This is a genomic window from Alteripontixanthobacter muriae (assembly GCF_013336795.1).
Taxonomy (GTDB): domain Bacteria; phylum Pseudomonadota; class Alphaproteobacteria; order Sphingomonadales; family Sphingomonadaceae; genus Pseudopontixanthobacter; species Pseudopontixanthobacter muriae.
The window spans coordinates 84,465-140,492 of sequence record NZ_JAAFZT010000020.1; the positions used below are offsets into that span (position 1 = coordinate 84,465).

The 56,028-nt window shown below is 64.1% G+C and carries 57 protein-coding genes and 1 other RNA gene; 32 read left to right on the forward strand and 26 right to left on the reverse strand.

Annotated elements, in window-relative coordinates; translation table 11 throughout:
• The 4 genes from G7A66_RS14170 to G7A66_RS06695 all read right to left on the reverse strand — a co-directional run.
• Positions 1–289 (reverse strand): nitroreductase family protein (locus G7A66_RS14170; RefSeq protein WP_232366697.1); only part of this gene is annotated, 289 nt, incomplete at its 3' end.
• A 1-nt stretch (position 290) separates the two neighbouring features.
• On the reverse strand, positions 291–2,114 hold the full coding sequence (cobT, locus tag G7A66_RS06685) for a cobaltochelatase subunit CobT (RefSeq protein WP_174294912.1): 1,824 nt from the start codon (positions 2,112–2,114) through the stop codon (positions 291–293).
• A 6-nt stretch (positions 2,115–2,120) separates the two neighbouring features.
• Entirely contained in the window at positions 2,121–2,774 is a 654-nt protein-coding gene (fsa, locus tag G7A66_RS06690) for a fructose-6-phosphate aldolase (RefSeq protein WP_174294913.1), read from the reverse strand.
• Positions 2,775–2,866: 92 nt separating this feature from the next.
• A complete protein-coding gene (locus G7A66_RS06695; protein WP_232366698.1) occupies positions 2,867–3,613 on the reverse strand; it encodes a DUF4197 domain-containing protein in 747 nt (248 codons plus the stop codon).
• Positions 3,614–3,683: 70 nt separating this feature from the next.
• On the opposite strand from G7A66_RS06695, the gene G7A66_RS06700 reads away from it, so the two are divergent.
• Genes G7A66_RS06700 through G7A66_RS06710 form a run of 3 tightly spaced genes read left to right on the forward strand, consistent with a single transcriptional unit; the run spans position 3,684 to position 8,126 of the window.
• Positions 3,684–5,861, forward strand: coding sequence for a primosomal protein N' (locus G7A66_RS06700; RefSeq protein WP_174294914.1), 2,178 nt, complete (start codon positions 3,684–3,686; stop codon positions 5,859–5,861).
• Between the two features lie 49 nt (positions 5,862–5,910).
• Positions 5,911–7,470 (forward strand): cryptochrome/photolyase family protein, encoded by a 1,560-nt coding sequence (locus G7A66_RS06705; protein ID WP_174294915.1) that lies wholly within the window; start codon positions 5,911–5,913, stop codon positions 7,468–7,470.
• Between the two features lie 14 nt (positions 7,471–7,484).
• A complete protein-coding gene (locus G7A66_RS06710) occupies positions 7,485–8,126 on the forward strand; it encodes a glutathione S-transferase family protein (RefSeq protein ID WP_174294916.1) in 642 nt (213 codons plus the stop codon).
• Here G7A66_RS06710 and G7A66_RS06715 read toward each other — a convergent pair.
• Complete coding sequence (locus G7A66_RS06715) at positions 8,123–8,659, reverse strand: methylated-DNA--[protein]-cysteine S-methyltransferase (protein ID WP_174294917.1); 537 nt, start codon at positions 8,657–8,659, stop codon at positions 8,123–8,125. The two genes, G7A66_RS06710 and G7A66_RS06715, sit on opposite strands and share 4 nt — an antisense overlap.
• A 106-nt stretch (positions 8,660–8,765) precedes the next feature.
• Between G7A66_RS06715 and G7A66_RS06720 the strand changes: the two genes are divergently transcribed.
• The 7 genes from G7A66_RS06720 to G7A66_RS06750 all read left to right on the forward strand — a co-directional run bounded on the left by G7A66_RS06720 (position 8,766) and on the right by G7A66_RS06750 (position 17,637).
• Entirely contained in the window at positions 8,766–10,388 is a 1,623-nt protein-coding gene (locus G7A66_RS06720) for a S1C family serine protease (protein WP_174294918.1), read from the forward strand.
• A gap of 142 nt (positions 10,389–10,530) precedes the next feature.
• Complete coding sequence (locus G7A66_RS06725; RefSeq protein WP_174294919.1) at positions 10,531–11,085, forward strand: F0F1 ATP synthase subunit delta; 555 nt, start codon at positions 10,531–10,533, stop codon at positions 11,083–11,085.
• A 2-nt stretch (positions 11,086–11,087) separates the two neighbouring features.
• On the forward strand, positions 11,088–12,617 hold the full coding sequence (gene atpA / locus G7A66_RS06730) for a F0F1 ATP synthase subunit alpha (protein WP_174294920.1): 1,530 nt from the start codon (positions 11,088–11,090) through the stop codon (positions 12,615–12,617).
• A 31-nt stretch (positions 12,618–12,648) separates the two neighbouring features.
• Positions 12,649–13,527 (forward strand): F0F1 ATP synthase subunit gamma, encoded by an 879-nt coding sequence (locus tag G7A66_RS06735; protein WP_174294921.1) that lies wholly within the window; start codon positions 12,649–12,651, stop codon positions 13,525–13,527.
• 60 nt (positions 13,528–13,587) lie between these two features.
• A complete protein-coding gene (gene atpD, locus G7A66_RS06740) occupies positions 13,588–15,045 on the forward strand; it encodes a F0F1 ATP synthase subunit beta (protein ID WP_174294922.1) in 1,458 nt (485 codons plus the stop codon).
• A 42-nt stretch (positions 15,046–15,087) separates the two neighbouring features.
• The gene (locus G7A66_RS06745; protein WP_174294923.1) at positions 15,088–15,345 is read left to right on the forward strand and encodes an ATP synthase F1 subunit epsilon; all 258 of its coding nucleotides are present in this window, start codon (positions 15,088–15,090) and stop codon (positions 15,343–15,345) included.
• Between the two features lie 141 nt (positions 15,346–15,486).
• Positions 15,487–17,637, forward strand: coding sequence for a prolyl oligopeptidase family serine peptidase (locus G7A66_RS06750; RefSeq protein ID WP_174294924.1), 2,151 nt, complete (start codon positions 15,487–15,489; stop codon positions 17,635–17,637).
• 231 nt (positions 17,638–17,868) lie between these two features.
• On the opposite strand, the gene G7A66_RS06755 is transcribed toward G7A66_RS06750, so the two are convergent.
• Together G7A66_RS06755 and G7A66_RS06760 are read right to left on the reverse strand one after the other, a co-directional pair.
• Complete coding sequence (locus G7A66_RS06755; protein WP_174294925.1) at positions 17,869–18,267, reverse strand: plastocyanin/azurin family copper-binding protein; 399 nt, start codon at positions 18,265–18,267, stop codon at positions 17,869–17,871.
• A 76-nt stretch (positions 18,268–18,343) separates the two neighbouring features.
• Positions 18,344–19,339, reverse strand: coding sequence for an SDR family oxidoreductase (locus G7A66_RS06760; RefSeq protein ID WP_174294926.1), 996 nt, complete (start codon positions 19,337–19,339; stop codon positions 18,344–18,346).
• A gap of 146 nt (positions 19,340–19,485) precedes the next feature.
• On the opposite strand from G7A66_RS06760, the gene G7A66_RS06765 reads away from it, so the two are divergent.
• Entirely contained in the window at positions 19,486–19,944 is a 459-nt protein-coding gene (locus tag G7A66_RS06765; protein ID WP_174294927.1) for a DUF4126 domain-containing protein, read from the forward strand.
• Here the strand turns inward: G7A66_RS06765 and G7A66_RS06770 are convergent, their stop codons facing one another.
• Positions 19,945–20,238: an HNH endonuclease gene (locus tag G7A66_RS06770; RefSeq protein ID WP_232366699.1), complete on the reverse strand. Its 294-nt coding sequence runs from the start codon at positions 20,236–20,238 to the stop codon at positions 19,945–19,947. It lies immediately after the preceding gene.
• A 7-nt stretch (positions 20,239–20,245) separates the two neighbouring features.
• Positions 20,246–21,610 carry a bifunctional UDP-N-acetylglucosamine diphosphorylase/glucosamine-1-phosphate N-acetyltransferase GlmU gene (gene glmU / locus G7A66_RS06775; protein ID WP_174294928.1) on the reverse strand — a complete coding sequence of 455 codons (1,365 nt, stop codon included), beginning with the start codon at positions 21,608–21,610 and terminating at the stop codon, positions 20,246–20,248.
• A gap of 61 nt (positions 21,611–21,671) precedes the next feature.
• On the opposite strand from glmU, the gene G7A66_RS06780 reads away from it, so the two are divergent.
• Both G7A66_RS06780 and G7A66_RS06785 read left to right on the forward strand, forming a co-directional pair.
• Positions 21,672–22,361 (forward strand): HAD hydrolase-like protein, encoded by a 690-nt coding sequence (locus G7A66_RS06780; protein WP_174294929.1) that lies wholly within the window; start codon positions 21,672–21,674, stop codon positions 22,359–22,361.
• Positions 22,362–22,490: 129 nt separating this feature from the next.
• Positions 22,491–23,426 carry an SDR family NAD(P)-dependent oxidoreductase gene (locus G7A66_RS06785; protein ID WP_174294930.1) on the forward strand — a complete coding sequence of 312 codons (936 nt, stop codon included), beginning with the start codon at positions 22,491–22,493 and terminating at the stop codon, positions 23,424–23,426.
• A gap of 75 nt (positions 23,427–23,501) precedes the next feature.
• On the opposite strand, the gene G7A66_RS06790 is transcribed toward G7A66_RS06785, so the two are convergent.
• From G7A66_RS06790 to G7A66_RS06805, 4 genes are read right to left on the reverse strand one after another with little or no spacing between them, the layout of a single operon-like run.
• Complete coding sequence (locus G7A66_RS06790; protein WP_174294931.1) at positions 23,502–23,852, reverse strand: DUF2794 domain-containing protein; 351 nt, start codon at positions 23,850–23,852, stop codon at positions 23,502–23,504.
• Positions 23,852–24,550, reverse strand: a complete 699-nt coding sequence (gene epsC, locus G7A66_RS06795; protein ID WP_174294932.1) for a serine O-acetyltransferase EpsC — start codon at positions 24,548–24,550, stop codon at positions 23,852–23,854. The genes G7A66_RS06790 and epsC overlap by 1 nt, the downstream gene beginning before the upstream one ends.
• Before the next feature lie 27 nt (positions 24,551–24,577).
• Positions 24,578–25,204 (reverse strand): P-loop NTPase family protein, encoded by a 627-nt coding sequence (locus G7A66_RS06800; RefSeq protein ID WP_174294933.1) that lies wholly within the window; start codon positions 25,202–25,204, stop codon positions 24,578–24,580.
• A 6-nt stretch (positions 25,205–25,210) separates the two neighbouring features.
• A complete protein-coding gene (locus G7A66_RS06805; RefSeq protein WP_232366700.1) occupies positions 25,211–26,530 on the reverse strand; it encodes a heavy-metal-associated domain-containing protein in 1,320 nt (439 codons plus the stop codon).
• Between the two features lie 70 nt (positions 26,531–26,600).
• On the opposite strand from G7A66_RS06805, the gene purM reads away from it, so the two are divergent.
• Genes purM through G7A66_RS06820 form a run of 3 tightly spaced genes read left to right on the forward strand, consistent with a single transcriptional unit; the run spans position 26,601 to position 29,552 of the window.
• On the forward strand, positions 26,601–27,731 hold the full coding sequence (purM, locus tag G7A66_RS06810) for a phosphoribosylformylglycinamidine cyclo-ligase (protein WP_174294934.1): 1,131 nt from the start codon (positions 26,601–26,603) through the stop codon (positions 27,729–27,731).
• A complete protein-coding gene (gene purN / locus G7A66_RS06815; RefSeq protein ID WP_174294935.1) occupies positions 27,721–28,353 on the forward strand; it encodes a phosphoribosylglycinamide formyltransferase in 633 nt (210 codons plus the stop codon). The genes purM and purN overlap by 11 nt, the downstream gene beginning before the upstream one ends.
• On the forward strand, positions 28,353–29,552 hold the full coding sequence (locus G7A66_RS06820) for a sulfotransferase (RefSeq protein ID WP_174295008.1): 1,200 nt from the start codon (positions 28,353–28,355) through the stop codon (positions 29,550–29,552). Before purN ends, G7A66_RS06820 begins: the two co-directional genes overlap by 1 nt.
• Here the strand turns inward: G7A66_RS06820 and G7A66_RS06825 are convergent.
• The 6 genes from G7A66_RS06825 to G7A66_RS06850 form a co-directional block, all read right to left on the reverse strand.
• Positions 29,549–29,980, reverse strand: a complete 432-nt coding sequence (locus G7A66_RS06825) for a nuclear transport factor 2 family protein (protein WP_206675097.1) — start codon at positions 29,978–29,980, stop codon at positions 29,549–29,551. The genes G7A66_RS06820 and G7A66_RS06825 overlap by 4 nt on opposite strands.
• Positions 29,981–30,176: 196 nt before the next feature.
• On the reverse strand, positions 30,177–30,599 hold the full coding sequence (gene ndk, locus G7A66_RS06830) for a nucleoside-diphosphate kinase (protein ID WP_174294937.1): 423 nt from the start codon (positions 30,597–30,599) through the stop codon (positions 30,177–30,179).
• A gap of 79 nt (positions 30,600–30,678) precedes the next feature.
• Positions 30,679–31,212 (reverse strand): hypothetical protein, encoded by a 534-nt coding sequence (locus tag G7A66_RS06835; RefSeq protein WP_174294938.1) that lies wholly within the window; start codon positions 31,210–31,212, stop codon positions 30,679–30,681.
• A complete protein-coding gene (locus G7A66_RS06840) occupies positions 31,194–31,631 on the reverse strand; it encodes a DNA polymerase III subunit chi (protein WP_174294939.1) in 438 nt (145 codons plus the stop codon). Before G7A66_RS06840 ends, G7A66_RS06835 begins: the two co-directional genes overlap by 19 nt.
• 36 nt (positions 31,632–31,667) lie before the next feature.
• On the reverse strand, positions 31,668–31,820 hold the full coding sequence (locus G7A66_RS06845) for a DUF2256 domain-containing protein (protein ID WP_174294940.1): 153 nt from the start codon (positions 31,818–31,820) through the stop codon (positions 31,668–31,670).
• Positions 31,821–31,827: 7 nt separating this feature from the next.
• Positions 31,828–33,300, reverse strand: a complete 1,473-nt coding sequence (locus G7A66_RS06850; RefSeq protein ID WP_174294941.1) for a leucyl aminopeptidase — start codon at positions 33,298–33,300, stop codon at positions 31,828–31,830.
• 91 nt (positions 33,301–33,391) lie between these two features.
• Here G7A66_RS06850 and G7A66_RS06855 point away from each other — a divergent pair, with 91 nt between their 5' ends.
• The 4 genes from G7A66_RS06855 to rsmA all read left to right on the forward strand — a co-directional run bounded on the left by G7A66_RS06855 (position 33,392) and on the right by rsmA (position 39,342).
• The gene (locus tag G7A66_RS06855; RefSeq protein ID WP_174294942.1) at positions 33,392–35,947 is read left to right on the forward strand and encodes an LPS-assembly protein LptD; all 2,556 of its coding nucleotides are present in this window, start codon (positions 33,392–33,394) and stop codon (positions 35,945–35,947) included.
• A 161-nt stretch (positions 35,948–36,108) separates the two neighbouring features.
• Positions 36,109–37,482, forward strand: a complete 1,374-nt coding sequence (locus G7A66_RS06860; protein WP_332310508.1) for a peptidylprolyl isomerase — start codon at positions 36,109–36,111, stop codon at positions 37,480–37,482.
• A gap of 19 nt (positions 37,483–37,501) precedes the next feature.
• Positions 37,502–38,527 carry a 4-hydroxythreonine-4-phosphate dehydrogenase PdxA gene (gene pdxA, locus G7A66_RS06865; protein WP_174295009.1) on the forward strand — a complete coding sequence of 342 codons (1,026 nt, stop codon included), beginning with the start codon at positions 37,502–37,504 and terminating at the stop codon, positions 38,525–38,527.
• The gene (gene rsmA / locus G7A66_RS06870; RefSeq protein WP_174294944.1) at positions 38,524–39,342 is read left to right on the forward strand and encodes a 16S rRNA (adenine(1518)-N(6)/adenine(1519)-N(6))-dimethyltransferase RsmA; all 819 of its coding nucleotides are present in this window, start codon (positions 38,524–38,526) and stop codon (positions 39,340–39,342) included. The genes pdxA and rsmA overlap by 4 nt, the downstream gene beginning before the upstream one ends.
• A 4-nt stretch (positions 39,343–39,346) precedes the next feature.
• On the opposite strand, the gene G7A66_RS06875 is transcribed toward rsmA, so the two are convergent.
• Positions 39,347–41,446, reverse strand: a complete 2,100-nt coding sequence (locus G7A66_RS06875) for a malate synthase G (RefSeq protein WP_174294945.1) — start codon at positions 41,444–41,446, stop codon at positions 39,347–39,349.
• 175 nt (positions 41,447–41,621) lie between these two features.
• Here G7A66_RS06875 and G7A66_RS06880 point away from each other — a divergent pair, with 175 nt between their 5' ends.
• From G7A66_RS06880 to G7A66_RS06895, 4 genes are all read left to right on the forward strand, one after another.
• A complete protein-coding gene (locus tag G7A66_RS06880; protein WP_174294946.1) occupies positions 41,622–42,833 on the forward strand; it encodes a hydrolase in 1,212 nt (403 codons plus the stop codon).
• Positions 42,830–43,846: an arginine N-succinyltransferase gene (locus tag G7A66_RS06885; protein WP_174294947.1), complete on the forward strand. Its 1,017-nt coding sequence runs from the start codon at positions 42,830–42,832 to the stop codon at positions 43,844–43,846. Before G7A66_RS06880 ends, G7A66_RS06885 begins: the two co-directional genes overlap by 4 nt.
• Positions 43,843–45,117 carry an N-succinylarginine dihydrolase gene (locus tag G7A66_RS06890; protein ID WP_174294948.1) on the forward strand — a complete coding sequence of 425 codons (1,275 nt, stop codon included), beginning with the start codon at positions 43,843–43,845 and terminating at the stop codon, positions 45,115–45,117. Before G7A66_RS06885 ends, G7A66_RS06890 begins: the two co-directional genes overlap by 4 nt.
• Positions 45,118–45,243: 126 nt before the next feature.
• Complete coding sequence (locus tag G7A66_RS06895; RefSeq protein ID WP_174294949.1) at positions 45,244–45,504, forward strand: hypothetical protein; 261 nt, start codon at positions 45,244–45,246, stop codon at positions 45,502–45,504.
• A gap of 61 nt (positions 45,505–45,565) precedes the next feature.
• Here the strand turns inward: G7A66_RS06895 and ssrA are convergent.
• The 3 genes from ssrA to G7A66_RS14395 all read right to left on the reverse strand — a co-directional run bounded on the left by ssrA (position 45,566) and on the right by G7A66_RS14395 (position 46,517).
• Positions 45,566–45,908: a transfer-messenger RNA gene (gene ssrA, locus G7A66_RS06900) on the reverse strand.
• On the reverse strand, positions 45,895–46,389 hold the full coding sequence (mscL, locus tag G7A66_RS06905; protein WP_174294950.1) for a large conductance mechanosensitive channel protein MscL: 495 nt from the start codon (positions 46,387–46,389) through the stop codon (positions 45,895–45,897). The genes ssrA and mscL overlap by 14 nt, the downstream gene beginning before the upstream one ends.
• Positions 46,386–46,517, reverse strand: coding sequence for a hypothetical protein (locus G7A66_RS14395; RefSeq protein ID WP_269748171.1), 132 nt, complete (start codon positions 46,515–46,517; stop codon positions 46,386–46,388). Before G7A66_RS14395 ends, mscL begins: the two co-directional genes overlap by 4 nt.
• A 92-nt stretch (positions 46,518–46,609) precedes the next feature.
• Between G7A66_RS14395 and G7A66_RS06910 the strand changes: the two genes are divergently transcribed.
• The 5 genes from G7A66_RS06910 (at position 46,610) to G7A66_RS06930 (ending at position 50,172) form a co-directional block, all read left to right on the forward strand.
• A complete protein-coding gene (locus tag G7A66_RS06910; RefSeq protein WP_174294951.1) occupies positions 46,610–47,233 on the forward strand; it encodes a LemA family protein in 624 nt (207 codons plus the stop codon).
• Positions 47,234–47,244: 11 nt separating this feature from the next.
• On the forward strand, positions 47,245–48,111 hold the full coding sequence (locus G7A66_RS06915) for a TPM domain-containing protein (protein WP_332310511.1): 867 nt from the start codon (positions 47,245–47,247) through the stop codon (positions 48,109–48,111).
• Positions 48,112–48,786 carry a TPM domain-containing protein gene (locus G7A66_RS06920; protein ID WP_174294952.1) on the forward strand — a complete coding sequence of 225 codons (675 nt, stop codon included), beginning with the start codon at positions 48,112–48,114 and terminating at the stop codon, positions 48,784–48,786. It begins immediately after the preceding gene.
• A gap of 74 nt (positions 48,787–48,860) precedes the next feature.
• The gene (locus G7A66_RS06925) at positions 48,861–49,364 is read left to right on the forward strand and encodes an NUDIX hydrolase (protein ID WP_332310512.1); all 504 of its coding nucleotides are present in this window, start codon (positions 48,861–48,863) and stop codon (positions 49,362–49,364) included.
• Positions 49,365–49,389: 25 nt separating this feature from the next.
• A complete protein-coding gene (locus tag G7A66_RS06930; RefSeq protein WP_174294954.1) occupies positions 49,390–50,172 on the forward strand; it encodes an SDR family oxidoreductase in 783 nt (260 codons plus the stop codon).
• Between the two features lie 85 nt (positions 50,173–50,257).
• Here the strand turns inward: G7A66_RS06930 and G7A66_RS06935 are convergent, their stop codons facing one another.
• Both G7A66_RS06935 and G7A66_RS14400 read right to left on the reverse strand, forming a co-directional pair.
• Positions 50,258–50,473, reverse strand: a complete 216-nt coding sequence (locus G7A66_RS06935; RefSeq protein ID WP_174294955.1) for a PspC domain-containing protein — start codon at positions 50,471–50,473, stop codon at positions 50,258–50,260.
• Positions 50,470–50,601, reverse strand: a complete 132-nt coding sequence (locus G7A66_RS14400) for a hypothetical protein (RefSeq protein WP_269748172.1) — start codon at positions 50,599–50,601, stop codon at positions 50,470–50,472. Before G7A66_RS14400 ends, G7A66_RS06935 begins: the two co-directional genes overlap by 4 nt.
• A gap of 222 nt (positions 50,602–50,823) precedes the next feature.
• Between G7A66_RS14400 and recF the strand changes: the two genes are divergently transcribed.
• Entirely contained in the window at positions 50,824–51,912 is a 1,089-nt protein-coding gene (gene recF, locus G7A66_RS06940) for a DNA replication/repair protein RecF (protein ID WP_174295011.1), read from the forward strand.
• A 13-nt stretch (positions 51,913–51,925) separates the two neighbouring features.
• Here the strand turns inward: recF and G7A66_RS06945 are convergent, their stop codons facing one another.
• Complete coding sequence (locus G7A66_RS06945; protein WP_174294956.1) at positions 51,926–52,684, reverse strand: arylesterase; 759 nt, start codon at positions 52,682–52,684, stop codon at positions 51,926–51,928.
• A gap of 50 nt (positions 52,685–52,734) precedes the next feature.
• Here G7A66_RS06945 and G7A66_RS06950 point away from each other — a divergent pair, with 50 nt between their 5' ends.
• A complete protein-coding gene (locus tag G7A66_RS06950) occupies positions 52,735–53,469 on the forward strand; it encodes an ABC transporter ATP-binding protein (RefSeq protein ID WP_174294957.1) in 735 nt (244 codons plus the stop codon).
• Complete coding sequence (locus G7A66_RS06955; protein ID WP_174294958.1) at positions 53,466–56,003, forward strand: ABC transporter permease; 2,538 nt, start codon at positions 53,466–53,468, stop codon at positions 56,001–56,003. Before G7A66_RS06950 ends, G7A66_RS06955 begins: the two co-directional genes overlap by 4 nt.
• Positions 56,004–56,028 lie beyond the last annotated feature (25 nt).

Consider the following 56,028-nt stretch of genomic DNA (forward strand, 5'->3'; position numbering starts at 1 on the left):
GCCCGACGGCCCGGCGCTGTTCCTCGAACCTTCCATCCAGCCCTTCGGGATAGATCGCATATTCCGCGCCGTCACCCATCGGCTTTTCCGCCGCCAGCTTCAGCACTTCGCGCGTCAAATCGGCCAGCGGCTCGCCGGTCAGCACGATGCCGTGCCACGGCTGCGTATTGCCGCCGCTGGGGCTGCGCTGCGCCCTTTCCAGAACCCTCTTCAGCTTCTCTGCATCGACCGGCCGGTCGGTGAAATTGCGGATCGAGCGGCGAGTCTCCACAGCGGTGGTCACGTCCATGTCAGTCTTCCCCCTCGAACAGTCCGGCGAGCTGCTCGATGATGACACCGCCCAATTGCTCGACATCCATGATGGTTACGGCGCGCTTGTAATAGCGGGTCACGTCATGGCCGATCCCGATGGCGACCAGCTGGACCGGGCTCTGCTTTTCGATCCAGTCGATCACCTTGCGAAGATGCTGTTCGAGATAGCCTGCGCTGTTGACGCTGAGGGTCGAATCATCGACCGGCGCACCGTCGGATATGACCATCAGGATGCGGCGCACCTCGGGCCGTCCGATCAGGCGATTATGCGCCCAGAGCAGCGCCTCGCCGTCGATATTTTCCTTCAGCAGCCCTTCGCGCATCATCAGCCCGAGATTGCGGCGGGCGCGGCGCCAGGGTTCGTCGGCTTTCTTGTAGATGATGTGGCGCAGATCGTTCAGCCGACCCGGGGCCTGCGGCTTGCCATCGGCGAGCCAAGCCTCGCGGCTTTGTCCGCCCTTCCATGCGCGCGTCGTAAAACCGAGGATTTCGGTCTTCACGCCGCAGCGTTCCAGCGTTCGGGCCATGATATCGGCGCTGATCGCGGCGATGGAGATGGGCCGTCCGCGCATCGAACCGGAATTGTCGATCAGCAGGGTGACGACGGTGTCCTTGAATTCCTGCTCCCGTTCGGACTTGTAGGATAGCGAATGGCCGGGAGAAACGACAACGCGCGCCAGCCTCGCGGCGTCGAGCAGGCCTTCTTCCTGGTCGAAATCCCAGCTGCGGTTCTGCTGCGCCATCAAGCGGCGCTGCAAGCGATTGGCGAGGCGCGTGACCACGCCCTGCAGGCCCTGCAACTGACTGTCGAGATAAGTTCGCAGCCGGTCCAGTTCCTCGGCATCGCAAAGCTCGTCCGCCATCGCGATCTCGTCGAACTTCTCGGTATAGGCGGTATATTCGAAGCCGTCGGGAATGTCGGTCCAGCTGCGATTGGGGCGGACCGGCATCATGCCTTCCTCGCCCTCGTCGCTCGGGTCGCCCTCGCCCATTTCCTCGTCGGAGGATTGTTCCGTTTCCGCTTCCCCGGTGTCGTCGCCTTCGGCGCGTTCGCCGGCCATTTCGGCGGTATTCGGATCGCCCTCGGTCTGGTCGTCCCCGCTCTCTTCCTCGTTCTCGTCCTGCCCTTCCTCGTCGCTGTCCTCGTCCCCATCCTCGGGCTCGGGCGCTTCCTGCGGGCGAGTCAGGTCGAGATTGCGGAGCATGTCGAGCGTGAGGGTCTGGAACGCCTTCTGATCGTCCAATGAACCAGCCAGAGTGTCGAAATCGGCCCCCGCCTTGTTCGAGATGAACTCGCGCACGAGGTCGACACCGGCGCGGGCGCGTTCGGGCACGGGCTGGCCGGTCAACGCCTCGCGCAGCATCAGCGACAGGGCGCTCTGCAGCGGCACGTCGTCCGCTTCGCGTGCGCGGGCGATGGGATCGGACGCGGTGCGAAGCTGGGTCGCGGCGTCGAGATTGTCGCGGATACCGGCGTAATCGCGGGTGCCGAGCGCCTCGTATCGGACCTGCTCAACGGCGTCATAGACAGCGCGGGCGACGGGCTCGGCAGGAGCGCCGCGGCGGTGCAGGCCTTCGTTGTGGTGGCGGAGCCGAAGGGCGAAACTGTCGGCGAAACCCCGCGCCTCCCGTGCCTGGTCCGGCGGAAGGTTACGGCCCGGCAGCGGCACGCGGAAGCTCTTGCCGGTAGCGGTCGGGCTGTCGGCGCTCCACGCTACTTCCACCTCGGGCTCGTTCGCCAGGGCGCGGCTTGCGCCGGTCAGCGCACGCTTGAACAGGTCGAGAGGGGTTTCGTCAGCCAAGGCTTGTCAGACGATCGACTGACCGGTCTTTTCCCAATCGGCGAGGAACCCCTCGATCCCCTTGTCCGTCAGGACATGATTGGCGAGGCTGAGGATGACCTTGGGCGGCATGGTCGCCACATCGGCACCGATCCGCGCGCTTCCCAGAACGTGACCCGCATGGCGCACGCTGGCGACCAGGATCTCGGTTTCGAAAGCGTAATTGTCGTAAATCAGGCGGATGTCGCGGATGAGGTCCATTCCGTCGAAGCCATTGTCGTCATGACGGCCGACGAAAGGCGAGATGAAAGTCGCCCCGGCTTTTGCAGCCAGCAGCGCCTGGTTGGCGGAAAAGCACAGGGTGACATTCACCATCGTGCCATCCTCGGTCAGCGCCTTGCAGGTCTTCAGCCCGTCGATGGTGAGCGGCACCTTGATGCAAACATTGTCCGCGATCTTCCGCAGCACTTCGGCCTCGCGCATCATGGTGTCGTGATCCAGCGCGACGACTTCGGCGCTGACCGGCCCGTCGACGATGTCGCAGATCTCCTTCGTCACTTCCATGAAATCGCGGCCCGATTTGTGGATGAGCGAAGGATTGGTCGTCACCCCATCCAGCAGGCCGGTGGCGGCCAGTTCGCGGATGGCGTCGATCTCGGCGGTATCGGCAAAGAATTTCATGGCGGAAGGCGCTTTCCTCAGGTGTGATTCCCTCGTGTCCTTAGCCGCGCAGGTCGCTTGCGGCTAGGGGTGGGCGAGAGAGCGGAGGGAAGTCAGTAGGCCGCATCCAGCCGCGCATTGGCGCCGAATACGCCGATCAGCAGCGGGTCGCGCGTGGAGGCGGGATTGCGCCGGATCGCGGCTTCCTCGCGCCCGATTTCCTGCCAGATCGCATCGTTGACGCGAGTGGAGAAGCCTGTCGCCAGCCGCCCGACGTCGACTCCGGTGAGCGCCGTCAGCGCCTGCCCCACGAGCGGGTCTTCCGCGACGCGCATGGCCCGCGCCAATTCGGGCACCATCGCTTCCACCAATGCGCCGCCCATCTGCTGCCGCAGGAAAGAGGTCGCCGCGGTCGGACCGCCGCGCACGAGATCCACGGCATTCTGGAAGCCCACCACCCGCACCGCATCGGCGACCAAGGGCGCGGCGCGTTCCGCCCCTTCGATGGCGATGTCGGCAAAGGCGCGGTTCAGGCGGTCGCGGAACAGGGCGGAGGTCAAGATGTTCGACAGGACATCGCCGCGCGTGCCGAGAATATTGCCGAGACCCACGGTGCGGACCTGCTCGTCCCAATAGCCGCCCGGAGCGGTAAGCCGGGTGAAAGCGCGTTCACTGGAAAGGTAGAGCATCTGGCGGATCGCGTCGGTGAGGGTGAAACCCCGATTGCCGAGGCTGGTGCAGCCCGGGAGCATCATCAAGCCACCGATCCCGATGGCGCTACCCAGCCCGCCCATGAATTTACGCCTGCCCAGATGCTGCTCAAAGCCTCGCACAACGTCCGCTTTTGTCATCCCACTCATAATATTCGTCCTCCCGGCAAGCTCTGCCCTTGTCGGCCCTGCTCAGGCCTTGCCATATAGGGGCCGCAAGATGAACCGCGCCCGATGCCTCGTTTTCAATGCCGCGCTCGGCGCGCTGGACTACCGTGTGCCTGACGGCATGGCGGTGGAGCCGGGGACGATCGTCACCGCTCCGCTTGGCCCCCGCCAGATCACCGGCATCGTCTGGGAAGAAGAACATTTACGGGCTAACCCGGTTCCGGATGCCAAGCTTCGCCCGCTGCTGGGCGTGCTGCCGGTGCCGCCGATCCGCGCCAGCCTGCGGCGGCTGATCGAATGGACGGCGGATTATTACTGCGCGCCGCTGTCGCATGTCGCGCGCATGGCCTTGTCGAGCGGCGGGGCGCTTCGCGGCCCCGCCACCATGACCGAATATCGTCTGTCGGGCGGGATGCCCGAACGCATGACGCCGCAGCGCGAACGGGCAATGGAACGGCTGGAGGGCGAACAGGCGACCATTCGCGAATTGGCCGATATCGCCGGCGTATCCGACGGCGTGCTGCGCGGGCTTGTCAGCCAGGGCGTGCTGGAGCCGGTCACCGTCGATTGCGACCGCCCCTACCCCGCTGCCGTAGCCGATTTCGCCGAGCCGGTCCTGAACGCCATACAGCAGGAAGTCGCCGACCGAATCGTCGGTGCCGTGCAGGAGGAACGCTTCGCCCCTTTCCTGCTCGACGGCGTGACCGGCTCGGGCAAGACGGAGACCTATTTCGAACCGATGGCGGCGGCATTGCGCGCCGGGCGGCAGGTGCTGGTGCTGCTGCCTGAGATCGCGCTGACCGAGAATTTCCTGCGCCGGTTCGAGGAGCGCTTCGGTGCGGCACCGGTCGTCTGGCACAGCGCGCTGAAGAGCACCGAACGCCGCCGCGCCTGGCGCGCCATCGCCGAAGGGCCGGAGAATGGGGGTGCGCAAGTGGTGGTCGGCGCGCGGTCGGCTTTGTTCCTGCCGTTTCGCGCGCTGGGCCTGATCGTGGTGGACGAAGCGCATGAGGTCAGCTTCAAGCAGGATGACGGCGTGCGATACAACGCCCGCGATGTGGCGGTGATGCGCGCTCGGTTCGAGGAAATCCCGGTCATCCTCGCCAGCGCGACACCCGCGCTTGAAAGCCTGCAGATGGCGGAAAGCGGCATTTACGAAAAGCTCGACCTGCCCAGCCGCTTTGGCGGGGCGAGCATGCCCGACATCGACATCGTCGATCTGACGAAGGAAGTGCCCGAACGGGGCCGATGGCTGGCACCGCGCCTGGTGGAGGAGATGAAGGCGCGGCTCGAACGGGGCGAACAGTCGCTGCTGTTTCTCAACCGCCGTGGTTACGCTCCGCTGACCCTGTGCCGCCATTGCGGCTATCGCTTCCAGTGCCCGAATTGCGCCGCCTGGCTCGTGGAACATCGCCTCAGCCAGCGGCTGGCCTGCCACCATTGCGGCCACGAAACGCCGCCACCGCCCGTCTGCCCCGAATGCGGCGAACCCGATTGCCTCGTCGCCTGCGGGCCGGGCGTGGAGCGCATTGCGGACGAGGTCGCGGAGATCCTGCCCGATGCGCGGGTGGCGCTGGTTACATCGGACACACTGAACGCACCGGAGAAAGCCGCACAATTCGTCGCGCAGGCGGAGGCTGGCGCGATCGATGTCATCGTTGGCACTCAACTGGTAACCAAAGGGTTCCATTTTCCCGAACTGACGCTGGTCGGAGTCGTGGATGCCGACCTGGGCCTCGAAGGCGGCGATCTGCGCGCGGCCGAGCGCACCTATCAGCAGGTCGCCCAGGTCGCCGGTCGCGCCGGGCGCGGCGCAAAGCCGGGATCGGTGCTGATCCAGACGCGCCACCCCGATGCACCCGTCATCGCCGCGCTGGCGGCTGGCGACCGCGATGCCTTTTACGAGGCAGAAACCGAGGCGCGGCGTGATGCGGGCGCCCCGCCCTTCGGCCGCTGGGCCGCAATCATCGTGTCGAGCGAGGACGAAGCGGAGGCGCGCGAGGCCGCCCGCGCCATCGGCGGCACCCGCCCCGACCTGCCCGACGTGGCGATCCTCGGCCCCGCGCCTGCACCCATGGCGCTGCTGCGCGGACGATATCGATACCGGCTGCTGATGAACGCTCGCCGCAGCGCCAATCTGCAGGACGTGATCCGCAAGTGGCTGGGCGACCTTAATTTCCCGCAGGGCGTGCGGGTCAGCGTGGATGTCGACCCCTACAGCTTCGTCTAGCCGGTCGGCTCACGCGGAACCGGGCGAGCGTTCGCCGGATTGTAGCGGCATGACGCAACCCGTTCTCGTACCGATCCTCGGCGACCAGCTTTCCCGCAATCTCGCCTCCCTGAGGGGGCGGACGAAAGACGATACGGTCATCCTGATGATGGAGGTCTGGGAGGAGGCGACCTACGTCAGACATCACAAGCAGAAGATCGCGCTAATCTTTTCCGCCATGCGGCACTTCGCGGCCGAGCTTCGGGATGCAGGCTGGACGGTCGATTACACGCGCCTGGACGACGAGGACAATTCGCAAAGCTTCACCGGCGAAGTCGCCCGTGCGGTGGAACGGCACGACCCGCGCGAAATCCATGTGGTGGAGGCAGGCGAATGGCGTGTGCAGCAGGCGATTGAGGAATGGGCCGACAAGTTCGACTGCGCCGTAACTGTCCTGCCGGACGACCGCTATCTCTGCTCCATCGCCGATTTCCGCGAATGGGCCGAACACCGGGGCAGCCTGCGGATGGAGACATTCTACCGCGAAATGCGCCGCCGCACCGGCCTGCTGATGACCGGAGACGGCAAGCCCGAAGGCGGCGAATGGAATTACGACAAGGAAAACCGCAAACCGCCTGCGGACGAAATGGAGCCGCCGCCACGCCCCACCTTCCCGCCCGATGCAATGACGGATGAGGTGATCGCAATAGTGGAAAGCCGCTTCGGTGACCATTTCGGCAGCCTCGAAGATTTCGGCTGGCCCGTCACGCGCGAGGAAGCGCAAGTCGCGGCCGATGTCTTTTTCGCCGAACGGATCGAACGGTTCGGCCCCTATCAGGACGCGATGGTGACGGGCGAGGACCAGCTCTACCACTCCATGCTGTCCACCAGCATCAACCTCGGCCTGCTCGACCCGATGGAATTGTGCCGAAGGGCGCAGCAGGCGCTGCATGACGGCAAGGCACCGATCAATTCGGTGGAAGGCTTCATCCGCCAGATCATCGGCTGGCGCGAATATGTGCGCGGCTTCTACTGGTTCCACATGCCGGGCCTGCAGACCGCCAATGCGCTGGAGGCGCATCGCCCGCTGCCGGAATTCTACTGGACCGGCGAAACCGAAATGGCCTGCATGGCCGATTGCGTCCGCTCAACCCGAGACAATGCCCATGCCCATCATATCCAGCGGCTGATGGTGCTGGGCAATTTCGCGCTGCTGGCCGGGATCCATCCGCAGGATGTGCAGGACTGGTATCTGGTGGTCTATGCCGATGCCTACGAATGGGTCGAACTGCCCAATGTGTCGGCCATGATCCTCTATGCCGATGGCGGGAAGCTGGCGACCAAGCCCTATGCCGCCAGCGGAAACTACATCAACAAGATGTCGGATTACTGCGGCAGTTGCACCTATTCCCCGCACAAGAAGACCGGCGAAGGCGCCTGCCCCTTCAACCCGCTATACTGGCATTTCATGACCCGGCATCGTGACCGGCTGGAGAGCAATCACCGCGTCGGGCGGATCTACGCCAATTGGGACCGCATGGACGAGGAGAAGCAACAGGCCTATCTGACCAGCGCAGAAGCTATTCTCGAAACGCTCGAACCCGCGTCGGGCTGGGCCCGCAACATCTGAAGGAACCGCCTGTCATGCTGACCATCCACCATCTCGGCCTGTCGCAGTCCGAACGCATCGTCTGGCTGGCGGAGGAAATGGGGCTCGAGTACGAATTCCGCCGCTATGAGCGCCGCGCCGACAACCGAATGGCGCCCGATGAATACAAGGCGCTGCATCCCATGGGCATCGCGCCGGTCATCACCGATGGCGATCTGGTGCTGGGCGAAAGCGGGGCGATCATCGACTATATGGTCGCGACCTATCCGGGCGGTGAGGCCCTAGTGCCCTCACCCGGTAATATCGATTTTGCGGACCATCTGTTCTGGTTCCACTTCGCCAACGGCACCTTCATGACCAACGGCATGATGCAGTTGATGCTGATGATGGCCGATGCCCAGAACCCGATGCCGGGGCAGTTCGTGGCGACGCGGACCGAGAAGGCCTGGGATAGGGTCGAACAGCGATTGGGCGAGGCGAAATATTTTGGCGGCGCAATGCTGTCGACCGCCGACATCATGATGGGATACGGCCTCACCACCGCGCGCCTGACGCGCGGTACCTCGATCGAGCCTTACCCGAACATCCGCGCTTATCTGCAACGCATAGGTGAGCGCCCGGCCTACTCCCGCGCGATGGCCAAGGCCGAACCGGGCATGGCGCCCAAGCTGGACTAACCCGCAGAGGCGAGCGTCACGCCCTCTCGCGCCAGCAGGCTGCGTTTCATCTCCGCGCCATAGGCATAGCCGCCGAGCTTGCCGTCATGCGCAATGACCCGGTGGCAGGGCACGAGCACCGCCACGCCATTCGCTCCGTTTGCACCGCCCACCGCCCGCGTCGCGTTCGGATTGCCAAGGCGTTCGGCGATGTCGCGATAGGACCGGGTATCGCCTGCCGGAATGGCGCGCAGTTCTGCCCAGACGCGGTGCTGAAATTCCGTTCCGTGCTGGTCCAGCGGAATGTCGGCCCCGTCCCGCTCGCCAGCGACGACCGCCTGGATGCGCGCTACCAGGGCATCGAATGCAGCGTCGCGTCCGCGCAATTCGGCCTTGGGAAAGTGGCGGCGAAGGTCCTGCTCGTCCTCTCCGAAGCTGAGGCGGCAGATGCCGTCTTCGCTCGCGGCGACCAGCATCGGGCCATAGGCACTGTCGACGACCGCATGGCGTATGATTTTGCCTGTGCCTTTTTCCGTTTTTCCGGTGTTTCGCATGATCTGGCCTCTCCTGAAATGAGCCTCGCCTCGACGGCAGGAGGACTGCCACCATCAGCCTTTACTTGCGGCCTGGCGGGCGACTCGCCTAAGCATCCGCCGCATCATGATACGCCGCTTCCATCTTGTCATCACGCCCTTTGCTCTGGTGGCCGCGCTTGCCGCGATACTGCTCGCCGCTTTCGTCGCGCTCGCCCCTGCCCGCGCCGAACCTGCCGACATCGCAGCAGCGGCGCGCGGGGTTGTCCGCGTCGTCGTGATCGGCACCGATGGTGAGGAAATCTACCCCATCAGCCACGGCACGGGGTTCGCGGTATCCCCGACCCGCATCGTCACGAACGCACATGTCGTGATGCAGGCGCGTGGGGACGAAACCCTGCGGATCGGCATCGTGCCGTCCGAAGGTGACGATGCCGAATATGCAAGTGTGATCGCCGTCAGCCCCCGCAACGATCTTGCCCTTCTGGCGATCGAAGGCGACCTTCGCCTGCCGCCTCTCAGCATCGCCGGCGGCGGCATCAGCGACAGCGGCGAGGTTTCGGCGGTCGGCTACCCGATGAATGTCGACCGGGCGCAGGGGCTGGGAAATGGCGACATCTTCAAATCGCAGCCGCCGGTGAAGAGCCGCGGCTTCCTGTCCGGCAGTCGGCCATCGCGGCAGTTCGACACGATCCTGCACACAGCGCCCATCGCGCGCGGAAATTCGGGCGGCCCGCTGCTCGATCAATGCGGCAGGGTGCTCGGCGTCAACAGCTTCGGTGCCGATTCGGACGGGTCGGATGCGGAGTTCTATTTCGCCGTTTCGGACCGCGAATTGCTGCCTTTCCTGCGCGAGAACGGCGTGCAGCCCGTGATCAACGCCATGCCATGCCGCAGTCTCGCCGAACTGGACGCAGCGGAACAGGAGCGCCGCGATGCCGAGCAGCGCGCCGCGCGCCTGCAACTGTCGAACGAGGCCGCAGCCCAGCGCGACCGCCGCCAGCGCGCGCAACTCGAAGCTGAAATGGAGGTGGCGCAGGAGAGGGAGAACGCAATGGCGCTGGCGGCCCTGCTGATAATCGCCGCTCTCCTCGCCGCGGGGCTGGCCTGGCGCGCCAACCAGCGCAGGCTGGATGAAGACGCGGATGAGGAGGAGCTCGACCACGGCAATCGCGATCGCAACGTCATGCTGGCATTCGGCGCCTTTGCCGTTCTGGCAGCGGCTACTTCCGTCGGCGTATGGCTTTCTCGTCCCGGTCTTGCCGAGATCGACCGCAGGGTTGCCGCCGCCGTGGCCGAAACGCAAAGCGGTGGTGAAGAAGAGCCCCGGGCAGCGACTCCCGCCGCCGAAAACCTGATCTGCACGCTCGACCCGACCCGCAGCAGGGTGACCGGCCCCGCGAATGAGGAGATAGCATTCTCCTGGGACCCGCAAGGATGCGTGAACGGGAGGACGCAATACGGCTTTGCGGGCGGCATATGGTCGCGCCTGTTCGTGCCGAATGAAGAAGCCGCCGTGTCGGTGAACAGCTTCGATCCGGCGAGCCAGACCTACCGCATGGAGCGCTACCTGCTGCCCCGCGCAGGAATGGAAGCGGCCCGGTCCGCCCGAGCCGCCTATTCCGCGCCGACCTGCGGCAGCGACGAACCGGCGACCCTGCTGGGTGAACGCCAGTCCGCCGTCACCGCCCTCCTGCCCGATGCACCGAACGAACGTTTGGTCTATGACTGCCGGACCGAGGGAGGTTAGCGCAAAGGTTCTTTCCACTCCCCTTGCAACTTGCATCCGTGGCAGCCCGGTGCTAGGCGCGCGCCATCGATTGCCCGGACGACCTCGTCGTCGCTGCGGTGATACGCCATCGTTCCAACCGGACCCGAGAGGACAGAGACGCGTGGAGATTTCCGCCGGTATTCAGGCTAGCCTGGCAGGCCGCTATGCCGTGGCATTGTTCGATCTCGCATCCGAGAACGGCACCGTCACGCAGGTCGAGAACGACCTTGAGAAGCTGGACGCCGCGATCCGCGAATCGGCCGATTTGCGGTCGCTGATCCACAATCCGCAGGTCTCGCGCAAGGCTGCCGAAGGGGCGCTGCACGGTGTTGCCGACCTGCTCCTGATCGGCCCGCTCACCCGCAATTTCCTCGGCGTGCTGGCGCAGAACCGCCGCCTGTCCGATCTGCCGGCCATGATTCGCGCCTTCTCAGCCATTGCCGCCGCCCAGCGCGGCGAGATCACGGCCAAGGTGTCCAGCGCCCATGCGCTGTCCGAAGCGCAGCTTGCCGCCCTGCGCGCCAAGTTGACCGCCCGCGAGGGCCGGACCGTGAAGCTTTCCCACGAGGTCGACCCCGAACTGCTCGGCGGCCTTGTCGTTACCATCGGATCGCGCCGTATCGACGGATCGATCCGCACCCGTCTCAACTCCCTAGCTCAAGCCATGAAAGGCTAATCATGGAAATCCGCGCCGCAGAAATCTCGAAGGTCATCAAGGACCAGATCGCCAATTTCGGCACCGAGGCCGAAGTCAGCGAAGTCGGTTCTGTCCTGTCCGTCGGTGACGGTATCGCCCGCATTCACGGCCTAGACAACATCCAGGCCGGTGAAATGGTCGAGTTCCCGGGCGGGATCCAGGGCATGGCCCTGAACCTCGAATCCGACAATGTCGGCGTCGTGATCTTCGGGTCCGACAGCGGCATCAAGGAAGGCGACATCGTCAAGCGCACCGGCACCATCGTCGACGTCCCCGTCGGCAAGGGCCTGCTCGGCCGCGTGGTCGACGCGCTCGGCAATCCGATCGACGGCAAGGGCCCGATCGTCGCTGAAAAGCGCAGCCGCGTCGAAGTGAAGGCACCGGGCATCATCCCGCGCCAGTCGGTGAACGAGCCCGTGCAGACCGGCCTCAAGGCCATTGACGCCCTGGTCCCTGTCGGCCGTGGTCAGCGCGAACTGATCATCGGTGACCGCCAGACCGGCAAGTCCGCCGTGGCCATCGACACCTTCATCAACCAGAAGCACGGTCACACCACCGACGACGAAGGCAGGAAGCTTTACTGCATATATGTCGCCGTAGGTCAGAAGCGTTCGACCGTCGCCCAGATCGTCAAGAGCCTGGAAGAAAACGGCGCGATGGAATATTCCATCGTCGTCGCCGCGACCGCTTCCGAGCCTGCGCCGCTTCAGTACCTCGCGCCCTACACCGGCTGCGCGATGGGTGAATTCTTCCGCGATAACGGCATGCATGCCGTTATCGTCTATGACGATCTTTCCAAGCAGGCCGTGGCCTATCGCCAGATGTCGTTGCTGCTGCGTCGTCCCCCGGGCCGCGAAGCCTATCCCGGCGACGTCTTCTACCTCCACAGCCGCCTTCTGGAGCGCGCGGCGAAGATGAACGACACGCATGGCGGCGGATCGCTGACCGCGCTGCCGATCATCGAAACGCAGGCCGGCGACGTGTCGGCCTATATCCCGACCAATGTGATTTCGATCACCGATGGCCAGATCTTCCTTGAAACCGACCTGTTCTATCAGGGCATCCGTCCGGCCATCAACGTCGGCCTGTCGGTCAGCCGTGTTGGCGGTGCCGCTCAGACCAAGGCGATGAAAAAGGTGTCCGGCTCGATCAAGCTGGAGCTGGCGCAATATCGTGAAATGGCGGCCTTCGCCCAGTTCGGATCCGATCTCGACGCATCGACGCAGAAATTGCTGAACCGCGGCGCGCGTCTGACCGAATTGCTGAAGCAGGCGCAATTCTCGCCCATGCCGTTCCAGGAACAGACCGTGTCGATCTTCGCCGGCACCAACGGCTATCTCGACAAAGTGCCGGTGGACCGCGTTACGGATTACGAAACCGCCATGCTGGGCTACATGCGCAGCGAACATGCCGATATCCTGACCGACATTCGCGAAAGCAAGAATTTCGACGACGATATCAAGGCGCGCACGGTGAAGGCGCTCGACACTTTCGCCAAGCAGTTCGCCTGATCACGCAAACCGATAAGCACTGGGAGCCGACATGGCCTCGCTGAAGGAACTCAAAGGGCGGATCAACTCGGTCAAATCGACCCAGAAGATCACCAAGGCCAAGCAGATGGTCGCCGCCGCAAAGCTGCGCAAGGCGCAGGCGGCGGCGGAAGCTGCGCGCCCCTATGCCTCGCGTCTCGCCAAGGTGATGGCCAGCCTGTGGTCCAAGGTTTCGGGCGACAGTGCACCGCTGCTGCTGTCGGGCACGGGCGAGGACCGGCGGCACCTGATGGTCGTCGCCAATAGCGACAAGGGCCTCGCCGGCGCGTTCAACTCCAACATCGTCCGCGCTGCCCTCTCCCACGCCCGCCGGCTGGAATCCGAAGGCAAGTCGGTCGAATTCTACCTGATCGGCAAGAAGGGCCGCGCACCCATCAAGCGCGCCTTCCCCGGACAGGTGAAGAACGAATTCGACACCACCGAGGTGCGTGAGCCCGGCTATGGCGAAGCGGAACGGATCGCTTCCGAGCTGATCGACATGTTCAACGCCGGCAAGTTCGACGTGGCGCATCTCTACTTCTCGACTTTCAAGAGTGCGCTGACGCAGGAGCCGACCGGCCAGCAGATTATCCCTGTGCCCACGCCGGAACTCGACCCTTCGGTCCGCGACTCGGGTGCGGTGGTCGATTACGAACCTGATGAAGAGGCGATCCTCGAGGAACTGCTGCCCCGGTACCTGAAGACGCAGATCTTCGGCGCGTTGCTGGAAAACAACGCGTCGGAACAGGGCGCATCGATGACCGCGATGGACAACGCCACGCGCAATGCCGGCGACCTGATCGACGATCTGACCATCCAGTACAACCGCAGCCGCCAGGCCGCGATCACGACCGAACTGATTGAAATCATCGCTGGCGCGGAAGCGTTGTAGCGATAACACCAACGCTGGCGCGAAAAGCGCTGCAAGATACGTCTAGGCAAGGAAGAAACCATGGCCACCGCCCCCGTACTCAACCAGACCACCAATGGCGTCATTGCCCAGGTCATCGGCGCCGTCGTCGATGTCCAGTTCGAAGGCGAACTGCCCGAAATCCTCACTGCGCTGGAAACGAAGAACGGCACGAACACGCTGGTTCTGGAAGTCGCTCAGCATCTCGGTGAGAACACCGTGCGCACCATCGCCATGGACGCGACCGAAGGCCTCACGCGCGGACAGGAAGTCATCAACACCGGTCGCCAGATCACCGTTCCGGTCGGGCCGAAGACGCTCGGTCGCATCATGAATGTCGTGGGCGAACCCATTGACGAGCGCGGCCCCGTGGGCGCCGAACGCAGTGCGCCGATTCATGCCGAGGCTCCGCTGTTCGTCGACCAGTCGACCGAAAGCGCCATTCTCGTCACGGGCATCAAGGTGATCGACCTGCTCGCGCCTTATGCCAAGGGCGGCAAGATCGGCCTGTTCGGCGGTGCCGGCGTCGGCAAGACCGTGCTGATCCAGGAACTGATCAACAATATCGCCAAGGGTCACGGCGGCGTGTCCGTCTTCGCCGGCGTGGGTGAGCGTACCCGCGAAGGCAACGACCTCTACCACGAATTCCTCGACGCAGGCGTCATCGCGAAGAACGATGCCGGTGAAGCGATCTCCGAAGGATCGAAGGTCGCGCTGGTCTTCGGCCAGATGAACGAACCTCCGGGTGCGCGCGCCCGCGTTGCCCTCTCGGGCCTGACCATGGCGGAATATTTCCGTGACGAGGAAGGCCAGGACGTGCTGTTCTTCGTCGACAACATCTTCCGCTTCACGCAGGCCGGTTCCGAAGTGTCGGCACTGCTTGGCCGTATTCCTTCGGCCGTGGGCTACCAGCCGACCCTGTCGACCGACATGGGCGCACTGCAGGAACGCATCACCTCGACCAACAAGGGTTCGATCACCTCGGTGCAGGCCATCTACGTTCCCGCAGATGACCTTACCGACCCTGCCCCTGCAACCTCCTTCGCCCACCTTGACGCGACCACCACGCTGAACCGCGCTATTTCGGAACTGGGCATCTACCCCGCGGTCGATCCGCTCGATTCCACCAGCCGCGTCCTGGAACCTCGCGTCGTCGGGCAGGAGCATTACGACACGGCTCGCCGCGTTCAGGAGACGCTGCAGAAGTACAAGAGCCTGCAGGACATCATCGCCATTCTGGGGATGGACGAGCTTTCGGAAGAGGACAAGCTGACCGTTCAGCGCGCCCGCAAGATCCAGAAGTTCCTCAGCCAGCCCTTCCACGTGGCTGAAGTCTTCACCGGTATATCGGGCAAGTTCGTGCAGCTTGAAGACACCGTCGCCAGCTTCAAGGCGGTGGTGGACGGTGAATATGACCACCTGCCCGAAAGCGCGTTCTACATGGTCGGCGGGATCGAGGATGCCGTCGCCAAGGCCAAGAAGATGGCCGAAGACGCCTGAGGCCTGAGGCCCGGATAACTGAGCGAAAGAAGCGAAAAGATCATGCCCCTGCATTTCGAACTCGTCACGCCCGCCGCGCTCGTCCGGTCGGAAGATGTTCACATGGTGATCGTGCCCGGTGTCGATGGCGAGTTCGGCGTGCTGGAGGGGCATGCTCCCTTCATGTCGACGATCCGCGACGGCAATGTGCAGATCGTCAGAACCCCCGGCGCCACGCCGGAGAACATCGCTGTTCGCGGCGGTTTCGCCGAAGTCGGCGATGGCGGCCTGAACGTTCTTGCAGAGCATGTCGAAGGCTGAGGCCCGAGCACTCTGGAAAGATTAGCGAAAGGGGCGGCCATGTGCCGCCCTTTTTGTTGGCAGGCGCGGCGTTCAGGCTGTTGCCTTTCATGCGCCTTCCGCCCAATCTGCGGTCAAGACAATCGTCAGGGAAGCAGATCCATGAAAAGACTATCCGTCCGCGCGATGGCCACGGCCGCCGCAAGCATCGCCTTGGGAACCAGCATGACTCCTCTAGCCGCACAGACCTCCCCCGCCGCCGCGCCCGCTGGCGTGCCGGACGAAAGCGCCGATCCGTTCATCTGGCTGGAAGAGGCACGCAGTGAGCGCGCTCTGAACTGGGTTCGCGCCGAAAATACGCGGACGGAGGATGAACTGACTGCCGACCCGCGTTTCCAAACGCTCAAGGCCGAAGCGCTGGCGATCCTCGATTCCGACGACCGCATCCCTTATGTCGGTTTCGCGCGCGACGGGATGTATAATTTTTGGCAGGACAAGGCCAACCCCAAGGGCATCCTGCGGCGCACGACTCTGGAAAGCTACCGCACCGACGAACCCGAATGGGAAACGGTGCTCGACGTCGATGCGCGGGCCGCTGCCGAGGGGCGCGAATGGGTTTATGGCGGCATGACCTGCCTGCCGCCGGAAGGGCGTCATTGCATGGTTGCGCTGTCCGACGGCGGCAAGGACGCGACCGTCATGCGCGAATTCGACCGCGTGACGAAAAGCTTTGTCGAAGGCGGCTTCACCCTGCCCGAAAGCCAGGGCGGCATCACCTGGATCGACCAGGACACGCTGCTGGTCGGGCGCGATTTCGGCGAAGGCACGCTGACGGAAAGCCTCTATCCCTACACGACCCGCATCTGGAAGCGCGGGCAGGATATTTCGGAAGCGCAGGAAATCTTCCGGGGCGAGCCCAGCGATGTTTCCGCCGGAGTCTACCTCCTGCGCGACAAGGACGGCGTGGAACGCGCCCGCCTCGCCTATCGCGGCCTCAGCTTTCACGAGCGCGAATACCAACTCTGGAAGGACGGCGAGTGGGTCGTGCTCGACCTGCCCAAGAAGGCCGCGCCTTACGGGCTGGTGGACGATCAGGTCCTCATTTCGACCGATGTGGACTGGACGGTCGACGGACAGACCTTTCCCGCCGATTCTCTCATCTCCGTCAATCTGGACGAGTGGAAAGCCGACCCCAACAACGCGGCGCGTACGCTTGTCTGGGCACCGGGTGACCGCCAGACCAAGCAGGGCGCGGCGATCACGTCGGACGGACTCTATGTCGGGCTGCTCGACAATGTGCGCGGCAAGGTCGTGCGCTTCAATCGCGCGAACGGCGCATGGCAGCAGCAGGAACTCGACCTGCCGGAAAATGCGACCATCGGCATTGGATCATCGGACGATCTGACCGACACGCTGATGCTGAATGTGACCGATTTCCTCTCACCCACCCGCCTTTTCCTCTACGATGGCGAGACGCAGAACCTCGAGGCTCTGAAGTCCTCGCCAGTCCTGTTCGACGCTGCCGGTGCGACGGTGGAACAGCATGAGGCGATCAGCGCTGATGGCACCGCCATTCCCTATTTCATCGTCAAGCCGGCCGGCATGGCGGAAAGCGGCAATACGCCCACCCTGCTGACCGGTTACGGCGGTTTCCAGGTGCCGCGCCTGCCGGGCTATCTCGGCACGACGGGCAAATTGTGGCTCGAGCGCGGGGGTGCCTATGTCCTCGCCAATTTGCGTGGTGGCGGCGAGTTCGGGCCCGGCTGGCACCAGACCGCCATCCGCGAGAACAAGCAGCGCACATGGGACGATTTCATCGCCGTGGCAGAAGATCTGGTGGAGCGCGGCTTTACCACTCCCGACAATCTTGGCATTCAGGGCGGCAGCCAGGGCGGCCTTCTGGTCGGCACTGCCTTCACCCAGCGACCCGACCTGTTCGATGCCGCCATCGTACAGATCCCGCTGTTCGACATGCTGCGCTATCACGAGATCGGGCGTGGCGCATCGTGGATCGGCGAATATGGCGACCCGCGCATCGCCGAACAAAGGGCATGGATCGAACCCTATTCGCCCTATCAGAAACTGAATGAAGACAAGGACTTCCCCAAGCCCTTCTACATCACCAGCACCGCCGACGACCGCACGCACCCTGCTCATGGCCGCAAGGCCGCAGCCAGGATGAAGGCGAATGCCGACGATTATCTCTATTACGAGGACATGGTCGGCGGACATTCCGGCGGCGTGGACAATGAACAGCGCGCCAAGCTGCTGGCGCTGCAGAACGTCTATCTTCTGCGGCAACTTGCCGACTGAACTAACCAGAACCGCAAGAAACGACCGGCTGCCCGTGCTTTCGTACGGGTAGCCGGGAGGACAGGCGGCCTTTCGGAAGATTCTGGCTACTAAGCGCCCTGATTACGGGAAGAACCGGGCGATGCCGCGGGCCTGAGGCCGATACATGCGGACCGAAAGGTCACGGCATTGCATGATGCCGAGCAGAATCATTGTCTACCATCAAATTTGCCAGGTTGGCGACACCGGCGCTTACCGCACGATGACCGTGCCGATCATCCCCTTCTTCTCATGCGGAAGGCAGACGTAGCGATAGGTGCCCGGAACAGTGAAAGTGTAGGACCAGACCTCGCCAGCCCCGATGCTGCCCGAATGGAAGCTTTCCGCACCGGCGGGCAACTGCACATTTTCAGCGTTGGCCGCCATCCTCTTGTCGGCTGTCACGGTATGCGCGATCGGCGATGTGTTGCGCCATTGGACCGTCTGGCCGCTCTGGATAGCCACGGCCTCAGGGTCGAAGTTCACCATTCCCATGGTGACGGTCGCATCCACTTGCGGGGGCGGCGGTTCGGTATGCGCCGGGCCGCTTAGCCCACAAGCGGCGAGGCTGAAGGCACCCGCTGCGATCAATGCCGTTCGCGTCAAGAGCATCGTCTTTCTCCAGGTCAGTCGCGACATGAAGACTACGCGGGCCGCAGGTGCCTGTTCCCGCTCTAGCGGCGGTCGGCTAGCCCAGCACGGCCTTGATCGCCGGACCGTAGGGTGACCCGCCCAGCCAGCCGATCTGCGTTTCCGCCGTGACGCGGTTGATTTCCGTCTGCGGGATGTTGCCGCCGCTGACCGGCTGGCGCAGCGGGCGGGTGCCCGGGGCCATGGCGATCAATTGTTCGATCACGCGCGGCACATCCATCGGATCGGCGGAGCGGCCCGATCCGTCTTCCTCGCCCATATTCGCGACGATCTGCGGATAGCCTGTGAGATGCTCTTCCTCAGCCCGCGCCTTCAGGGCGCCGGTGTAGATATTGCGATTGACCCATACCTCGGTCGGATAGCCGCCGGGCTCGACGATGGAGACGTCGATGTTGTGCGGCACAAGTTCGTAGGCAAGCTGTTCGCTCATCGCTTCAAGCGCGAATTTGGTGCCGGAATAATGCCCGCCATGGGGCACGATCACCCGGCCAAGCTGCGAACTGATCTGGATGATCTGGCCGCTGCCGCGCTGCCGCATTCCGGGCAGCACGGCGCGGGCCAAGCGGTGCGGGCCGAAGACGTTGGTGTCGAAGATCAGCTTCGTCGCCTCCATGTCCTGCACCTCGGACGGTCCGGTGATGCCGATCCCGGCATTGTTCACCAGCACGTCCAGCGGCCCGCCATTGATCCGTTCGGCCTCGGCAACGCCGCGTGCGACCTGCTCGTCCGACAGCACGTCGATCTCGATGATGTGGATGTCCAGCTTTTCGGCGCGGGCGAGTTCGGCCAGTTCCGCCGCTTCGGGACGCGGCAGGTTGCGCATGGTCGCGAACACCTTCGCCCCGCGCCGCGCGTAATGTTCCGCGCCCAGCCTGCCGAAGCCCGAAGACGTGCCGGTGATCAGGATCGACTTGCCCGACAGATCGCGCGGCGGCGCACTTGCTGGCCCCACCTGCGCCAGTGAAGCAGTGGCGGCGAAGACACTCACCGCAGCGGTTCCGGCGAGCAGATGGCGGCGCGAGAGATCGGGCATGTCGGTTTCCTTCTCCGGTATGGGTCGCGCCCGCATGTAGCAGATAATCGCTCCAATCATCACCCTGAGATGACACCGTTTCTTTCTGGCCACTGGATCGAAACCCGCCATCCGGTCGTTGGCAGCTGAAAAGGAAAGGATTTTCAATGCTGCGTTCCCTTCTCATGGGCCTGGTCGCGGGGCAGCGATCGATGTCGCCGCTGGCAGCGCTCGCGGGTGCCGCGCGCCAGGGCACCCTGCCCTACGACAATGCCGAGGCGCGGCAGCTGGAACATCCCATGATTGCCGCCGGCGGCGTTGCCATGGCCGCTGCCGAGATGGCGGGCGACAAGATGGAGAGCGCGCCCGACCGTACCGTTTTCCTGGGCCTGCTCGCACGGACCATCACCAGCGGTTTCGCGGGTGCGACGCTCGCGCCGCCGAACCGGCGGCTCGCGGGCGCGGCAATCGGGATCGGCGCGGCGCTGGCAGCCTCGCATGCCGGGCTTGCCGCGCGCAAATGGGCGATGGAGCGCTGGGGGCAGACCGCGACGGGCTTCGTCGAAGACGCGCTCATGATCTCGTCGGCCATGGTCATCGCCAACGCACGTCCCGCTCCCGAATGATCAGCGGGTCGGCGCGTGGAAGTCGGGCGGTTTGTCCTGCACCCATCCGACGAATTTCGCGAGCCGTTCGCTTTCCATCAGGCGCGTCCGGTCGCCGCCGATGCGGGCGAGTTCGGCATTGGTGAAATTGGCGTGGATCGCGGGGTGGCAGATCGGATGCACCGGCACGGTGTCGCAGCCCTTCTTCGACTTGGGCACGGTATGATGCTGCTGGATGCGGACCCCGAAGGGGCGATCGCAGAGCCAGCAGGACAGCCCGCCCTGTCCTGCGGCATCGTCTTCGCACGGCATCATCCGCAGATCACTTCTTCTGCATTTCTTTCCGCTTCTTCATCGTGTCGTGGAAGCGGTCCGCCCAGCCGGGCTTCACCAGTTGATCGCTGCGGACCATCCGCAATTCACCCTCGGCCACATCGCGGCTGACCGCGCTTCCCGCAGCTACGATGGCGTCCGCCCCGATGCGCAGCGGTGCGATGAGCGACGAGTTGGAGCCGATGAACGCACGTTCGCCGATCTGGGTCCGGTGCTTGAAATAGCCATCGTAATTGCAGGTGATGGTGCCCGCGCCGATATTCGCGCCCGCACCGACGTCGGCATCGCCGAGATAGGTAAGATGGCTCGCCTTCGCCCCTTCACCAAGCGTGGCGTTCTTGATCTCGACGAAATTGCCGACCTTCGCGCCTTTCTCAAGCACCGCGCCGGGCCGCAGGCGGGCATAGGGGCCGACAGTGACGCCTTCGCCCAGCGTGGCGCCTTCAAGGTGCGTGAAGGCGCGGATCGTCGCCCCGTCGGCCACCTTGACGCCCGGCCCGAAGACGACGTTCGGTTCTATGGTCACGTCCTGCCCCAGTTCCGTGTCCCAGCTGAAGAACACGGTCTCGGGCGCTTTCAGGCTGGCCCCTTCGGCCATGGCCTCCTCGCGCCGGTATGCCTGCCACTGTGCCTCTGCCGCGGCAAGTTCGGCGCGGCTGTTGATCCCGGCCACTTCGCCGGGATCGCCCGTCTTCACCACGGCGCAATGCCGCCCGTCTTCATTGGCGACGTTCACGATGTCGACGAGGTAATATTCGCCCTGCGCATTGTCGTTCCCGACGCGTGAGAGCAGGTCGAACATGTCGGCGCTGCGGGCGGCCATCAGGCCGGAATTGCATAGGGTGCAGGCGCGCTCCTCGTCACTCGCATCCTTATATTCCACCATCTTCGCTACGCGGCCGGCATCGTCAGCGATGACACGGCCATACTGCAGCGCGTCCGCAGGTTCAAAGCCGAGCACGACCACGGCGGGGGCATCCTCGGCATGCAACCGGTCGAGCATGGCGGCCATAGTCTCGGGCCGCACGAAGGGAACGTCGCCATACAAAACCAGCACATCACCATCGAATTCGCGCAAGGCCTCCTGCGCCTGCTGCACGGCATGGCCGGTGCCTTCCTGCGGTTCCTGCAGGGCTGTCTCGGCGCGCCCGGCCAGCGCCCTCTCCATCTGGTCGCGCCCTGCGCCGACCACGACCACCGTCTTTTCCGGCGAAAGCGTGCCCACCGACGCCATCAGGTGATCGAGCATCGGCCTTCCGGCAATCGGATGCAGAACCTTGTGCGTGGCGGATTTCATCCTCGTGCCCTTGCCTGCGGCAAGGATGATGGCGGCGATCTTGGCGTGTCTTGTCATGCCTCGTCCATTGCCACCATTTGCTTGCGGTTTGAAGTCGCTTGCGCCACGCGGGGCCGCAATGAACGATTTCCCTCTCGACATCGTCGGCTTCGACCTCGACGGAACCCTGCTCGACACCCACCAGGATCTGGGGACGGCGGTGAACCACGCGCTGGATCTGGCAGGCCGTCCGGCAGTCCCGGTGGAGCGGATCGAAAGCCTGATCGGCGGCGGGGCCAAGCTGATGCTGCGCCGGGCGCTCGAAGAAACAGGCGGCATATCGGAGGAAGATTTCCGCCCGCTCTACAAGGCGCTGCTGGCTTATTACGGCGAACACAATGCCGATCATTCGCGCCCCTATCCGGGCGTGGTGGACACGCTTGACGAACTCGCGCGGCGGGGCGTGAAGCTGGCCGTGGTTACCAACAAGTTCGAAAGCTTCGCGAGCGACATCCTGCGAAAACTGTCGCTCGACCATCATTTCGGTGCAATCATCGGCGGCGACACCATGGGCAAGGGCCGCGCGAAGCCAGCGCCCGATCCGATTTTCGAGATGATCCGCCGGCTGGCTGGCGATAATACCGATGTGTCGCGCGCCGCTTTCGTCGGTGACAGCAGTTACGACATCGGTTCCGCACGCGCTGCCGGTGTTCCGGTGATTGCCGCTGCGTATGGCTATTGCGACCGCTCTCCGCAGGATTTGGGCGCGGATGCGGTGATCGACACGATGGCGGACTGTATAGCCGCCCTGGAATCGCTCCGCGCCTGAGTTTGCCCGCGCAACCAACGCCCTGCCCCTACGGCATGGCGGACCACCGCGAGCACGGTTGAAGCGCGCTGAAATCGGTGCCATTTCCGCTGCAGACCTTCATTCTTTCAGACCAAGAGGACCGATCATATGACCATTTCCTTCAAGGACCGCGTAGCAATCGTCACCGGCGCAGGCGGCGGCCTGGGCAAGGAATATGCCCTCGAACTCGCCCGCCGCGGCGCGAAGGTGGTGGTGAACGATCTTGGCGGATCGCGAGACGGCACCGGCACATCGGATGCGGCAGCGCAGGTGGTCGAGGAAATCGAGAAGGCCGGCGGCGAAGCCATCGCCAATGGTGCGTCAGTCACTGAATACGACCAGATGGAAAAGATGGTCGCCGACGCCAAGCAGAAGTGGGGCGGCGTCCACGTCCTGATCAACAATGCCGGCGTGCTGCGCGACAAGAGCTTTGCGAAGATGAGCCCCGACGATTTCGAATTCGTCGTCCGCGTTCACCTGCTCGGCAGCGCTTACGCAACCAAGGCCGTCTGGGACACGATGCGCGACCAGGCCTATGGCCGCATCCTGATGACCAGCAGCTCGACCGGCTTGTTCGGCAATTTCGGGCAGGCTAATTACGGCGCGGCGAAGCTGGGCCTTGCTGGTCTGACGAAGACGCTCCACCTTGAAGGCGCGAAATACAACATCAAGGTCAATTCTCTGTCGCCCGTCGCCGGAACGCGCATGACGGAAGACCTCTTCCCCGAAGAAGCATTCAAGCTCTTCGGCCCGGAAAATGTCGTGCCCGCCGCGCTGTTCCTGGTCAGCGAGGATTCGCCGACCAATGCCATCGTCGGTGCCGGTGCAGGCGGCTTCCATTCCGCCTGGGTCATGATGAACGACGCCGTGTGGCTGAAGGACGATGAACGCACCGTCGAAGGCTTTGCCGAGAACTGGGACAAGATTTCGGAAAAGAACAATCTGCACGCACCCCAGTCGGGTGCCGAACAGTCGGGCACGATCCTGAAGGCGATGCAGAGCGTGCTGGGCAAGGATGCGGCGCCCTCCTCCACCCGCGGCTAAGCTTCGCTGCCCATTCAACAAGACCCCCGCGCCGTTTGCGGCGCGGGGGTCTTCTTACGTCCGGGCCGACAGAAATCAGGCGTCGACGGCTTTCACTAGTCTCCGTTCGACCGGGGCGAGAATGCCCGCGAGTTCGTGCCCGCGTTTCAGCACCTGTCCGTGTTCGCCATACAGCGTCCACATGCCCTGCTTGTTGCGCAAGGACGGTCGTTTCTCGACGCGCGTCTGCGGACGTTCGGCAGCCCTGCGGAAGGCGTCGAACATGGCGGCCTCGCGGGTAAAATCCATGGCGTAGTCGCGCCACTGCCCTGCCGCCACCATCCGTCCGTACAGGTCGAGAATGCGCTGCAACTCGTCACGGGCGAAAGCTGTCTGCAATGGCTGCTGCCCGGGAAAGGGCAGCACCGTGCCGGAAAAAGCCGCCATCAACTGTCCGTCCCGCTGCGACGCGCGGCATCTTCGCCGCCTGATTTCAGGCGTTCCAATTCGTCGTGCAACGCTTTCACCTGCACTTCCAGCGCTATCATCCGCTTGTCCTCGGGCCGAGGCGTAGTGGTTTCGTCGCACGGCGTGCCATAGGGCATGAACCCGCGCATCCATGTTTCCACCGGCACCAGCGTGGACCGCGCCTTCATGCCGATCATCGTCGCCCCTTCGGGCACATCGTCGGTTACGACGGCATTCGCGCCCACGCGGGCGCGCTCGCCGATTTCGATCGGGCCGATGACCTGCGCGCCCGACCCGATGATGACATTATCCCGCAAGGTCGGGTGGCGTTTGCCGGGCACGCCATTCGTCGGATTGGTTCCGCCGAGCGTCACGCATTGGTAGATTGTCACATTGTCGCCGATCTCGGCGGTTTCGCCGATGACGGTGAAGCCGTGATCGATGAACAGATTGCGCCCGATGGTCGCGCCCGGGTGGATATCGATGGCGGTGATCATGCGCGAGAAGTGGTTCACGAAGCGTGCCAGGAAGAACAGATCGGCCTCGAACAGCCAATGCGCCACGCGGTGCAGGGCCATGGCCAGAACGCCCGGATAGAGCAGGATCTCCCAGCGGGATCGCGGCGCGGGGTCACGGGCGCGAATGGAGTCCAGATAGGAGACGAGACGGTCAAACATCAGGGCAAGTCTCCCACCTAAAACGCGTCAGATCAAGCGCGGTTGCCTTTCCGCCCCTGCCTCCGCGTCGCTTACAGCTTCCAGCGCCTCTCGCCAGAGGGACATGGTTGCCGCACTCTTGCGTTCCAGGCTCAGCCTGTCGATCTCGGCCACGAGGGTCTCGATACCGGCAAAGCTGCGCATGACACGCGGCACGAGATAGGTAAGCGCGCCCTCGCCCAGTGCAAGACCTGCCTGCTCGGCATGGCTTTCGATCAGCGCGGCGACCATCGCATCGTCAGGCACGCCGATCTGGAGGGGGAGCGCCGCTCCGATCCGCGACCGCAGATCGGGCAAGGCGATATCCCAGCGTTCCGCACCGGTCACCAGCAGCAGCGCATCGCCGCTCTCCTGCGCGCGGTTCCAGCGGTGGAACAGGTCGGTTTCGTCGAGCGTGTCGGCATCGTCCACGACTTCGCGCCCGCCCTGCACCGCGAACCAGCGCGCCAGCAGCGATCGGCCCGAACGGGGCGGGCCTGACAGGATCGCAGTGCGGAACGGCCAGCCTGACGGGCTGGACAGTGCCTCGACCGCTGCCTCATTCGCATTGCCGACGACGATCCGCGCCGGTTCGCGGCCCGGTCCTTGCGACAGTGGAAGCGCGAATTGCGACACTTGCCGTCAGCGGCTGATGGAGAGCGAATTCGCCCCTTGCGAGACGTTGAAGCCGCGCGCGCGCAACGCGGCCGCGAGTTCGGATAGGTCTCCGGCGAAACTGACCGACATGACGGAAGTTCCGCCAAGGGCGAGGCTGGTGGTCGATACGCCGCGCACGCCCGCTGCGCTGCGAACGGCGGCAAGCGACGCGTCGACCGCTCCTGCGTCGGGTGTGCTGAACTGCACGGTGTAGCTGCTGGTCTGCGCGGGCAGATCGGGCAAGGTGATGGTCGGCGCTTCCTCACGCGCTTCGCGTGCGGCAGCAGCATTTGCCCTCGCGCGCCGGGCCTGCGCTTCGGCGGCAGCGGCGGCCCGTTCCTGGGCGCCTGCCTGCCGGCCCATTTCGATGAGACGCTGCAGAGCCGGGTCCATTTCGGGCGTGTCGAGATTGAGCGTCGGATCGGGCGTGAGAGTACCCTGCGCAAGGGCCCGCTGGAAGATCTGGTCGAACCGCACCACCGCCTTCGCCAGCATCGCATCGAGCTCGGCCGACGTATCCGCTGTCATGGTGAAGGTTTCGAGAAAGCGGCTGTCCGGCCCGTAACGCGCGGTGAAGGTACCCTCGATCGGCCCGCCCGGGTAACGATAGCGAAGCTGCGCGATGGGAACGAGCACATCCGACGCGCCCAGCTGGTCGAGCACGGTGCGCCACCAAGTACGGCTGCGGCGACCCACCTGCCCCGCCGTTACCAGCAGCGAATCGCCGCCCGCGCCAGAGGGCCTGACGTAGTCGATCCGGCTGCCACCCGTCTGGTATTCCGCCCAGGCCCGCTGCCAGGGATTGCGCATCTCGTAGACGGTTTCGACCCCGCCCGAGATTGTTACCGGCACCAGCAGCATCGGGGCGGAGCGTTCCGCCTGTCCGCCTGTGCCGAGATACTGCCCTGCCCGCTGGCGATCGAAGATTACCCCGACTGTGGCGATATAGCGCTTCGGCCCGATCCGCTCGCGCTCGACCACGATGGCGGATACCAGCCCTTCGAGCTGCGAATCGGAGATTTCGGGTCCGTCGATCCTTTCCCAAGCCAGCTTCGCCGCTTCCTGCCAACCGGCGGCGCGTGCTTCCTCTGCCGTTTCGCCGCTGGTATCGACCTCGATCCCGCCGACGTTAATGTCGCTGCTGCTGGCGACCGGCGCGATCCCGCGATCGCCGCCCACTTGCGCCACCAGAGCAGCGCCGCCGAGCACCGTCAGGCCGAGCAGGAAAGGCGTCACCGCGCGCTTCATGGTCCGCAGGGAACCTGTGCCGCGCTGGGGCCGGGTGGAGTGGCTGGAATCGCTCATCGGGGAAAACTGACCGCCTTTTGCCGAATGAAGCGTGGAAATCCAAGCGTGAAAGTCTATGCCCGCCATTATGACAGACGACGGAACGAATGATTCAGGCGGCGGACCTGCCGAAAAGCCCGGCTATACCTATGCGCAATCGGGGGTGTCCATCGCCGCTGGCAATGCGCTGGTCAAGGCCATCGGGCCGCTCGCCCGCGCCACCGCTCGCCCGGGAGCGACATCGGAACTCGGCGGCTTCGGCGGATTTTTCGACCCGCGCGCCGCCGGTTACAGGGATCCGCTGCTGGTTGCGGCCAATGACGGCGTCGGCACGAAGCTGAAGCTGGGGATAGAATACGACCGGCACGACAGCGTCGGTGTCGACCTTGTGGCCATGTGCGTGAACGATCTGATCGTACAAGGCGCTGAACCCCTGTTCTTCCTGGATTATTTCGCCACCGGCAAACTGGACAACGAGGTTGCGACCCGCGTTGTCGCCGGGATAGCGGAAGGGTGCCGGATTGCACGCTGTGCGTTGATCGGCGGAGAAACGGCGGAGATGCCGGGCATGTACGGACCGGGCGATTACGATCTGGCCGGTTTCTGCGTCGGCGCGGTGGAGCGCGGAGAACAGATCACCGGCGAGAAACTTGCGCCGGGTCACGTGCTGCTCGGCCTCGCCAGTTCCGGCGTGCATTCCAACGGCTATTCGCTTGTCAGAAAGCTGGCGGCCGACCTTTCGTGGAAGCTCGACCGCCCTGCCCTGTTCGATCAGGAACGGCTGCTGATCGATACGCTGATCGAACCGACGCGCATCTATGTCGCTTCGCTGCTGCCGCTGCTGAAGGCCGGCAAGATCGACGCGCTGGCCCATATCACCGGCGGCGGACTGCTGGAGAATATTCCGCGGATCCTGCCGGAAGGCGCGCGCGCCGTCGTGGATGCCGATCGTTGGGAGCAATCACGGCTGATGGCGTTCCTGCAGGCGCAGGGCCGGATCGAACCTGCCGAGATGGCCCGAACCTTCAATTGCGGCCTCGGCATGGTGCTGGCGGTCGCGCCCGAACTGGCGGATGAGGTTACCGCTGCCCTGGAAGCCTGCGGCGAAAGTGTTTCTCGCATCGGCACGATCGAGGCGGGCGAGCGCGGCTGCTCCGTTCGTGGGAGCCAGGGCACATGGTCTGCCCGCGCTGACTGGGAAGCCACGCATGAGGGCTGACGCGCCTGGCGACGCCGGGCCGAACTCACGCAAGATCCCGGTGGCGGTGCTGATCTCTGGAAGCGGCACGAATATGGCGGCTCTGCTGCACGCCAGCCGTCTGCCCGATGCAGCCTATGAAATCGTCCTCGTCGCGAGCAACGATCCCGGCGCGCCGGGGCTTCGTTTCGCCGAGGCGGAAGGACTGCCGGTCTTCGCGATTTCGCATCGCGGTCAGGACCGGGCCGCGCATGACGCGACCATGGGCGACGCGATCGAGAACTCCGGTGCAGAACTCGTCGCGCTGGCTGGTTACATGCGTATTTTGACCGAAGAATTCGTGCAGCGCTTTGCCGGGCGTCTCGTCAACATCCACCCGTCGCTGCTGCCTAAATACCGTGGCCTGCGCACGCATGAGCGGGCCCTTGCGGCTGGTGATGCAGCAGCGGGCGTGTCGGTGCATTTCGTCACCGCCGAACTGGACGCTGGCGAGGTTCTTGGCCGTCTGGAGGTCAGGACCATGCCCGACGACACGCCTGATACCCTGGCCGCACGGGTGCTGATCGCAGAGCATCAGCTTTACCCGCATGTGGTGAACAGCCTCGCAATGCGTCTGCAATCCGCCGGTTCGGCAAGCGGGTGATGCCGCCGCCACGGCCACACCCGCTTGCCCGCGCGCCGATCGTCGCTCGGCTGGACCGCTGGCTCGCCACGGCATGGGAGAAGGGACTGCTCAGCCGTCCGCCGCTTGACGCCGAAGCGATCATGCGGGCGGGCCGTGGCCGATATGCAGGTGGGGACGAGGAAGGCGGACGCAGCGCCGAAGAAGTGGCGGATTTCCGGATTCGTCTGGAGCATCTCTCGGCGGCGCTGGAAAGTGAAGCGCGGCTCAACAACCTGGGCCGCACGATAGCTCATGGTCAGTTAACGCGAGTCGTCCGGCAACGCCATGCGCTTGGGCGGATCTGGCGGCAAAACCCCGAGCGAGCGCGCACGGCACTTGCCGATCCGATCATCGTCATCGGCCAGATGCGCGCCGGTACCACCCGTATCCACCGCCTGCTGGCCGCCGACCCGGCCCATTCCGCCACGCGATTTTGCGACAGCTGGAACCCGGTGCCAGCCCGCATCGACCTGCGCCCCTTGTGGAGCGCTCTGGCGCTGTTCTGCGGGCGGCGGCTGGACCCCTGGATCGATACAATTCATCCTTTCGGAGCCGGGCGGGTCGATGAAGAACTCGGTTGGCTCGCCTCTGCTCTTGGCGCTTCGGCCTATGAGGCGCAGTGGCGCATCCCGGCCTACGGCCGTTTCAGCGAGCAGCGCGATGCGGGTCCGATTTATGCGGAATTCGCCCGCATCCTGCGAATGGATGCGGCGTTCCACGGCAATGCCGACCGGCCGCGGGTGATGAAGGTTCCGCAATTCGCCGAAGACCTGTCTGAACTGTTGCGGCAGTTCCCCCGCGCCCGGCTCATCATCGCCCGGCGCGAGGATGCCGATGTGGTACGCAGCGCGGCATCGCTCGTCGCCAACCAGATGACGATCCAGTCCGATCACGCCGACATGGCCTGGATCGAAGAAGAATGGACCGCCAAGATAGCGCTCCGACGAGAACGCGTGCAATCTGCTTTGGCAGGCCACGACGCCCCTATTGCGGAGGTCAATTTCGATGCGATATCAGCAGATTGGCGCAGCGCGGTACGGTGGATCTATGCCGATCTCGGACTGCACCTGACCCCGGCGGCCATGAAGTTTATGGAACGCGAACAGCAGGTTGCGGGCCAGGATGCCCATCACGCGCACAAAGGTCAGATGGCGCAATTCGGCGAAATCGCGGGCTAGTCCAAAACGGCGTTTGCGGGTCCGTTTTCTTCCGACCCGCGCCTGGCTAGCTCCGGCACCAGCAGCATTGCCATCGATAGCGGGACATCCGCGCGGTAGCTTTGATAAAAGGCGATCTTGCCGGAGTTGAGCACGACGCGGATCAGGACCTTGCCGGTAAATTCCTTTTCGCTCGCATCGACAATGGCGCTGATCAGCACTTCATCCGCACGCATGCTGATCTCCTCGACCGTCTGCACATAATGTCCCGAAATGCTGGATAGCCTGCGGATAAGCTCTGCCACATGATCGCGGCCGACGACGGTGACGCCGCGGCTGTCGACATAGGTAATCCCGTGATCGAGCATTTCGATGGCCCGGTCGTCGTCCTTGTCGTTCAGTGCCTGAATGAAATCACGGGCAATGCGCTTTGCGCGAAAGCTCATCATGATGAAGGCTCATGCGCGATCTTGCTCGGCGCATGCCATGGCCCGGCCCCTCGCGGGCGGCGCAATCTATTTCCCGTTGCCATGGCTCAGACATAGCGGCCGCGGAACATTGCGTGAATATTCAAATGTTAATGCCTGGAAATACTGGCGAAGGGCTAAATTTCGCCCTCCGCCAGTCATTCAGCTACATTCCCGTTCAGCCGACGATTTCGTCTTCCGTGAAGAAGAACTTGATCTCGTTGGCAGCGTTTTCGTCGCTATCCGAACCGTGGACCGAATTGGCTTCGATGCTTTCGGCATAGGTCTTGCGGATGGTGCCTTCCTCGGCATCCGCAGGGTTGGTCGCGCCCATGATGTCGCGGTTGCGCTTCACGGCGTCTTCGCCTTCCAGCACCTGCACGACGACCGGGCCGCTGGTCATGAAGTCGACGAGTTCACCATAGAACGGACGATCCTTGTGCACTTCGTAGAAGCTCTTCGCCTGCTCTTCGCTCATGTGAATGCGCTTGGAAGCGACGACGCGCAGGCCGGCATCTTCCAGCATCTTGGTGACGCCGCCGGTCAGGTTGCGGCGCGTGGCGTCGGGCTTGATGATCGAAAAGGTGCGGGTAACCGCCATGATGTTTTCCTAGGCTTGTTGAACGGGAGAGATTGCGCGCGCCCCTAGCGGCACCCGGCGCTCACGGCAAGCATGCCGATCAATCGAGCCCGTCGCTGATCATCAATTGCGCCGCCGTGACATCGCCTTCGCGGGCAGCGTTGAGCGAGAACCGCGCCGTGCCCTCCCGCCCGGCCACGAGGCGACCGGCGTCGCCATCGAGCGTCACTTCGGTTTTAATCCCCGCGGATGCAGCCTGTCCGCGGTAGAACTCCGCCAACTCTTCTGGCGCCGCCGCGCTTTCAAAGATCACCAGCGCGCTCTGCTTTTCGCCGCGTGAGACAAAGGTGGAATCGAGCACTTTGGCGCCTTCATGCAAGGTGAAGCCGAGCGGGAGTGGACCCGCCAGTTCTTCCCCGGAAACCATCACCGTATCGGGCAGTCCGTCCTGCGGAATAGCCGACATGGTCGCGCCGGTTTCGGGATGGACGGTGAAGAAGCCGCGTTCGTCCACGACATCTTCCGCCGCTTCTTCCGGCGATTCGTCGCAGGCCGCCAGCGTGAGAGTGGCGACCAGCGCGGCGGCGAGACCGAGGACGCGCGGCAACGCAGGCATCAGGCGGCCTTGGTCCATTGTCCGCCCTCCTGCTTCCAGAAGTTGCGTTCCATGTCCTCGTGTCCGTCCAGCATACGCCAGCAGGCGCGAGCCTCGGTCAGATTCGCGTCCCCGAAGAGCAGGAACACGCGGGCGAATCCGTCCGCCTGATCACGCCATTTGCCGTCGGCGAGCGCGCAGTACTTCGCACCATTTCTAGCTTCCATCGTGTTCGACAGCAGCGCCGGTTGGCGATCTTCATGCCCTGCACCGGTCAGGCCGTTTGCGAGAAAGCTGCCACCGCCCTGATCCCACAGGGCATCGCTGATGCCTTGCAACTGCGCTGCATCGTCTGACACCACCAGCAGCCTTTCACCAGCCTTGGCAGTGGCGCGGGCAAGCAGCGGCACGACCTTTGCCGCCGGATCGCGGCTCAATTGGTAGAAATCAACGCGCATATATTGCTTCCCCGCCGTTTGCCCCTTCAACACGCATCAGACCGCCTTCGGCTTGTTGGCACGGCACCGGTCGGAGCAGAAGCGGACATTCTCCCAGTCCCGTTCCCATTTCCTGCGCCAGGAAAACGGCAGCCCGCATGCGGAGCAGATCTTGCTGGGCAGATCCGCTTTCTTCCGCATGCGGGCCATGGGCCATTCAGCCTTCTACGCTGTCGCGCACGAAGCGGTCGATCAGGCGCACGCCATAGCCGGTTGCGCCCTTGTCATAGGTGGAGCCCGCCTTGTCGGCCCAGACCATCCCGGCGATGTCGCAATGCGCCCAGGGCGTGCCCTTGGCGATAAAGCGCTGGAGGAACTGCGCCGCCGTGATCGAACCCGCGCCGCGCGGTCCGGTGTTCTTCATGTCGGCAATCGGCGAATCGATCAGCTTGTCGTAGGCGGGCGAGAGCGGGAAGCGCCACAATTTGTCGCCGCTGCCCTTGCCTGCCGCCAGCAGATCGTCGGCCAGCGTGTCGTCGTTCGAGAAAACGCCGCCATGTTCTGAGCCGAGCGAGATGATCATCGCGCCGGTCAGCGTCGCAAGATCGACGATCCGCTTCGGCTTGAAGGTCTGCTGCGTCCAGTGCAGTGCATCGCATAGCACCAGCCGCCCTTCGGCATCGGTGTTGATAATCTCGATCGTCTGCCCCGACATCGACTTCACGACGTCGCTGGGGCGCTGTGCTGCGCCGTCGGGCATGTTTTCAGCGAGGCCGACAACGCCGACGATGTTCGCCTTCGCCCTGCGCTTCACCATGGCCAGCATCGACCCGGCCACGGCGGCGGAACCGCCCATGTCCCACTTCATATCTTCCATGCCCGCACCCGGCTTGATCGAGATGCCCCCCGAATCGAAGGTCACGCCTTTGCCGACGAAAGCTGTCGGCGCATCGCCATCAGCGCCGCCATTCCAGCGGATCGCCAGCACACGCGAGGGTTGCTGGCTGCCCTGGCCGACGCCGAGAAGCGCCTTCATGCCCAGCTTCTCCATCTCATCTTCGTCCAGCACGGTCAGTTCCGCGCCGGTACCTTCGAAACGCTTCTGGCAGCGTTCGACGAAGCTGACCGGAAAGATGACGTTTGCAGGCTCGGTCACCAGTTCGCGAGCGAATTCGACGCCGGTCGCCACCGCATCTGCATCCTGCCATGCGGCATCCAGTCCGCCGGGCGCGCCGGTCACCACGATCTTTTCCAGCGTGACCTTCTGTTCGTCCTTCTGGGTTGTGCGATAGATGTCATAACGCCAGCCGCGCAGGCGCAGGCCCAACATCACCGCCGCCGCACCAGCAGCATCAAGGCCGCTGTCCACGAAGTTCAGTTCAACGGTCTTCACGCCGCTGGCATTGTAGCGCGAGGCGATGGCCCCGCCCGCTTTTTCCAGCTTGGCCATGCGGTCGTCGGCACCCGCTTCGCCGGCTCCTGCGAGCGCGAAGCGGCGCACCTTGCCGCCGCGTTCGACGAACCCTTCGAACATCTGCCCGGCAGTGCCCTTGAAACGTGCGGCTTCCGCACCTTCGCGCAGTACGGCTTCGACATTGGCGGGCATCGCGCCCTTGTCGACGACATGGGCAATTACGTCGGCATTCGTAGCGCCGTTTGCCGAGGCATCGGTCTGGATTTCGAATTTCATCAAGGTCTCCGGTAAATATCAGTTTTCAAGGCCCGCGACCGGGCCTGCAATGGCGATTGCGATTAAGGCGCGGCGGTGACATAGGCAAGCCATGCCCACGCCGCCGCCGTCCGTTCTTCCAGCCCTCGCAGGCAGCTCGACAAACCGAAGCTCGATCCACCGGCAGGCGCGCCTCCGCGCAGGGCTTTATCCTCTTGCAAGTGCAGCGGTCCTGCTGGGTTTTTGTTCCGCCGCGCCGCTCGCCGCGCAGGAAGGGGCCGCCCCCGGAACCGACACTGCGATCGAACCCGTGGAACTCCCCGATCCGCGCGATCTGATCTATGCCGGAGAAGAAAATCCGGGCCTGCCGCAGCCGGTCGATCCTGAAATCATCGATCCGGACGAGGCGGATGATGGCGTTCCCCTGCCCGAGGTGCCTACCCTGTCGCCCGGCGCGCTGGAACCGCCGGACAGTGTCGACTTTTCTGCCGCAGAGATCAGCTACGACAATAATGCAGACACCATCGTCGCCACCGGCAATGTCGTTCTTACGAGCGAGGGCCGCTATGTTCGCGCCGACCGCATTGTCTATGATCGTGCATCCGGCCAGATCAGCGGCAGCGGCAACATCTTTATCCGCAGCGCCGACGGTACTGTCCTGTCCGACGATGTGACCTGGGAAATCGAAAGCGGGATCGTCGCGGCCGAAGGGAACGTGCGGTTCGAGGATGCGAACGGCAATCGCCTGTTCACCGACCGCCTCGAGCTGACCGACCGGTTTGAGACAGGCTCGGTCGAAAACCTGCTGCTCGCCCTGGTCGAAGGCGGCAGGCTGGCGGCGCGGCAGGGCGAAAGGCTGGAGGACGGCAATGTCGTTCTGACTGATGCGGCCTACAGCGCCTGCGCGGTGACGGGACCGGAGGGCTGCGACAAGACGCCCTCCTGGCGGATCACCGCGGACCGGGCGGTTTACGATCCCGACCAGAACCGGGTGCGGTTTACCGGCGCATATCTGGAGATTTTCGGAGCGAGGCTCCTGCCGCTGCCGGGCCTTTCCCTGCGAACCGATGGCGGCGGTGCGTCGGGCTTCCTGATCCCGGACGTGCGCCTGTCGGAATCGAATGGGCTTGAAATCAGCGGCAGCTATTACTGGCGGCTGGCCGACAACAAGGATCTGACCGCCAGCGCCTATCTGTTCACCGACGCGCCGCCGATGGTTTCGGGCCAATTTCGCCAGCTGACGGATCGCGGCGCCTATCAGATCACCGGCTATTTGACGCAGAGCCGCCGTGTCGCCGCATTCGACCCCGCGATCGGTGCAGACATTACCGCAGACGATCTGCGCGGCTATATATTTGCCAACGGAAGCTTCCAGCTGGACGAGAACTGGAGCCTCGACGGCGTAATCCGCCTCGCCAGCGACCGCACTTTCCTGCGCCGCTACGACATCAGCCGCGAGGACCGCTTGCGCTCGACCGTCTCGCTCGAAAGGGTGGACGAGGATTCCTATTTCCAGGTGGCAGGATGGGGGACGCAGACCCTGCGCCTGGATGCGAGGCAGGGACAGGTGCCGCTCGCCCTGCCCGTCATCGATTACCGCCGCCGGATCGACGATCCGCTGCTGGGCGGGCAGATTGAGCTGCATGCCAACACGCTGGCGCTGTTTCGCGAAGATGGGCAGAACACCCAGCGCGCCTTTGCCGGCGGACGCTGGGATCTGCGGCGCCTGACCCGTTTCGGACAGGCGGTCACCTTCACCGCGCTCGCCCGCGCCGATCTTTACCATTCGAGCGACAACGCGCTGACCGAATCCGCGCTCTATCGCGGTAATCCGGGCTGGCAGAGCCGCGCGGTGGCACTGGGGGCCGTCGATGTGCAGTGGCCGCTGATCGGCACGATCTTCGGCGGAACGCAGGTGCTGACCCCGCGTGTCCAGTTCGTCGCCACTCCGCCGATCCGCAATCTCGCGATCCCCAACGAGGATTCGCGGGCTATCGATCTTGAGGACACGAACCTCTTCTCGCTCAACCGCTTCCCCGGCTATGACCGGTTCGAGGACGGGGCGCGGGTTACCTACGGCTTCGACTGGCAGTTCACTCACCCGGGCTGGCGCCTGAAATCCACGCTGGGCCAATCCTATCGCCTCGATACCGACAGGAACATCCTGCCCGATGGTACGGGCCTTTCCGAACGCGTGTCCGACATCGTCGGCCGGACCGAGATCCGCTATCGCGACTACGTGAAACTGACGCATCGTTTCCGCCTCGACAAGGACAGCCTTGCCGTGCGGCGCAACGAATTCGACGCGACGGTGGGCAGCAACCGCACCTATGTCGAAGTGGGCTATCTCCGCCTCGACCGTGATATCGCTCTGGAAATCGAGGATCTGCAGGACCGCGAGGAAGCGCGGGTCGCCGCCCGCGTGGCCTTTGCCAACTACTGGTCCGTGTTCGGGTCGGGGGTGCTGAACCTGACGAACAGCGAGGAAGATCCGCTATCCGGGTCCGACGGGTTCCAGCCGATCCGCACGCGGCTGGGCGTTGCCTATCAGGACGATTGCCTGGAACTCGGCCTGACCTGGCGCCGCGATTACGTGAACCAGGGGGATGCGCGGCGGGGCGACACGTTCCAGCTGTATTTCGCCCTGCGCAACCTGGGCTTCCGCTGACGCAGACCGGGGCGGCGCCGTGACGCTGCACCGCTCTGGTTGGCAGACCTTCGCAAACGCGCTATCCGGCGCTGCACTCAGCTTCGGTTAAGCCGGTCGGCGGCAATTCCGGCGGGCAAAGTCGTCGTCCCATGACCGGCGCGGCAAATGGATGGATTTACGTGATCAGAACCTCTTATCTAACCCAAGGCGGGCTCGGCCGCACGCTTGCCGGCCTCTCGGCTTTCGGACTGCTGGCCGCTCCGGTTGCCGCCTCCGCGCAAGCTGCCGGTTCTGCCACTGACGCGGTCACGGGCAACACGCTCAACCTGCCCGAAAACATCACGATGCTGTCGCAGAACAATCCCGACCTGCGCAAGGCGACCGCCATGGTGAACGGCGCGGTCATCACCGGCACCGATGTGGACCAGCGTGTCGCGCTGGTGGCATCGACGTCGGAAGGCGAGATACCCGAAGCCGAGATGCAGCGCCTGCGGCAGCAGATCCTGCGCAATCTGATCGACGAGACGTTGCAGATTCAGGAAGCGGCCGCGCAGGAAATGCCGGTGAGCGATGAGGAGGTCGACCAGCGCTACAATCGTCTGGCTGCACAGAATTTCGGCACGCAACCCGAAAAGATGGACGAATATCTCGCTTCCGTCGGCTCCTCCGCTGCTTCGCTCAAGCGGCAGATCCGCGGAGAACTGGCATGGCAGCGGCTTATCAGCCGCAATGTTTCGCCCTTCATCAATGTGGCGGAAGAAGAAGTGAACGAGATGCTGCAGCGGCTGGAAGCGTCGCGCGGCACCGAAGAATACCGCTTGGGGGAGATCTTTCTTTCCGCCACGTCCGAAAATGCGACCGCGGTTGAACAGAACGCGCTGCGCATCATCGAACAATTGCGTCAGGGCGGCAGCTTTGTCGCTTATGCACGTCAGTTCTCCGAGGCCTCCACGGCGGCAGTCGGCGGTGATCTCGGCTTCGTTCGCCTTGGTCAGTTGCCGAGTGAGCTTGCCGCCGTGGCCAAGGAAATGCAGCCCGGCCAGCTCGTCGGTCCGATCGCCATTCCGGGCGGGCTTTCGATCCTCTACCTGATCGACCGCAAGCAGGTGCTGATGGCTGACCCCCGCGATGCATTGCTGACCCTGAAGCAGATCTCGATTTCCTTCGCGCCCGGCAGCACGCAGGAACAGGCATCGGGCCGCGTCGCGGAATTCGCCACCGCCGTGCAGTCGATCCGTGGATGCGGCGATGCTGAACGCGCTGCCCAGACCATCGGAGCCGAAGTGGTCGAAAACCAGATCCGCGTTCGCGCGCTGCCCGAACAATTGCAGCAGACCATGCTCGACCTCCAGATCGGCCAGGCCAGCCCGGCCTTCGGCTCGGTCGAGGACGGTGTGCGCGTGCTGCTGCTGTGCGGGCGCGACGATCCGCAGGAACAGGCCGGACCCGATTTCAACACGCTGATGTCGCAGCTTGAAGACGAACGCGTGAACAAGCGGGCCCAGCGTTATCTGCGCGATCTGCGCAACGATGCGCTGATCCAGTATAACTGACCGGACGGACGCTCCCGCCATCGACTTACCGCTCGTCCTGTCGCTCGGCGATCCGTCGGGCATCGGCCCCGAACTGATCGCGGCGGCATGGACAAGGCGCGAAGCTGACGGGCTTCCGCCCTTCTTCGTGGCGGGCGGCGCAGGCCTGCTGACTGCGGCGGCGCGCCATTGCAATCTCGACATGCCCGTCGTCCGCATAGAACATCCGGGCGTGGCGGCTGAGGCTTTCAACGAAGGCCTGCCCGTCCTGCCGCTCGCCGGCCATGCCAATGCCGGATGGCGACCGGGGGAACCATGCCGCGACGGCGCAGCGCTCGCTCTCGCCTCGCTTGAGGAGGCCTGCGCTCTCGCTTCATCCGGTGCGGCAGCCGCGCTGGTTACCGGGCCTGTTGCCAAACATGCCCTTGCCGAAGTGGGCTTTGCGCATCCCGGTCAGACGGAGTTCCTTGCCCATGCCTGCGGGATAGCACCGCACGACGCGGTGATGATGCTGGCCGGGCCGACGCTGCGGACCATACCGCTGACCGTGCATTGCGCTCTTGCCGAAGTCGCCGACCTGCTGACGGCGGAGCTGATTTACCGCCGTACCGCGATTGCCGCCCGTGCGCTTGCAAACGATTTCGGAATAGCGAAACCGCGCATCGCGCTGGCGGGCCTCAACCCCCATGCGGGCGAAGGCGGCAAATTCGGTGACGAGGAAATGCGGATCATTGCTCCCGCCATCGCGAAATTGCGCGCGGAAGGTTTCGATGTGACCGGACCGCATCCTGCCGATGCGCTGTTCGCGGCCCGGCAGCGCGCCACCTATGATGTGGCGGTCTGCATGTATCACGATCAGGCGCTGATTCCGTTGAAGGCGCTGGATTTCGATGCGGGCGTGAACGTCACGCTCGGACTGCCGATCATTCGCACCTCGGCCGATCACGGCACCGCTTTCGGCATCGCCGGCAAGGGCCTGGCCGATGCCGGTGCCACTGTCGCGGCAATCCGCATGGCGGGTGACTGCGCGGTGCGCCGTTCGTCAGAGCGGCAGCAGAACTCATGAGCGACTTGCCGCCGCTGCGCGAGGTAATCGCGCGTCACGGCCTCAGCGCGTCGAAGGCGCTGGGCCAGAACTTCCTCTTCGACGCACAGCTTCTCGACCGGATCGCCGCCATACCCGGCGATCTGTCGGATCGGCAGGTTCTGGAAATCGGCCCCGGTCCCGGCGGGCTTACCCGCGCGCTCCTGCGTGCCGGAGCGCTTGTGACGGCTGTCGAAATGGATCGCCGATGCCTGCCTGCACTGGCGGAACTGGAGCAAGCCTATCCCGGCAAGCTCCAAGTGATTCAGGGCGACGCCATGAAAATCGCCCCCGGCACCTTGTTCGGCGGTGAATACGACATCGTCGCCAATTTGCCCTACAATGTCGGCACGGCCCTGTTCACCGGATGGATGGGGGGCGAGGCATGGCCGCCCGCCTGGCGCTCGCTCACCCTGATGTTTCAGCAGGAGGTCGCCAGGCGGATCGTCGCGGCACCCGGCAGTTCCGAATATGGCCGGCTGTCAGTGCTGGCGCAGTGGCGATCCCGCGCGCAGCTCGCGCTGAAGGTGCATCGCAGCGCCTTCACCCCACCGCCCAAGGTGATGAGCGCCATCGTCCATGTCACTCCGGCGGTAATGCCGCAGGGCGTGTCGGCGGGTGTGCTGGAACGCATCACGGCAGCCGCCTTCGGCCAGCGGCGCAAGATGCTGCGGCAAAGTTTGAAAGGAGTGCCCGGCGCGCTGGCGGCGTTGGAGGAAGAGGGGATCGACTCGCAGCGCCGCGCAGAAACGCTGACGATTGCCGAGTTCGTGGCTCTGGCCCGTCAGCTGTCCTGACCCTTCAGCAGATCGCCTTCGCTTTCGCCCGCCATTCGTGGAGCAGCGGTTCGGTATAGCCGCTGGGCTGTGAAACGCCTTCGAACACCAGATCACAGGCTGCCTTGAAGGCCACGCCACCGAAATCGGGCGCCATTTTCACATAGCCGGGATCGCCCTCGTTCTGGGCATCGACCTTCGCGGCCATGCGTTTCAGCGAATCCATCACCTGCTCGCGCGTGCAGACCCCGTGCAGCAGCCAGTTGGCCATATGCTGGCTCGAGATGCGCAGCGTCGCCCTGTCTTCCATTAGGCCGATGTCGTTGATGTCAGGCACCTTGGAACAGCCGATGCCCTGGCCCACCCAGCGAACCACGTAGCCGAGCAGCCCTTGTGCGTTATTGTCGAGCTCCTCGCGGATCTCCGCCTCGTTCCAATTCGTACCCTCTGCCAGCGGAATGGTGAGCAGTTTGTCCAGGCCGGGGATGTCGGTCAGCCGCTTCTGCAGCGCGAACACGTCCAACGCGTGATAATGCAGCGCGTGCAACGTCGCGGCGGTGGGCGACGGCACCCACGCGGTGTTCGCGCCGGCCTCGAGATGAGCGATCTTCTCGTCCATCATCGCGCCCATCCGGTCGGGGGCGGCCCACATGCCCTTGCCGATCTGGGCCTTGCCGGACAGGCCGTGCGCCAGGCCGATGGCGACATTGCGGGCCTCGTAGGCGCGCAGCCAGTCGCTGTTCTTCATTGCCCCCTTGCGGACCATGGGCCCGGCCTGCATCGAGGTGTGAATCTCGTCGCCGGTGCGGTCGAGGAAACCCGTGTTTATGAAGACGATCCGGTCCTTCACCGCATGGATGCAGGCGGCCAGATTGGCACTGGTGCGCCGCTCCTCGTCCATGACGCCGACCTTGATCGTGTGGCGCGGCAGGCCAAGCAGATCTTCCACCGCGTCGAACAGATCATTCGTGAAGGCGCATTCCGCAGGCCCGTGCATCTTGGGCTTCACGATGTAGATATTGTCCTCGCGGCTATTGGCGAAACGCCCTTTGCCGGCGACGTCGATTGCTCCGATGGCACTGGTGACAACCGCATCCATGATTCCCTCGGGCACCTCCGCGCCGTCACTAGTGAGGATCGCCGGATTTGTCATCAAATGGCCGACATTGCGCACGAACAGCAGGCTTCGGCCGGGCAGGCTTTCGGTGCTGCCATCGGGCAACGTAACCTGCCGGTCTTCCGCCAGAGCGCGGGTGACGGTCTTGCAACCTTTTTCGAACCGTTCCTCCAGATCGCCACGGATCACGCCCAGCCAGTTGCGATAGGCGACCAGCTTGTCCTCGGCATCGACGGCGGCAACCGAGTCCTCCAGATCGACGATCGTGGTCAGCGCTGCTTCAAGAATGATGTCGGCGATGCCCGCCTTGTCGCCTGAACCGATCGGATTGGCGGCATCGACGACGATCTCGATATGCAGGCCGTTGTTGCGAAAGAGAAAACCGCGCTCCGTCTGGCCTACATAGCGGGTGGGGTCGGCCAGTTCTGCCTTTGCAACATCCTTCACATCGGACCAGCTGCCGGAGGCCAGAGGCAGCGCCTCATCCAGGAATTTGCGTCCTCTGGCGATAACCGCAGCGCCGCGCGCCTCGTCATATCCGCCCGGCTTTGCCGGTTCGGCATCCAGTGCGTCAGTGCCGTAGAAGGCATCGTACAGGCTGCCCCAGCGCGCATTGGCGGCATTCAGCAGGAAGCGCGCATTCAGCACCGGCACCACCAGCTGCGGCCCTGCCATCGTCGCGATCTCGGCATCCACGGCCTGCGTGCCGATGGTGAAATCGCCCGGTTCAGGAACGAGATAGCCGATCGCGGTCAGGAAGGCGCGATAGGCTTTCGCATCATGCGGCTGGCCGCGGCGCTGCTCGTGCCATTTCTCGATCTGCGCCTGCAAATCTGCGCGGATTGCCAGCAGGTCGCGATTGCGGGGTGCGAAATCCTTCAGCAGCTTTGCAAAGTCGCTCCAGAAACTTTCCGCGTCGCGATCGTTAGCCGTCAGCACCTCATCCTCGATGAAGGACGCCAGCTTCGGATCGACCTTCAGGCCTGCGCGGTTCGTGTATTCGGTCATGTATTCGTCCCTTGCCCTTGCCTTGTGGCTACACCGCCGCATCGCCGCCGGTGCAGGCGGCAGATCTCGTCGGCGAATTGTCATGTCCGGGGAGGAACGGCCGGACTTATGAACAGGTGCCCGGATATTTGCAACGGGGTTGGCCGCGCGCTGCCCTGAGGCTAGACGCCATGGCATGACAAAGATCGACCCCGCCGCCGCTCCGCTGTTCGAGATGATCGACCAATCCGCCATGCTGAAACAGGTGGAAGACTGGGCCGGGATCAACAGCGGCACCGCCAATCTGGACGGGTTGGCTACGATGGCAGACCGGCTGGCGGATGCGTTCTCCGCCCTGCCCGGCGAGATCGAGCTTGTCGAACCGGCTGCAGTCACGGCGATCGACGCCGAAGGGGAAGAGTTCGCAAAGCAACACGGCAAGCATCTTGTGCTGCGCGTGCGCCCTGACGCCGAACGGCGCTTCGTGCTCACCGGTCATATGGACACGGTCTTTCCCGCCGACCATTCGTTCCAGGCGCTGACGCTTACGGAAGAGGACATCATCAATGGCCCCGGCACCGCCGATATGAAAGGCGGGCTCGCCGTCATGCTGCACGCGTTGCTGGCGTTCGAACGTTCAGACGCCGCCGCGAAGGTCGGTTACGATGTGCTCATAAACTCCGACGAGGAGACCGGCTCGCTTTCCTCGCGCAGCCTGATCGAGGCGCTGGCGCAGGCCAAGGCTGCGGCGCTCACCTATGAACCGAGCGCCCTGCCCGACGGCACCCTGGCGCATGCGCGCGGCGGCACCGGCAATTATTCGCTGATCGTGCGCGGACGCAGCGCCCATGCCGGGCGCAACCCGCAGGACGGGCGCAACGCCTTGGTCGCCGCTGCCGCTCTGGCCGTGGGGCTGAAGGACGTGCAGACGCAGAATTGTCCGGTAAACCCTGCAAAGATCGAGGGCGGCGCGGCGAACAACGTCGTGCCTGATATCGCGGTCCTGCGGTTCAACATCCGCCCGCGCGAACCGAGCGCAGGGGAAAGGTTCGAAGCGCAACTGCAGGAACTGATGGGACAGGTGCGGCAGGCGCATGAAGTCAGCGTGGAACTGCATGGCGGCGTGACCCGCCCGCCCAAGCCGGTCGATGGCAGGGCGCAGAAGCTTTTTGACATCGTGCATGATTGCGGGCGAATGCTGGGGCAGGACATCGGCTGGCAATCGACGGGCGGCGTCTGCGACGGCAACAATATAGCGTCCTGCGGCGTGCCGGTGGTCGACACCATGGGCGTGCGCGGGGGCAAGATACATTCCTCCGACGAATTCATGATCGTCTCTTCCCTGCGCGAGAGGGCGGCGCTGTCCGCGCTGGTCCTGCAGGAAATCGCATCGGGAGACAGGCTGTGACTTTCCGCCTGCGGGCCGCGCGAGCCGGCGATCTCGAACCTGTCTACGAAATGGCGAAACTGACCGGCGGCGGCTTCACCAATCTGCCGCCGGATCGTGACTCGCTGACCGCCAAGCTCGCCCGCGCCACGGCGGCTTTCGGCCGGGACGAGGATACTCTTGCCGACGAACAGTTCGTGCTGGTCCTGGAAAATGCCGAAACCGGCGAGGTGCGCGGCACCTGCCAGATCTTCAGCCAGGTGGGCCAGCGCTGGCCGTTCTATTCCTATCGCCTGAACACGATCACGCAGCACAGCCAGGAACTGGATCGCACGGTACGCGCCGAATTGCTCAGCCTGACCACGGATCTGGAAGGTAGCGCGGAGGTCGGCGGATTGTTCCTCCACCCCGGTGAGCGCGCGGGCGGGCTGGGACTGTTGCTGGCGCGGAGCCGCTATCTGTTCATCGCCATGCACCGCGCGCGCTTCGCCGATCGCATCCTGGCGGAACTGCGCGGCATTATAGACGAACGCGGCGGATCGCCATTCTGGGACGGGGTGGCGGGCCGCTTCTTCGGAATGACTTTTCAGGAGGCGGACCATTTCAATTCGGTCACGGGCAACCAGTTCATCGCCGATCTGATGCCCAAGCACCCGATCTATGTCGCCATGCTGTCGAAAACCGCCCGCAGCGCCATTGGGATACCGCATCCGTCTGGCCGCGCGGCGATGCGGATGCTGGAGAACGAAGGGTTCTCCTATGAAGGCTATGTCGACATTTTCGATGGCGGCCCCAGCATGATAGCCCGAACCGATGCCGTGAAAAGCGTGCGCGAGGCGAGCGAGGCGGAGATTTCCACGGTTCATCTGGCGAAGGGTGAGAAAGGTCTTCTGGCGACCGGGAGGCTTACTGGCTTTCGCGCCTGCTACGGCGCTCGCGAGATGCAGGAGGACGGCACCGTGGCCATCGACGCCAGCGCGGCAGATCTGCTGGATGTGAAACCCGGCGACACGATCTGGAGCGTTGCGCGATGAAACACGCTAAACTGCAAGAAATCAATTTTGACGGGATCGTCGGCCCCTCGCATAATTATGCGGGCCTCAGCCTCGGCAATCTTGCCGCGACCAGCCATGCCGGTGACATATCGCACCCGCGCGCGGCGGCGCTGCAGGGATTGGCCAAGATGCGCGCCAATATGGCTTTGGGTTTGCAGCAGGGCTTTCTGCTGCCCTTGCCCCGCCCGAACGAAGGCTTTCTTGCCGGACTGGGCCTCACTCAGGACGATGCTGTCGAACCCGAGAACCGCCCGCTGGTGGCGGCGGCGTGGTCGGCCAGCGCGATGTGGACGGCAAATGCCGCGACGGTCAGCCCCGCTCCCGACACGGCAGACGGGCGCTGTCACCTCACGCCCGCCAATCTCGTCACCATGCCGCATCGGGCGCAGGAATGGCGGGACACCAAGGCACAGCTTGCCATCGCCTTTGCCGACGAAGCTGCTTTCGCGCTGCATGATGCCGTGCCGCCTTTCTTTGGCGACGAAGGCGCTGCCAACCACATGCGGTTCTGTGCCGATCATTCAGCGTCGGGCGTAGAAGTCTTCGTCTTTGGCCGCCCCGGCGGGGCTTTCCCGGCGCGGCAGAGCCTTCAGGCCAGCCGCGCTGTCGCCCGGCTGCATGGGCTGGCGCCGGAGCGCACCGTCTTCATCGAACAGAACCCTTTCGCCATTGCAGCAGGCGCGTTCCACAATGACGTCGTTTCGGTCGCAAACGGGCGCGTGCTGTTCACGCATGAAGAAGCATTTGCCGACCGCGAAGGCGCGTATGAGGCCATCCGCGTAGCCTTCCCCGAACTGCAGGTGGTGGAGGTTCCATCAAGCGAAGTCAGCCTTGCCGAAGCCATCGCGACCTATCTGTTCAACGCGCAGCTGGTGAGTTTGCCGGATGGGAACATGGCGCTGGTCGTGCCGATGGAAAGCTGGAACAGCACGGCGGTACGCGGCTTTCTCGACCGGATGATGTCGGGGGATGGTCCGATCGGCGGGGTCATTCCCGTCGATGTCACGCAGAGCATGGCCAATGGCGGCGGCCCCGCCTGCCTGAGGCTGCGGGTCGTGGCCGACCCCGCCACAGTGGATCCGCGCTTCCTGCTGGATGAAGCGAAGGCCGACACCATCGCCAGCGTCATCGAGGTGCATTGGCCGGAAAGCATCGAACCGGCGCAGATCGGAAGCGCGGAGCTTGCCGGGAAAGTGGTGACCGCTCGCGCTGCCTTGCTCGAAAAGCTGGATCTCGATCAACTCGCATGATGAGCCGAGTTGCGTCGGCATGCTTTACAAATCGTCAATGGCTACTAGCCCGTTAACCACCGTCTTGCGCAGGATTCCTGCAATGGCACGGTCCTTGCCTTTAGGCACGTTAACGGAAGGTTGGATGTGCTACGCAAGGTAAAGCGATTATTTACTATCAAGACGCGCTGGGAAGCGTTCATGATAATCTACGCCCTGGCGCTCGGCGCGGTGGAGCGCGGAAAAGCCTATCTGGTCGAATATCCCGGCATGGGCGGTTTGCTGCTATTCCTCGCCTGCACAGGCGCGGTGTTCCTGGCCGGAGCCAAGATCCTCGATTGCGTAAGATATGAGGGCGAGAAGCGACAAGCCGAAGCGCGCGCGTCGACGCCTCAGGAATCGACCTGAGAACCCGCCGCCAGTCTTGAATGAAGGTGGGGGTTTCTGTTGCTAGCTACCCCCGGAGCCCCGGTATCTCTTCTGTTGCCCGGTGAGTCCAACCGCGCTTAGCTTTGTAAATTCAGGCCGCTAGGCCTTAAAATTACGCGGCGATTGCGAGTGCTTCATTGTCATTGGCACTTGTGTGTTGCGAGCTTTTAACGGGGATTCTCAACCCGGGCGAAAACAGTGCTTTTGGGCACACGTCGATCCTAGTTCGGCCCCGTCAGAAACCACGCTTTCGCGCAGCTTTTGGTGGAGCCGCCGGGTACTGCCCCCGGGTCCGTTGTGCTTATTGCACACCGCAGTTTATCGCCATAGCCGGCCGAAACCGACAGAACCCATATAGACGTTTATTCCTTAATGTGAAGTGTCTGGCGAAGCCGCCGCGCTGCCCTGCTTCAGTTCACCCAGGATTTCCTTCAGAACGTCAAGCTGCGGATCGGTCGCGACCTCTTCGACTTTCGAGGTATCCTCCGCTTCTTTCTTCTCCTCCTCCGCCGCATCCATCAAATGGTTGGCCGCGCGGACGATGAGAAACAGGGCGAAAGCGAGGATCAGGAAGTTCAGGATCTGCGTCAGGAAATCGCCATAGCCGATCATGGCCACGCCAGCCTCTTTCAATTGCGCGTAATTGTCGGCGGCACCGCTATAGTTGGCCGGGATCGGGCCGAGGCGGATGAACCAGTTGGAAAAATCGACATCGCCGAAGATCCAGCCGATCAGCGGCATCAGGATGCTTTCGGTCAACGAGGTCGTGATCCTGCCGAATGCGGCGCCGATCACGACGCCGACAGCGAGGTCGAGGACGTTGCCCCTCGCGATGAATTTCTTGAATTCGTCCAGAACAGTCACGCGATGATCCCGCCGAAAATTGTCTCGCCCGCACCGAAAGCGAGCCTTTCGCCACTGCCGATGCCAGTGCCGCAGCAGCGGCGCAAGGGTGCGGCGAATACGGTTTCACCCTGTTGCCTCGCCAGCAAGGTGTGCTAATCAGGCAATACAGACATCTGCGGCGCGTTGAAGAACGGCCGCACAGGGCCGCCACGGCTGGCCAAACGCAAGGAGTTAGGGCATGAAGATAAAGACAATTCGCCGCACCGCCTGCATCGTCGGCGCATCGCTCGCGCTGTCGGCCTGCGGCATCAATTCCGTTCCGACGCTGGAGGAAGCAGCGCTGTCGCATTGGGGCGATGTCGAGAGCGCCTATCAGCGCCGCGCCGACCTCGTCCCCAATCTGGTGGCGACGGTCCGCGCCGCAGCAGGTTCGGAAAGCGAAATCCTGAGCAACGTGACCGAAGCACGCGCCCGCGCCACCAGCATCAATATCACCAGCGACGATCTGTCCGATCCGGCAGAATTCCAGCGTTTTCAGGAGGCGCAGAATCAGCTGACGCAGGCGCTTGGCCAGTTGCGAACGGTGGTGGAAAACTACCCGCAATTGCAGAGCCAGGCGCGCTTTGCCGATCTGATGACCCAGCTTGAGGGCACGGAAAACCGGATCGACGTCGCCCGTACGCGCTACAATGAATCCGTGCAGGCCTATAATACCGAAATCCGCACCTTCCCGTCCTCCATCGGGGCGAACATCATCCACGGCGCGGAACGGATGGAGCCCTTCTCCGCCGATCCCGGCGCGCAGAACGCACCGACTGTCGATTTCGGCGGAATGGGCGGCACAGCGGAAGCAGGGAACTGAGCGCGTTGGGGGTGATCCTTCCGAATGCCGCTCCTGCATCGCGGATACACCGGCTGCTGCTGCAGCTGGCCCTCGCGTCTTTCGCGGCCTGTTTCCTGGCGATCGGGCAAGTAGCGGCTCAGGACATTCCCGCCCGGCCCGAGGGGCCGATCCTGGACGCGGCGAACATCATCGAGCCTGCGGAGCAAGTGGCGCTCGAACGGGAGTTGCGCGACTATAATCAGACGACCGGGCGCGCGATTATCGTCGCCACCGTGCCCAGCCTCGCCGGACAGCCGATCGAAAACTATGCCCAGACACTCGTCGAAGCATGGGACATCGGCGGTGCCGAAACCGAGGAAGGCGTGCTGCTGCTGGTCGCGCAGCAGGAACGGGAAATCCGCATTGCCACCGCGCGCGGGGTGCAAGGGCGGCTGACCGACGCATTATCGGGCCGTATCATTCGCGATACGATGGTGCCTGCTTTCCGTGAGGGCAACTTCTCGGGCGGGATCGTGGCGGCAGTGGCGCAGATCCGCGAGATCCTTGACGCCGATCCGGCCACGGCGGAAGCTATCGCCGAAGCCGCAGCGGCAGCCGAGGCGCAAGGTGGCGGCAATTCGGAAGAAGCGAATATCGGCGGCGTGATCTTCTGGATCATGCTGATCCTCGCCTTCATGGTCCTGTTCGGACGCGGCGGTCGCGGCAGCCGCAGACGCTACCGCGGCGGCATGGCATCCGGCATCGGCCAGGTCGTGCTGTGGAGTGCATTGAACGCTGCGGCCAATTCCGGGCGCGGCGGCGGCTTTGGCGGCGGCGATTTCGGCGGCGGCGGGTTCGGCGGCTTCGGCGGGGGCGGCGGCGGCTTCAATGGCGGCGGCGCGAGCGGGGGCTGGTAGATGGCGCTCCTGTCAGAAGCAGATCATCGCCGCGTCAGCGATGCGGTCGGAGAAGCGGAACGGCGCAGTTCGGGCGAGATCGTGACGGTGCTGGCAGAACGCAGCGACGGCTACAGCGATATCGCGCTCGCCTGGGCGGCACTGGTAGCATTCACTTTGCTCACCCTGCTCGCCTTCGTGCCGCATTGGCCGCTGGACGCCTATGCCGGGCTGCATGAAAGCTGGAACGCCGAATGGCCGGATGGCGAGATTTTTGCCATGGCGGCTGGCATCGGAATACTGACGTTTCTTATCGTCTGGCTCGTCCAGTTGAACGACGCGGTACGCTTCGCTCTGGTGCCGGGCAGGGTCAAGACGGCGCGGGTGGAGGATAGGGCCATCGCCCTCTTCCGCGTCGGCGCAGAACGCCGCACGCATGGACGGACCGGCATCATGATCTATCTGTCGATGGACGAACATCGCGCCGAGATCGTCGCCGACCGGGCCATTGCGGAAAAGGTCGACGACCATGTCTGGGGTGATGCGATGGCGGCCATGCTGGTTGAACTGAAGCAGGGTGACATCGCCGCAGGCATGATCGCCGCGATCGAGCGCGTCGGAGCAGTTCTTGCCGAGCATTTTCCTCGTGAAGAGGACGATGTGAACGAGCTTCCAGACCGGCTGATCGAGATTTGAACACACCCTCCCCTGCGCATTCTACCGACGCTGTCTATGGTGGCGATACGTCCGAAGCCGGCGCCGCCGAAGAGATCGTATGGCAGGGGAAGTTCATCACCGCCAAGAGGCGCGGTCGCTGGGAATATGTCGGGCGCGCCCGCAACATCAGGGCGGCGGTTATCCTTGCAGTGGAGGACGGCCACGTCATCCTGATCGAACAATATCGCGTGCCGATGGGGCGGCGCTGCATCGAGCTGCCGGCGGGGCTGATCGGCGACGATGCCGAGAGCGCGGACGAAAACCCGCTAGAGGCTGCTGGGCGCGAGCTGGAAGAGGAAACCGGTTACCGTGCCGCCAATCTGGAAGACGCCGGCACTTTCTATTCATCGCCGGGGATGGTCAGTGAGAGTTTCACGCTGGTTCGCGCCAGGGGTCTGGAAAAGGTCGGCGCAGGCGGCGGTGTCGCGGGTGAGGACATCACCGTCCATCGCGTCGAACTCGGCAGCCTCGGAACATTCATCGATGCTGCACGCGAACGCGGTTGCGGAATCGACGTGCGGGTGATGGGCCTGCTTCTGGCTCACGGCCATCTTTGATATTCAGCGAAGAAGGGAGTTGCACATGGCGGGACGGGTAGAGGGCAAACTGGCCCTGGTGACGGGCGGCGCACAGGGCCTTGGCGCAGCCATCGCAATGCGGCTGGCGCAGGAAGGTGCCAGGGTGCTGGTTACCGACATGAACGGCGCCGGGGCCGAAGAAAGCGCTGAGGCGATCAACGCGGAAACCGCCGCGGGCACGGCCTTCGCCATGCAGCATGACGTGACGCAGGAAGATCAGTGGATCGCCGTGATGAATTCCGCGCGCGAGAAGCTCGGCGGGCTTTCCGTTCTCGTCAACAATGCGGGCATCGGAGTTCGCGGCGATATCGAAAGCTGCACGCTGGAAGACTGGCGGCATGGTTTCGCGGTCAATAGCGACGGTCCTTTTCTCGGTTGCAAGCATGGCATGGCCCTGTTGAAGGACAGCCAGCCCGCTTCCATCATCAACATATCCTCCATTGCCGGACTGATCGCCAGCCATACGATGCCGGGCTATAATGCCAGCAAGGCGGCGGTCTGGATGCTGTCGAAATCGGTGGCGCTTTACGGGGCCAAGAAGGGGTGGGATATTCGTTGCAATTCAGTCCATCCCACTTTCATCGACACACCCATTCTGGACGGCATCGGCAAGAATGCGGGCATCGACAAGAGCGTTGTCATGGATAAGCTCGCCCGGCAAATTCCACTGGGCCGCGTGGGGCAGCCAGCCGATATAGCCTCGGCCGTGCTCTACCTCGCCAGTGATGAAAGTCGCTTCGTAACGGGGGCCGAAATCAAGGTGGATGGCGGCATTTCGGCGATGTAATTCCGGGTTTTTGTGGTGGATGGCGGCAAGGGATCGCGCTGCCCTGCCGATGTGATGCGGCCCGCCTTCGGGCAGGTCCGCATCATCAATCGGCGATCAGGGCAATGGCGATATAGATGAGCAGCAGTGAACCGAAGCCGATCAGCGTGCCAACCACGAACAGGATCCGGACAAGGGTGACGTCCACTCCGAAATAGTCGGAGATGCCTGCGCAGACCCCGGCCAGTTTGCCGTTAGTCTTGTCGAGGCGGAAATCCCGGGTGATCTGGCGGTTTGCACGGTCTGGGCGATCTTCGTTCATGCGACAACTCCGGACATTGCGATGGTGGGGCTGGCCGGCACGATGGCGATGGCCAGGAACATGGCGGAGACCATGATGGACGAAACGGCGGCTGCGAAACGGGCGCCGAAGAGGTTGCTGACTTTCATGAGAAGGCTCCTTTGAACTTTTGTCGGAGGACCATTCCATCCGATGAACAATGCATTGCAACGGGTGTGCCAAACTCGAAAAGCCATGAAATTCAGCGATTGTTAACCGGCGCTGCCCGGGAGAGATGATCTAAAATCCAAACATGTGGCGCAAATTCCCATAGTTCAGGATTCGTCTTAATCGTGGTGCATTTGGCAGTCGGGCGCTATCCGCTGAATTGCATGGCACTTGACCGCATTTCCCTCTCCCGATTTCGCAATCACGAAGCGACGGCGCTCGACGGCACGCGTCAATTCAACCTACTCGTCGGAGAGAATGGGGCAGGCAAAACCAACGTCCTTGAGGCCTTATCCCTGCTTTCACCGGGGCGCGGGTTGCGCTCGGCCCGGTTGGCGGAGATGGCGGGAAACGGCGGACCGGGCGGCTTTGCCATTGGCGCATCGCTGATTGCGGGGGATGCGGAGGACCTGATCCGCATCGGCACCTACACCGAACCCGACCGTCCCAACCGGCGGCTGGTGAAGGTGAACGGAGCTTCGACGACCGCCGCCAGCCTCGGCGAATGGCTGGCGATCGGCTGGCTGACCCCGGCCATGGAACGCCTGTTCACCGACAGCGCCGGAGCGCGGCGACGTTTTCTCGACCGCATGGTGCTGGCGGTGGAACCCGGCCATGCCTCTGTGGCTGCCCGCTACGAACACGCCTTGCGCGAACGTAACCGCCTGCTGGCGGAAGAGGCCCGGCCCGAGGCGGAATGGCTGGAAGCCCTGGAGGCACAGATGGCGCGGCAGGGCGCGGCCCTGATGCAGCAGCGCGCGTCGATCATTTCCGCTGTCGGCGCGGAACTGGCATTGCTGCCCGACGAACCCTTCGCCCGCCCTTCCCTCGCCTATGACACGCAGGTGCCATTCGGCGAAGAGGCGCTCCGTGATGCATTGCGCGTGGGTCGCCCTCGCGATCGTGCCGCAGCACGCAGCCTGACCGGCCCCCATCGGGACGATCTGCTGGTCACGATTGCCGGGCGCGGCGTTCCGGCGGCGATGGGCTCCACCGGCGAACAGAAGGCGCTGCTCATTGCCATGAGCCTCGCCCATGCCGTGCTGGCGGCGCGAGGCCGCCCCGGATTGCTGTTGCTGGACGAAGTGGCGGCCCATCTCGATCCGCTGCGCCGCCGCACCCTTTTCAACCGGCTCCGGACAAGCGGCGCGCAAGTCTGGCTGACCGGCACGGAGATCGCCCCGTTCGAACACATAAGAGCGGAAGCCGCAATCTGGCGCGTCGAAGGCGGCAGGGTCGAACGAATCTCCTGAATTTGCCGCCGCGTCAATCGTCGTTGGCAGAAGCCGCGTCGGGCAAAGCGGCGGCAACATCGTCGGCCGTCGCGGCGACCAGCGCTTCAATGCCTTGCGCCGTCGGGTGGATGCGATCCGCCTGAATCAAATCAGGACGCTGATAAACCGGTTCGAGGAAGAACGGCACCAGCTCCGCACCGTAGCGTTCCGCGAGCTCGGGATAGATTGCGTCATAAGCCTGCTGAAATTCCGGTCCGTAATTCGGCGGCGCGACCAGGCCCATGAGCAGCACCGGAATGTTTCGCGACTGCAACTCCTGCAGCATGGCTTCGAGATTGGCGCGCGTCTCTGCCGGTTCGATGCCGCGCAGCAAATCATTCCCGCCGAGTTCCAAGATCACGAGTTCGGGCTTGCTCTCCTGCGCATCGAGCGTGAAGGCGAGCCGTTGCCGTCCCGCAGCCGTCGTGTCCGCCGACACGCCCGCATTGGCGACGCGTGCATTGATCCCTTGGGCGCGCAAGGCCGCTTCAAGCCGCGCCGGATAGCTTTCATCCGGATCGACATTGTAGCCTGCGAACAGGCTGTTGCCGAAAGCCAGCACATTGCGCTGCGGGCCCATGACCGGCATTTCCGCCGCTGCCGTCGTTCCCGCCGTGGCATCTTCTGCCGTGACGACCGTCGCTGCTTCCTCGCGCTCCGCTTCCGCTCCGCAGGCACTCAGCGCAAGACAGGCGGACACAAGCGCGCAGGCCAATGTGCGGCGAGAGATAATCGACAGACGGCGTTTCATGATCGGCGACCTTCCTTGCTGTTCCGCGCAGCCTATGTCATTCCCGCATCGTGACAAGCCCCTCCGAAAGCTTCGCCAATCGCCCCCACACCGCCATAAGGGCGCGCGACCTCACCCTTACTCTCGGCCAGGCTTCGGCACCTGTCGACATCCTGCGCGGTATCGATCTGGATGTGGAGCGCGGTGAGGTGCTGGCGCTGCTCGGCCCCTCGGGATCGGGCAAATCTTCATTGATGGCCGTGCTGTCCGGACTGGAGCGCGCCAGCGGCGGAACGCTCGATGTGGCAGGCGCGGATTTCCGGGCGATGGACGAGGACGCCCTCGCCATGGCGCGGCGCGGCAGGATCGGCATCGTGCTGCAGGCATTCCACCTTTTGCCGACGATGACCGCGCTGGAAAATGTCGCCACGCCGATGGAGCTTGCTGGCGCGGCAGACGCCCGCCCGCGCGCCGAAGCGGAGTTGCAGGCGGTTGGCCTCGGCCACCGCCTGCACCATTATCCCGCCCAGCTTTCGGGCGGAGAGCAGCAGCGCGTCGCCCTCGCCCGCGCCATCGCGCCGCGCCCGGAACTGATCTTCGCCGACGAACCGACAGGCAATCTCGATGTCACCACCGGCGAGACCATTGTCGAACTTCTCTTCGCCCGCCGGGCTGAAACGGGGGCAACGCTGGTCGTCATCACGCATGACCCCGCCCTCGCCAAACGGTGCAAGCGGGTTCTGACCATGGCCGATGGCCGCATCGCCAGCGACACTGCGGAAGACGCAGGATCAGCGGCGGCGTGAGCGACGGCAGGGTAACAGCCCCGGCACTACGCTGGTCGGATGCCTGGCGGATTGCACGGCGTGATCTGAACGCACGGTTCCGCGGTTTGCGGCTGCTGCTGGTCTGCCTGTTTCTCGGCACCGGCGCGCTCGCTGCCATCGGCACGCTGACCGCAGCGATAGACGGCGAGCTTTCTTCGCGCGGGCAGGAAATTCTCGGGGGCGACCTTCAGATCGAAGTGTGGCAACGCGCGCTGAACAGCGAGGAACTGGGCGCACTTGAAGCATATGGGCAGGTCTCCGGCGGCTCTCGCTGGCAAGCCATGGCCGTCGCTGACGAATCCACCGCACCCGTCGAACTGAAGGCCGTGGACGAGGCGTGGCCGCTCTACGGCACGCTCACGCTGGCCCACGGACGCACCGCCGCCGCGCCTCCACCCGGCAGCGCGTGGCTGGCACAGGGCGCGATTGACCGGCTGGGCATCTCGGTCGGCGACAGCTTCCGCATCGGCAGCGCCGAACTGGTGGCGGCGGGGGTCATCGCGGACGAGCCGGACCGGCTGGGCGAAGGATTCCAGCTCGGCCCCACGATCATCGTCGCCGAAGATCTGCCGGCCCGTGCAGGCCTGCTCGCGCCAGGGGCGATGTATCAGAGCAAGTACCGCGTAGCTTTCACCCCCGACCGCGACCCGCAGGCCGTGCGTGACGAGCTGGAGAGCGGCTTCCCGTCATCCGGCTTCGAGATCGACACGCGCGAACGCGCCGCCCCCGGGGCCGAACGCTTCGTCAGCCGGATGGGCGAATTCCTGACCCTCGTCGGTCTTGCCGCTCTGGTCATAGCGGGCATCGGAATCGGCGGCGGCGTCTCCTCTTATCTGGAGGCTCGGCGAACCAGCATCGCAACCCTGAAGATACTCGGCGCCACCAGCACCGACATTGCCCGCATCTACGCGCTGCAGATCGGGATTGCCGCTCTGGTCGGAACGGTCGCCGGGCTGGTCGTCGGCATGCTGGTCACGCCCCTGCTGGCGCAAGCGCTGGACGGTCTGCTGCCGGTCGAGACGGGCTTTGTCTTCGAACCCGTCGCGTTGCTCGTCGCTGCTGCATATGGACTGCTGGTGGCGCTGGTATTCGCCGCAACCCCGCTGCTGCGGGCGCGGGACTTTCCCGCCATGGCGCTTATGCGTTCGCGTGTCGTGCCCCTTGGCCGCGACCGGCGGGCGCTGGCCTGGGTGGCAGGCGGATTGGCAGCCATCGTGGCCCTCGCGCTGATCGAGGCCAAGCAGCCGCTGCTGTCGGGCGGGTTCCTGCTGGGCGCTGCAGCGGCGCTGGCGTTGCTCGGCCTGCTGGGGATTGGCATCCGGAAGCTGGCGGAGCGCCTGCCCAGCCCCCGTAATCCGCTGCTGCGCAATGCGCTCGCCAATCTGCACCGGCCCGGCGCATCGACCGGAGCGCTGGTGACCGCGCTGGGCTTCGGCCTGTCGGCCTTCGTCCTGCTCGCGGCGGTCCAGACCGCCATCGACGGCAATATCCAGCAGCGCGTTCCTGACGAGGCGCCGGATTATTTCGTTCTCGACATCCCCCGCGACGAGGAAGCCGCTTTCCGCAGCGTTGTGCGCTCCGACCATCCCGACGCCGCGATCCGCACGGTGCCGGCACTGCGCGGAGCCATTCTCGCCTATGGCCCGGAAGGTGCAATGACCCGCGTGGCCGATCTCGAGAAGATCCCCGACGGCGCATGGCCTCTTCGCGGCGAGAGGGGCCTGACCTATTCGGAGGAGGTTCCTGCGGGCAACGTGGTGACAACCGGCGAATGGTGGCCGCAGGGGTGGGACGGCGAGAACCTCGTATCCGTCGATGCGGAACTGGCCGAGGCTGTCGGGCTCGAAATAGGCGACATGCTCACCATCGGCGTTCTGGGCGTAGAGCGAACCGCACGTATCGCCAATTTCCGGCGTATCGATTGGGAAAGCCTCGGCTTCAATTACGTGCTGGTCTTCTCGCCCAATACGCTCGCCGATGCGCCGCATAATCTGGCTGCAACGATCGACTTGCCCGACGGCGCAGCGGCCGGGCCGCTGCTGCGCCGATTGGTGAACCAGTTCCCGTCCAGCTCCGTCATCGAAATCGGACAGGTGCTGGCAGAGGCCCGCGTCATCTTGGGGCAGGTCGGACTGGCGACGCTGGCTGCGGCCTCCGTGGCGGTACTGGCCGGACTGGCAGTGCTGATGGGGGCAATCGCCGCCGCCCGCGCCGCGCGTACTTACGATACGGTGATCTTCCGTGTGCTGGGGGCAAGCCGCAAACAGGTGCTGATCATGCAGCTGCTGGAATATGGCGCCCTGGCCCTCATCCTTGCGGTCGTTGCACTTGGGCTTGGAAGCGGGCTGGCATGGCTGGTCATCACCCAGCTGTTCGAATTCGACTGGCTGCCCGACTGGGGCTGGATCCTGGCTGTGCTCGGCGCCGGACTGGCGCTTGTCCTCGCCTTCGCACTCGCCGGATCATTGCCGTTGCTGCGCGCGCGTCCCGCCCAGGCACTCCGCACCTTGTGACACGATCTTTGTTGCAGCCGCCTCT

Bases quoted from the DNA above. Each gene is read 5' to 3' on its own strand.
- G7A66_RS06935 (WP_174294955.1), bottom strand. From the start codon at position 50,473: ATGAACGAAGATCGCCCAGACCGTGCAAACCGCCAGATCACCCGGGAT.
- G7A66_RS06845 (WP_174294940.1), bottom strand. From the start codon at position 31,820: ATGGCCCGCATGCGGAAGAAAGCGGATCTGCCCAGCAAGATCTGCTCC.
- G7A66_RS06850 (WP_174294941.1), bottom strand. From the start codon at position 33,300: ATGAAATTCGAAATCCAGACCGATGCCTCGGCAAACGGCGCTACGAAT.
- G7A66_RS06715 (WP_174294917.1), bottom strand. From the start codon at position 8,659: ATGCGAAACACCGGAAAAACGGAAAAAGGCACAGGCAAAATCATACGC.
- fsa (WP_174294913.1), bottom strand. From the start codon at position 2,774: ATGAAATTCTTTGCCGATACCGCCGAGATCGACGCCATCCGCGAACTG.
- G7A66_RS06780 (WP_174294929.1), top strand. From the start codon at position 21,672: ATGAACGATTTCCCTCTCGACATCGTCGGCTTCGACCTCGACGGAACC.
- atpD (WP_174294922.1), top strand. From the start codon at position 13,588: ATGGCCACCGCCCCCGTACTCAACCAGACCACCAATGGCGTCATTGCC.
- G7A66_RS06765 (WP_174294927.1), top strand. From the start codon at position 19,486: ATGCTGCGTTCCCTTCTCATGGGCCTGGTCGCGGGGCAGCGATCGATG.
- G7A66_RS06835 (WP_174294938.1), bottom strand. From the start codon at position 31,212: ATGGACCAAGGCCGCCTGATGCCTGCGTTGCCGCGCGTCCTCGGTCTC.
- G7A66_RS06785 (WP_174294930.1), top strand. From the start codon at position 22,491: ATGACCATTTCCTTCAAGGACCGCGTAGCAATCGTCACCGGCGCAGGC.
- G7A66_RS06720 (WP_174294918.1), top strand. From the start codon at position 8,766: ATGATACGCCGCTTCCATCTTGTCATCACGCCCTTTGCTCTGGTGGCC.
- G7A66_RS06855 (WP_174294942.1), top strand. From the start codon at position 33,392: ATGCCCACGCCGCCGCCGTCCGTTCTTCCAGCCCTCGCAGGCAGCTCG.
- G7A66_RS06820 (WP_174295008.1), top strand. From the start codon at position 28,353: ATGCCGCCGCCACGGCCACACCCGCTTGCCCGCGCGCCGATCGTCGCT.
- G7A66_RS06750 (WP_174294924.1), top strand. From the start codon at position 15,487: ATGAAAAGACTATCCGTCCGCGCGATGGCCACGGCCGCCGCAAGCATC.
- purM (WP_174294934.1), top strand. From the start codon at position 26,601: ATGACAGACGACGGAACGAATGATTCAGGCGGCGGACCTGCCGAAAAG.
- glmU (WP_174294928.1), bottom strand. From the start codon at position 21,610: ATGACAAGACACGCCAAGATCGCCGCCATCATCCTTGCCGCAGGCAAG.
- G7A66_RS06875 (WP_174294945.1), bottom strand. From the start codon at position 41,446: ATGACCGAATACACGAACCGCGCAGGCCTGAAGGTCGATCCGAAGCTG.
- G7A66_RS06890 (WP_174294948.1), top strand. From the start codon at position 43,843: ATGAAACACGCTAAACTGCAAGAAATCAATTTTGACGGGATCGTCGGC.
- G7A66_RS06760 (WP_174294926.1), bottom strand. From the start codon at position 19,339: ATGCCCGATCTCTCGCGCCGCCATCTGCTCGCCGGAACCGCTGCGGTG.
- rsmA (WP_174294944.1), top strand. From the start codon at position 38,524: ATGAGCGACTTGCCGCCGCTGCGCGAGGTAATCGCGCGTCACGGCCTC.
- G7A66_RS06745 (WP_174294923.1), top strand. From the start codon at position 15,088: ATGCCCCTGCATTTCGAACTCGTCACGCCCGCCGCGCTCGTCCGGTCG.
- G7A66_RS06770 (WP_232366699.1), bottom strand. From the start codon at position 20,238: ATGATGCCGTGCGAAGACGATGCCGCAGGACAGGGCGGGCTGTCCTGC.
- G7A66_RS06735 (WP_174294921.1), top strand. From the start codon at position 12,649: ATGGCCTCGCTGAAGGAACTCAAAGGGCGGATCAACTCGGTCAAATCG.
- G7A66_RS06945 (WP_174294956.1), bottom strand. From the start codon at position 52,684: ATGAAACGCCGTCTGTCGATTATCTCTCGCCGCACATTGGCCTGCGCG.
- ndk (WP_174294937.1), bottom strand. From the start codon at position 30,599: ATGGCGGTTACCCGCACCTTTTCGATCATCAAGCCCGACGCCACGCGC.
- recF (WP_174295011.1), top strand. From the start codon at position 50,824: ATGGCACTTGACCGCATTTCCCTCTCCCGATTTCGCAATCACGAAGCG.
- G7A66_RS06700 (WP_174294914.1), top strand. From the start codon at position 3,684: ATGAACCGCGCCCGATGCCTCGTTTTCAATGCCGCGCTCGGCGCGCTG.
- G7A66_RS06880 (WP_174294946.1), top strand. From the start codon at position 41,622: ATGACAAAGATCGACCCCGCCGCCGCTCCGCTGTTCGAGATGATCGAC.
- G7A66_RS06840 (WP_174294939.1), bottom strand. From the start codon at position 31,631: ATGCGCGTTGATTTCTACCAATTGAGCCGCGATCCGGCGGCAAAGGTC.
- G7A66_RS06805 (WP_232366700.1), bottom strand. From the start codon at position 26,530: ATGAGCGATTCCAGCCACTCCACCCGGCCCCAGCGCGGCACAGGTTCC.
- G7A66_RS06930 (WP_174294954.1), top strand. From the start codon at position 49,390: ATGGCGGGACGGGTAGAGGGCAAACTGGCCCTGGTGACGGGCGGCGCA.
- G7A66_RS14400 (WP_269748172.1), bottom strand. From the start codon at position 50,601: ATGAAAGTCAGCAACCTCTTCGGCGCCCGTTTCGCAGCCGCCGTTTCG.
- purN (WP_174294935.1), top strand. From the start codon at position 27,721: ATGAGGGCTGACGCGCCTGGCGACGCCGGGCCGAACTCACGCAAGATC.
- G7A66_RS06710 (WP_174294916.1), top strand. From the start codon at position 7,485: ATGCTGACCATCCACCATCTCGGCCTGTCGCAGTCCGAACGCATCGTC.
- G7A66_RS06695 (WP_232366698.1), bottom strand. From the start codon at position 3,613: ATGAGTGGGATGACAAAAGCGGACGTTGTGCGAGGCTTTGAGCAGCAT.
- atpA (WP_174294920.1), top strand. From the start codon at position 11,088: ATGGAAATCCGCGCCGCAGAAATCTCGAAGGTCATCAAGGACCAGATC.
- epsC (WP_174294932.1), bottom strand. From the start codon at position 24,550: ATGTTTGACCGTCTCGTCTCCTATCTGGACTCCATTCGCGCCCGTGAC.
- G7A66_RS06825 (WP_206675097.1), bottom strand. From the start codon at position 29,980: ATGATGAGCTTTCGCGCAAAGCGCATTGCCCGTGATTTCATTCAGGCA.
- G7A66_RS06705 (WP_174294915.1), top strand. From the start codon at position 5,911: ATGACGCAACCCGTTCTCGTACCGATCCTCGGCGACCAGCTTTCCCGC.
- G7A66_RS06920 (WP_174294952.1), top strand. From the start codon at position 48,112: ATGGCGCTCCTGTCAGAAGCAGATCATCGCCGCGTCAGCGATGCGGTC.
- G7A66_RS06910 (WP_174294951.1), top strand. From the start codon at position 46,610: ATGAAGATAAAGACAATTCGCCGCACCGCCTGCATCGTCGGCGCATCG.
- G7A66_RS06755 (WP_174294925.1), bottom strand. From the start codon at position 18,267: ATGCTCTTGACGCGAACGGCATTGATCGCAGCGGGTGCCTTCAGCCTC.
- G7A66_RS06790 (WP_174294931.1), bottom strand. From the start codon at position 23,852: ATGGCGGCTTTTTCCGGCACGGTGCTGCCCTTTCCCGGGCAGCAGCCA.